The organism is Pseudomonas sp. Colony2, assembly GCF_019382755.1.
GTDB lineage: Bacteria > Pseudomonadota > Gammaproteobacteria > Pseudomonadales > Pseudomonadaceae > Aquipseudomonas.
The window spans coordinates 4,862,087-4,919,757 of sequence record NZ_CP080030.1; the positions used below are offsets into that span (position 1 = coordinate 4,862,087).

Annotated in this window: 50 protein-coding genes (1 of these 50 cut by a window edge); 33 read left to right on the forward strand and 17 right to left on the reverse strand. The window is 62.0% G+C overall.

What is annotated here, in order from left to right:
- Window positions 1-118 precede the first annotated feature (118 nt).
- The gene (locus JV201_RS19385; protein ID WP_003207837.1) at window positions 119-1,402 is read right to left on the reverse strand and encodes a Zn-dependent hydrolase; all 1,284 of its coding nucleotides are present in this window, start codon (window positions 1,400-1,402) and stop codon (window positions 119-121) included.
- A gap of 179 nt (window positions 1,403-1,581) precedes the next feature.
- Window positions 1,582-3,069 carry an NCS1 family nucleobase:cation symporter-1 gene (locus JV201_RS19390; RefSeq protein ID WP_003207834.1) on the reverse strand — a complete coding sequence of 496 codons (1,488 nt, stop codon included), beginning with the start codon at window positions 3,067-3,069 and terminating at the stop codon, window positions 1,582-1,584.
- A gap of 601 nt (window positions 3,070-3,670) precedes the next feature.
- Here JV201_RS19390 and hydA point away from each other — a divergent pair.
- From hydA to preA, 3 genes are all read left to right on the forward strand, one after another.
- Complete coding sequence (gene hydA, locus JV201_RS19395) at window positions 3,671-5,110, forward strand: dihydropyrimidinase (protein WP_219405933.1); 1,440 nt, start codon at window positions 3,671-3,673, stop codon at window positions 5,108-5,110.
- Between the two features lie 163 nt (window positions 5,111-5,273).
- Entirely contained in the window at window positions 5,274-6,641 is a 1,368-nt protein-coding gene (locus tag JV201_RS19400) for an NAD(P)-dependent oxidoreductase (protein WP_087694481.1), read from the forward strand.
- Complete coding sequence (gene preA / locus JV201_RS19405) at window positions 6,641-7,915, forward strand: NAD-dependent dihydropyrimidine dehydrogenase subunit PreA (RefSeq protein ID WP_003207829.1); 1,275 nt, start codon at window positions 6,641-6,643, stop codon at window positions 7,913-7,915. The genes JV201_RS19400 and preA overlap by 1 nt, the downstream gene beginning before the upstream one ends.
- A 118-nt stretch (window positions 7,916-8,033) precedes the next feature.
- Here the strand turns inward: preA and JV201_RS19410 are convergent, their stop codons facing one another.
- Window positions 8,034-8,654 (reverse strand): TetR/AcrR family transcriptional regulator, encoded by a 621-nt coding sequence (locus JV201_RS19410; protein ID WP_003207828.1) that lies wholly within the window; start codon window positions 8,652-8,654, stop codon window positions 8,034-8,036.
- A 144-nt stretch (window positions 8,655-8,798) separates the two neighbouring features.
- Between JV201_RS19410 and JV201_RS19415 the strand changes: the two genes are divergently transcribed.
- The 10 genes from JV201_RS19415 (at window position 8,799) to JV201_RS19460 (ending at window position 17,843) form a co-directional block, all read left to right on the forward strand.
- Entirely contained in the window at window positions 8,799-9,242 is a 444-nt protein-coding gene (locus tag JV201_RS19415) for a GNAT family N-acetyltransferase (RefSeq protein WP_003207827.1), read from the forward strand.
- Window positions 9,243-9,265: 23 nt separating this feature from the next.
- Window positions 9,266-9,631, forward strand: a complete 366-nt coding sequence (copC, locus tag JV201_RS19420; RefSeq protein WP_003207825.1) for a copper homeostasis periplasmic binding protein CopC — start codon at window positions 9,266-9,268, stop codon at window positions 9,629-9,631.
- Between the two features lie 3 nt (window positions 9,632-9,634).
- Entirely contained in the window at window positions 9,635-10,492 is an 858-nt protein-coding gene (gene copD / locus JV201_RS19425) for a copper homeostasis membrane protein CopD (RefSeq protein ID WP_177028346.1), read from the forward strand.
- A gap of 148 nt (window positions 10,493-10,640) precedes the next feature.
- On the forward strand, window positions 10,641-11,909 hold the full coding sequence (locus JV201_RS19430; RefSeq protein WP_102369547.1) for an OprD family porin: 1,269 nt from the start codon (window positions 10,641-10,643) through the stop codon (window positions 11,907-11,909).
- Window positions 11,910-12,161: 252 nt separating this feature from the next.
- Entirely contained in the window at window positions 12,162-12,983 is an 822-nt protein-coding gene (locus tag JV201_RS19435) for an NAD(P)-dependent oxidoreductase (RefSeq protein WP_219405934.1), read from the forward strand.
- 30 nt (window positions 12,984-13,013) lie between these two features.
- On the forward strand, window positions 13,014-13,889 hold the full coding sequence (locus JV201_RS19440; RefSeq protein WP_219405935.1) for an SMP-30/gluconolactonase/LRE family protein: 876 nt from the start codon (window positions 13,014-13,016) through the stop codon (window positions 13,887-13,889).
- 51 nt (window positions 13,890-13,940) lie between these two features.
- Window positions 13,941-14,912 (forward strand): TRAP transporter substrate-binding protein, encoded by a 972-nt coding sequence (locus tag JV201_RS19445; RefSeq protein ID WP_003207815.1) that lies wholly within the window; start codon window positions 13,941-13,943, stop codon window positions 14,910-14,912.
- A 67-nt stretch (window positions 14,913-14,979) separates the two neighbouring features.
- Window positions 14,980-15,507: a TRAP transporter small permease gene (locus tag JV201_RS19450; RefSeq protein WP_003207813.1), complete on the forward strand. Its 528-nt coding sequence runs from the start codon at window positions 14,980-14,982 to the stop codon at window positions 15,505-15,507.
- Entirely contained in the window at window positions 15,508-16,788 is a 1,281-nt protein-coding gene (locus JV201_RS19455; protein WP_003207810.1) for a TRAP transporter large permease, read from the forward strand. It abuts the gene before it with no gap.
- A gap of 194 nt (window positions 16,789-16,982) precedes the next feature.
- Window positions 16,983-17,843, forward strand: a complete 861-nt coding sequence (locus tag JV201_RS19460; protein ID WP_134327686.1) for an aldose 1-epimerase — start codon at window positions 16,983-16,985, stop codon at window positions 17,841-17,843.
- A 123-nt stretch (window positions 17,844-17,966) separates the two neighbouring features.
- Here the strand turns inward: JV201_RS19460 and JV201_RS19465 are convergent, their stop codons facing one another.
- The 5 genes from JV201_RS19465 to ercA all read right to left on the reverse strand — a co-directional run bounded on the left by JV201_RS19465 (window position 17,967) and on the right by ercA (window position 25,508).
- A complete protein-coding gene (locus JV201_RS19465; protein WP_003207807.1) occupies window positions 17,967-19,112 on the reverse strand; it encodes an HlyD family secretion protein in 1,146 nt (381 codons plus the stop codon).
- Window positions 19,109-20,767: an MFS transporter gene (locus tag JV201_RS19470; RefSeq protein WP_003207803.1), complete on the reverse strand. Its 1,659-nt coding sequence runs from the start codon at window positions 20,765-20,767 to the stop codon at window positions 19,109-19,111. Before JV201_RS19470 ends, JV201_RS19465 begins: the two co-directional genes overlap by 4 nt.
- A gap of 665 nt (window positions 20,768-21,432) precedes the next feature.
- Window positions 21,433-22,911 carry a DASS family sodium-coupled anion symporter gene (locus JV201_RS19475; protein WP_219405936.1) on the reverse strand — a complete coding sequence of 493 codons (1,479 nt, stop codon included), beginning with the start codon at window positions 22,909-22,911 and terminating at the stop codon, window positions 21,433-21,435.
- A gap of 79 nt (window positions 22,912-22,990) precedes the next feature.
- Complete coding sequence (locus tag JV201_RS19480) at window positions 22,991-24,361, reverse strand: hybrid sensor histidine kinase/response regulator (protein ID WP_003207799.1); 1,371 nt, start codon at window positions 24,359-24,361, stop codon at window positions 22,991-22,993.
- On the reverse strand, window positions 24,345-25,508 hold the full coding sequence (gene ercA / locus JV201_RS19485) for an alcohol dehydrogenase-like regulatory protein ErcA (protein ID WP_003207798.1): 1,164 nt from the start codon (window positions 25,506-25,508) through the stop codon (window positions 24,345-24,347). Before ercA ends, JV201_RS19480 begins: the two co-directional genes overlap by 17 nt.
- A gap of 237 nt (window positions 25,509-25,745) precedes the next feature.
- Between ercA and JV201_RS19490 the strand changes: the two genes are divergently transcribed.
- Window positions 25,746-26,411 (forward strand): response regulator transcription factor, encoded by a 666-nt coding sequence (locus tag JV201_RS19490; RefSeq protein WP_219405937.1) that lies wholly within the window; start codon window positions 25,746-25,748, stop codon window positions 26,409-26,411.
- 30 nt (window positions 26,412-26,441) lie between these two features.
- Here the strand turns inward: JV201_RS19490 and JV201_RS19495 are convergent, their stop codons facing one another.
- Window positions 26,442-27,257, reverse strand: coding sequence for a sulfite exporter TauE/SafE family protein (locus JV201_RS19495; RefSeq protein ID WP_003207794.1), 816 nt, complete (start codon window positions 27,255-27,257; stop codon window positions 26,442-26,444).
- Window positions 27,258-27,266: 9 nt separating this feature from the next.
- Window positions 27,267-28,511 (reverse strand): FAD/NAD(P)-binding oxidoreductase, encoded by a 1,245-nt coding sequence (locus JV201_RS19500; RefSeq protein ID WP_102606166.1) that lies wholly within the window; start codon window positions 28,509-28,511, stop codon window positions 27,267-27,269.
- 179 nt (window positions 28,512-28,690) lie between these two features.
- Here JV201_RS19500 and JV201_RS19505 point away from each other — a divergent pair, with 179 nt between their 5' ends.
- Window positions 28,691-29,554, forward strand: a complete 864-nt coding sequence (locus tag JV201_RS19505; RefSeq protein ID WP_003207791.1) for an MBL fold metallo-hydrolase — start codon at window positions 28,691-28,693, stop codon at window positions 29,552-29,554.
- 122 nt (window positions 29,555-29,676) lie between these two features.
- Here the strand turns inward: JV201_RS19505 and bkdR are convergent, their stop codons facing one another.
- Window positions 29,677-30,162, reverse strand: coding sequence for a Bkd operon transcriptional regulator BkdR (bkdR, locus tag JV201_RS19510; RefSeq protein WP_003212855.1), 486 nt, complete (start codon window positions 30,160-30,162; stop codon window positions 29,677-29,679).
- Window positions 30,163-30,357: 195 nt separating this feature from the next.
- Between bkdR and JV201_RS19515 the strand changes: the two genes are divergently transcribed.
- From JV201_RS19515 to JV201_RS19535, 5 genes are all read left to right on the forward strand, one after another.
- Window positions 30,358-31,593 carry a 3-methyl-2-oxobutanoate dehydrogenase (2-methylpropanoyl-transferring) subunit alpha gene (locus JV201_RS19515; RefSeq protein ID WP_003212857.1) on the forward strand — a complete coding sequence of 412 codons (1,236 nt, stop codon included), beginning with the start codon at window positions 30,358-30,360 and terminating at the stop codon, window positions 31,591-31,593.
- Between the two features lies 1 nt (window position 31,594).
- On the forward strand, window positions 31,595-32,653 hold the full coding sequence (locus JV201_RS19520; RefSeq protein WP_003212859.1) for an alpha-ketoacid dehydrogenase subunit beta: 1,059 nt from the start codon (window positions 31,595-31,597) through the stop codon (window positions 32,651-32,653).
- Window positions 32,654-33,937: a dihydrolipoamide acetyltransferase family protein gene (locus JV201_RS19525; RefSeq protein WP_102369558.1), complete on the forward strand. Its 1,284-nt coding sequence runs from the start codon at window positions 32,654-32,656 to the stop codon at window positions 33,935-33,937.
- 3 nt (window positions 33,938-33,940) lie between these two features.
- Window positions 33,941-35,320 (forward strand): dihydrolipoyl dehydrogenase, encoded by a 1,380-nt coding sequence (gene lpdA / locus JV201_RS19530; RefSeq protein ID WP_219405938.1) that lies wholly within the window; start codon window positions 33,941-33,943, stop codon window positions 35,318-35,320.
- Window positions 35,321-35,515: 195 nt separating this feature from the next.
- Window positions 35,516-36,535, forward strand: a complete 1,020-nt coding sequence (locus JV201_RS19535; protein WP_003212864.1) for a branched-chain amino acid aminotransferase — start codon at window positions 35,516-35,518, stop codon at window positions 36,533-36,535.
- Window positions 36,536-36,675: 140 nt separating this feature from the next.
- On the opposite strand, the gene JV201_RS19540 is transcribed toward JV201_RS19535, so the two are convergent.
- Entirely contained in the window at window positions 36,676-37,572 is an 897-nt protein-coding gene (locus JV201_RS19540) for a GNAT family acetyltransferase (RefSeq protein ID WP_008434482.1), read from the reverse strand.
- A 284-nt stretch (window positions 37,573-37,856) separates the two neighbouring features.
- Here JV201_RS19540 and ctlX point away from each other — a divergent pair, with 284 nt between their 5' ends.
- The 7 genes from ctlX to JV201_RS19575 all read left to right on the forward strand — a co-directional run bounded on the left by ctlX (window position 37,857) and on the right by JV201_RS19575 (window position 43,926).
- The gene (gene ctlX / locus JV201_RS19545) at window positions 37,857-38,783 is read left to right on the forward strand and encodes a citrulline utilization hydrolase CtlX (RefSeq protein WP_003212867.1); all 927 of its coding nucleotides are present in this window, start codon (window positions 37,857-37,859) and stop codon (window positions 38,781-38,783) included.
- 11 nt (window positions 38,784-38,794) lie between these two features.
- The gene (locus tag JV201_RS19550) at window positions 38,795-39,841 is read left to right on the forward strand and encodes an ornithine cyclodeaminase (protein WP_003212869.1); all 1,047 of its coding nucleotides are present in this window, start codon (window positions 38,795-38,797) and stop codon (window positions 39,839-39,841) included.
- A 374-nt stretch (window positions 39,842-40,215) separates the two neighbouring features.
- Complete coding sequence (locus JV201_RS19555) at window positions 40,216-40,995, forward strand: ABC transporter substrate-binding protein (RefSeq protein ID WP_003212870.1); 780 nt, start codon at window positions 40,216-40,218, stop codon at window positions 40,993-40,995.
- 160 nt (window positions 40,996-41,155) lie between these two features.
- Complete coding sequence (locus tag JV201_RS19560; protein ID WP_087694493.1) at window positions 41,156-41,857, forward strand: ABC transporter permease; 702 nt, start codon at window positions 41,156-41,158, stop codon at window positions 41,855-41,857.
- Window positions 41,854-42,567 carry an ABC transporter permease gene (locus JV201_RS19565; protein WP_003208574.1) on the forward strand — a complete coding sequence of 238 codons (714 nt, stop codon included), beginning with the start codon at window positions 41,854-41,856 and terminating at the stop codon, window positions 42,565-42,567. The genes JV201_RS19560 and JV201_RS19565 overlap by 4 nt, the downstream gene beginning before the upstream one ends.
- A 3-nt stretch (window positions 42,568-42,570) precedes the next feature.
- On the forward strand, window positions 42,571-43,416 hold the full coding sequence (locus JV201_RS19570; RefSeq protein ID WP_003208573.1) for an ABC transporter ATP-binding protein: 846 nt from the start codon (window positions 42,571-42,573) through the stop codon (window positions 43,414-43,416).
- Window positions 43,417-43,428: 12 nt separating this feature from the next.
- Window positions 43,429-43,926, forward strand: a complete 498-nt coding sequence (locus JV201_RS19575) for an Lrp/AsnC family transcriptional regulator (RefSeq protein WP_003208571.1) — start codon at window positions 43,429-43,431, stop codon at window positions 43,924-43,926.
- A 119-nt stretch (window positions 43,927-44,045) separates the two neighbouring features.
- On the opposite strand, the gene JV201_RS19580 is transcribed toward JV201_RS19575, so the two are convergent.
- The 4 genes from JV201_RS19580 to JV201_RS19595 all read right to left on the reverse strand — a co-directional run bounded on the left by JV201_RS19580 (window position 44,046) and on the right by JV201_RS19595 (window position 48,112).
- Window positions 44,046-44,879 (reverse strand): TIGR03915 family putative DNA repair protein, encoded by an 834-nt coding sequence (locus JV201_RS19580; protein ID WP_003208569.1) that lies wholly within the window; start codon window positions 44,877-44,879, stop codon window positions 44,046-44,048.
- Window positions 44,876-46,096 carry a putative DNA modification/repair radical SAM protein gene (locus JV201_RS19585; protein WP_003208568.1) on the reverse strand — a complete coding sequence of 407 codons (1,221 nt, stop codon included), beginning with the start codon at window positions 46,094-46,096 and terminating at the stop codon, window positions 44,876-44,878. Before JV201_RS19585 ends, JV201_RS19580 begins: the two co-directional genes overlap by 4 nt.
- Window positions 46,097-46,164: 68 nt before the next feature.
- Window positions 46,165-47,502, reverse strand: coding sequence for a lysine N(6)-hydroxylase/L-ornithine N(5)-oxygenase family protein (locus tag JV201_RS19590; protein WP_177041542.1), 1,338 nt, complete (start codon window positions 47,500-47,502; stop codon window positions 46,165-46,167).
- A 127-nt stretch (window positions 47,503-47,629) separates the two neighbouring features.
- Complete coding sequence (locus JV201_RS19595; protein WP_308340725.1) at window positions 47,630-48,112, reverse strand: sigma-70 family RNA polymerase sigma factor; 483 nt, start codon at window positions 48,110-48,112, stop codon at window positions 47,630-47,632.
- A gap of 256 nt (window positions 48,113-48,368) precedes the next feature.
- Here JV201_RS19595 and JV201_RS19600 point away from each other — a divergent pair, with 256 nt between their 5' ends.
- The 3 genes from JV201_RS19600 to JV201_RS19610 are packed head-to-tail and all read left to right on the forward strand — an operon-like array spanning window position 48,369 to window position 52,929.
- Window positions 48,369-49,541, forward strand: coding sequence for an efflux RND transporter periplasmic adaptor subunit (locus JV201_RS19600; protein WP_219405939.1), 1,173 nt, complete (start codon window positions 48,369-48,371; stop codon window positions 49,539-49,541).
- The gene (locus tag JV201_RS19605) at window positions 49,542-51,512 is read left to right on the forward strand and encodes a MacB family efflux pump subunit (RefSeq protein WP_177029408.1); all 1,971 of its coding nucleotides are present in this window, start codon (window positions 49,542-49,544) and stop codon (window positions 51,510-51,512) included. It abuts the gene before it with no gap.
- 7 nt (window positions 51,513-51,519) lie between these two features.
- Complete coding sequence (locus JV201_RS19610; RefSeq protein ID WP_219405940.1) at window positions 51,520-52,929, forward strand: efflux transporter outer membrane subunit; 1,410 nt, start codon at window positions 51,520-51,522, stop codon at window positions 52,927-52,929.
- A gap of 44 nt (window positions 52,930-52,973) precedes the next feature.
- Here the strand turns inward: JV201_RS19610 and JV201_RS19615 are convergent, their stop codons facing one another.
- Entirely contained in the window at window positions 52,974-54,602 is a 1,629-nt protein-coding gene (locus JV201_RS19615) for a PvdJ/PvdD/PvdP-like protein (protein WP_219405941.1), read from the reverse strand.
- Window positions 54,603-54,754: 152 nt separating this feature from the next.
- Between JV201_RS19615 and pvdM the strand changes: the two genes are divergently transcribed.
- The 3 genes in view from pvdM to JV201_RS19630 are tightly spaced (at most 31 nt apart) and all read left to right on the forward strand, a layout consistent with a single transcriptional unit that may run on beyond the window.
- Window positions 54,755-56,104: a pyoverdine-tailoring dipeptidase-like protein PvdM gene (gene pvdM / locus JV201_RS19620; RefSeq protein WP_219405942.1), complete on the forward strand. Its 1,350-nt coding sequence runs from the start codon at window positions 54,755-54,757 to the stop codon at window positions 56,102-56,104.
- 27 nt (window positions 56,105-56,131) lie between these two features.
- Window positions 56,132-57,409 (forward strand): aminotransferase class V-fold PLP-dependent enzyme, encoded by a 1,278-nt coding sequence (locus JV201_RS19625; protein WP_219405943.1) that lies wholly within the window; start codon window positions 56,132-56,134, stop codon window positions 57,407-57,409.
- Window positions 57,410-57,440: 31 nt separating this feature from the next.
- On the forward strand, window positions 57,441-57,671 hold the 5' portion of the coding sequence (locus JV201_RS19630; RefSeq protein WP_008434504.1) for a formylglycine-generating enzyme family protein. Its footprint extends 645 nt past the window's final position; only the first 231 of its 876 coding nucleotides appear in the window; it begins with the start codon at window positions 57,441-57,443; its stop codon lies off the right edge, out of view.

Consider the following 57,671-nt stretch of genomic DNA (forward strand, 5'->3'; position numbering starts at 1 on the left):
AAATGTGGGAGCTGGCTTGCCTGCGATAGCGGAGTGTCAGGCACTGCAACTGTGTCTGAAACACCGCTATCGCGGGCAAGCCCGGCTCCCACATTTGAGAGGAGTGAAGCCTGTCGACTCAGGCAGCCAGTTTGCCGCTGGCGATTGCCACCGAAGCTGCCACCATCGCCCTCAGCAACACCGCACACCCCGCCGCCAAATCATCCGGCGCCGCGTTCTCGATTTCGTTATGGCTGATGCCACCTTCACACGGCACAAAGATCATCCCCGCGGGCCCCAGTTCCGCGACGAAAATCGCGTCATGCCCTGCCCCGCTCACGATATCCATGTTGGACAACCCCAACCCATTGGCCGCATCACGCACGGCATCCACGCAGCCTTTGTCGAAGTACAGCGGCGGGAAGTCAGCGGTGGGTGTCATCTCGAATGTGAGGCCGTGCTTGGCGCAGGTCTCGTCGATCACCTTGCGCACCTGGGCAATCATCGAATCCAGCCGCGCCGGTTCCAGATGGCGGAAGTCCAGGGTCATGCGCACTTCGCCAGGAATGACGTTGCGTGAGCCCGGATACGCCTGCAGGCAACCGACGGTGCCGCAGGCGTGAGGCTGATGACCCAACGCCGCCGCGTTAACTGCAGCCACCACGGCCGCGGCACCGACCAGGGCATCCTTGCGCAGGTGCATCGGGGTCGGCCCGGCATGCGCCTCGACACCCCGCAGTTTCAGGTCGAACCATTTCTGGCCAAGGGCGCCCAGCACCACACCGATGGTTTTCTTTTCATCCTCAAGAATCGGACCTTGCTCGATATGTGCTTCGAAATATGCGCCCACCTTGTGCCCGCTCACCGGGCGTGATCCGGCATACCCAATGGCATTCAGCGCATCGCCCACGGTCACGCCATCGGCATCCGTCTTGGCCAGCGTGTCGACCAGGGTGAATTTCTCGGCAAACACCCCGGAGCCCATCATGCAGGGAGGAAAGCGCGAGCCTTCTTCGTTGGTCCACACCACCACTTCCAGCGGCGCTTCGGTTTCCACCTTCAGGTCATTGAGGGTGCGCAATACCTCAACGCCCGCCAGCACGCCAAAACAGCCATCAAACTTGCCGCCGGTGGGCTGGGTGTCGATATGGCTGCCGGTCATCACCGGCGGCAACTGGGGATTGCGCCCCGGCCGGCGGGCAAAGATATTGCCGACGCCATCGATGGTCACGGTACAGCCCGCTTCTTCGCACCACTTCACAAACAGGTCGCGGGCCTGGCGATCGAGGTCGGTCAGGGCCAGGCGGCACACACCGCCCTTGGGGGTGGCGCCGAGCTTGGCGAGTTCCATCAGGGACAGCCACAGACGATCGCGGTTGATGTGCTGATGGGTGGATTGCAGAACGTCTATGGCAGCGTTCATGGGGATCTCCTCAGGCAGTAGTTCTTATAAATTTGACCAGACTCTCACTGGAGGACTGCGATCAAAAATGTGGGAGCGGGCTTGCTCGCGAAGGCGGTGATTCAGCTAACACATCTGGCGACTGGCACACCGTATTCGCGAGCAAGCCCGCTCCCACATTTGATTGCATTCCACATCGATTAAAGCGGTGTTTTCACGGCGACCACACGAGCCCCGCGTTTCATGCAGAGGGCGTAATACAACAGGCCACCGAGCGCCGAGCCGGTGAACCAGCCATAGCTGTAGAACCAGCTGAACGCATCGCTGCCCAGGGACAGCAACGTCAGCACCACCGGCACGCCAAACGCCAGGAAGCCATGCCAGTTCCACGCCGGGTACACGTCATCACGATACAAACCGGCGAGGTCCAGTTGCTGTTTCTTGATGATGAAATAGTCCACCACCATGATCCCGGCGATCGGCCCCAAGAGGCTTGAGTAACCCAGCAACCAGTTGGAATAGACGGTTTCCAGGCTCACGTCGGAGATGATCAGCCCGAGCTTTTTCAGCAGTTCGTGGGCCATCAGCGCCAGGCCCACCAGGCCGGTGAGCACCACCGCCGTGGTGCGGTTGATCAGCTTGGGGGCGATGTTCTGGAAGTCGTTGGTGGGCGAGACGATGTTCGCCGCGGTGTTGGTGGACAAGGTGGCGATGATGATCAGCGCCATCGCCACGGCCACCCACACCGGGCTCTGGATATGGCCGATCAGGGTGACCGGGTCGGAGACGCTGACGCCCACCAGTTTCACCGAGGCGGCGGTCATGATTACGCCGAGGGCGGCGAACAGGAACATGGTCAGCGGCAGGCCGAAAATCTGCCCGAGGATCTGGTCTTTCTGGCTTTTGGCGTAGCGGCTGAAGTCGGGAATGTTCAACGACAAGGTGGCCCAGAAACCCACCATCGCCGTCAGGCCCGCCATGAAGTAGCCGGTGAGGCTGGCGCCTTCGGGACGTTTGGGCGGGATCGCCATCAGCTCGGTCAGCGACACATTCGGCAGCGCCCACACCAGCAGCCCGATACCCACCGCCACCAGCAGCGGTGCCGACAGGGTTTCCAGCCATTTGATCGACTCGGCGCCACGCAATACCACCCACAGGTTCAGGGTCCAGAAGATCATGAAGCCGATCACTTCACCGGTGCCGCCAAGGGATTTCCAACCCTCGAAAATCGACCCCAGGAACAGGTGGATCGCCAGGCCGCCAAACATCGTCTGGATACCGAACCAGCCACACGCCACCAACGCGCGGATCAGGCACGGCACGTTGGAGCCGAGCACGCCGAAGGACGAGCGCAGCAACACCGGAAACGGGATGCCGTACTTGGTACCGGGGAAGGCGTTGAGGGTCAGCGGGATCAGCACCACGATATTGGCCAGCAGGATCGCCATCAGCGCCTCGCCCACCGACAACCCGAAGTACGCGGTGAGCACGCCGCCCAGGGTGTAGGTCGGCACACACACCGACATGCCGATCCACAGCGCGGTGATATGCCACTTGTTCCAGGTGCGTTCGCGCACCTTGGTCGGTGCCATGTCGTGGTTGTAGCGGGGGCTGTCGAGGACGTCGGGGCCGGCGTCGAGTTCGTACAGGCCGTTGCGCTCAATGACTTGCGATCTGTTCTGTTGCATGGCCGCTCCACGGTTTTTTCGAATTATTTTTGCTCATCCCGTGACGTGCACGGGATGGCCGGAGTACCTCGTTGACAACATGACATCCGGGACCCGGCCAACCGCCACCGCACTCAATAACCGTGCCGTAAACCGTCAACCTGCCCGCACCGCTTATATAACTTGCTGATGTTTATCAGCTTTATTGTCTCGACCGAAGAGCCCCTCGTTACTTTCAGCGTTACTCAGGCCAAATAACGCAGAAGTTGTCCGAACCATCAGGACTCAATCTGGTGCAACACAATTATTTTTATTTACCGGCCCCGTCAAGAGGCATGTCTCAAGCGTCTGATTTGCAATAGGAAATGTTGCTCATATTGGGAACCTGTCAAGTGCGTCAAAATGGTGAGAGGCCGCTACATTTTGGTGATTTTGATTTTTTATCGTTAAAATTCAATTACTTAATAAAGATATAAGCTTATAAAAAATATTCTTGCTCATTCGAAAAACTCGGGCTAGTTTCTATTCCTGTCACCGCTGACAGGAATTAACTTTCCAGCGGCGCGATGCATGACAACATTTAGAACTGGCACAAGCCGGTCAAGCCTGTGAGGAACTCGACATGTCGCTGTTGATCCGTGGCGCTACCGTTATTACCCATGATGAAAGTTACCGAGCCGATGTTTTATGCGCAGACGGTCTAATCCGCGCCATTGGCACTGATCTGGATATTCCCGCCGGCACCGAGATACTCGACGGCAGCGGTCAATACCTGATGCCCGGCGGCATCGACCCCCACACCCATATGCAGTTGCCCTTCATGGGCACCGTGGCCAGTGAAGATTTTTTCAGTGGCACGGCCGCCGGGTTGGCGGGCGGCACCACGTCGATCATCGACTTCGTGATTCCCAACCCGCAGCAATCCCTGCTGGAAGCCTTCCATCAGTGGCGCGGCTGGGCCGAGAAGTCGGCGTCCGACTACGGCTTTCACGTCGCGATTACCTGGTGGAGCGAGCAGGTCCGCGAGGAAATGGCCGAGCTGGTGAGCCAACACGGCATCAACAGCTTCAAGCATTTCATGGCGTACAAGAACGCAATCATGGCCGCCGACGACACCTTGGTGGCGAGCTTCGAACGCTGCCTGGAACTGGGTGCGGTACCGACGGTGCATGCCGAAAACGGCGAGCTGGTGTATCACCTGCAACGCAAGCTGATGGCCCAGGGCATTACCGGGCCTGAAGCGCATCCGTTGTCGCGGCCTTCGCAGGTGGAAGGTGAAGCCGCCAGCCGGGCGATCAGGATTGCCGAAACCATCGGCACGCCGCTGTACCTGGTGCACGTGTCCACCAAGGAAGCGCTGGATGAAATCACCTACGCCCGCAGCAAGGGCCAGCCGGTGTACGGCGAAGTATTGGCCGGGCATCTGCTGCTGGACGACAGCGTGTATCAACACCCCGACTGGCAGACCGCCGCCGGCTATGTGATGAGCCCGCCCTTCCGCCCGCGCGGGCATCAGGAGGCACTGTGGCATGGCTTGCAATCGGGCAACCTGCACACCACCGCCACCGACCATTGCTGCTTCTGCGCCGAGCAAAAAGCCGCCGGGCGGGATGACTTCAGCAAGATTCCCAATGGCACTGCCGGTATCGAAGACCGCATGGCGCTGTTGTGGGATGAGGGCGTGAGCACTGGGCGCTTGTCGATGCAGGAATTCGTTGCGCTGACGTCTACCAACACCGCGAAGATCTTCAACCTGTATCCACGCAAAGGAGCGATCCGCGTGGGGGCCGATGCTGACCTGGTGCTGTGGGACCCGCAAGGCACACGGACCATTTCCGCGAAGACTCACCACCAGAAAGTCGACTTCAACATCTTCGAAGGCAAGACCGTGCGCGGCGTGCCGAGCCATACCATCAGCCAGGGCAAGCTGGTCTGGGCGGATGGGGATTTGCGCGCCGAACGGGGTGCGGGTCGGTATATCGAACGGCCGACGTATCCGCCGGTGTTTGAGCAGTTGAGCAAGCGGGCGGAGCGTTCCAGGCCGGTTGCTGTGAAACGCTGAGGCCGCCATTCGCGAGCAAGCCCGCTCCCACATTCGACTGCATTTATCCTGCTGGAATGGGGACGAATGTGGGAGCGGGCTTGCTCGCGAAGAGGCCGGTACAGGCAACAAAAAAACCACTGCCCACCAGAGGCAGCACCTCAAAAACCGTGAGGCCAATACCGTGATCCAGACCCTGAACCATCTTCCCCACCCCCATGAAGATGCGGCGGCCCTCGCCGCGCATTTCACCGACCTGGCGCCGCCGCTCAATGCCCGGCAAGCCCAACTGGAAGCCTCGCGCTGCCTCTACTGCTACGACGCACCGTGCGTCAACGCGTGCCCCAGCGAGATCGATATCCCGTCGTTCATCCGCAATATCCACACGGAGAACGTCCAGGGCGCCGCACAGAAGATTCTCTCGGCGAATATCCTCGGCGGCAGTTGCGCCCGGGTCTGCCCGACGGAAATCCTCTGCCAGCAAGCCTGCGTGCGCAACAATGCCGAGGAATGCGCCCCGGTGCTGATCGGCCTGTTGCAGCGTTACGCGGTGGACAACGCGCACTTCAGCGAACACCCGTTCCAGCGCGCCGCGCCCACCGGCAAGCGCATCGCGGTGGTCGGCGCCGGGCCTGCGGGGTTGTCCTGCGCCCATCGCAGCGCCCTGCACGGCCATGACGTGGTGATTTTCGAAGCCCGGGAAAAAGCCGGCGGCCTGAATGAATACGGGATCGCCAAGTACAAGCTGGTGGATGACTTCGCGCAAAAGGAACTGGATTTCCTCCTGCAGATCGGCGGCATCGAGATCCGCCACGGCCAGCGCCTGGGCGACAACCTGACCTTGAGCGAACTGCACCAGCAGTTCGATGCAGTGTTCCTCGGCCTTGGCCTGGCTGCCAGCAAACAGCTCGGCCTGCCACACGAGGACGCCCCCGGCCTGCTCGCCGCCACCGACTACATCCGTGAACTGCGCCAGGCCGACGACCTCAGTCAACTGCCCCTGGCCGACCGTTGCATCGTGCTCGGCGCCGGCAACACGGCCATCGACATGGCGGTGCAAATGGCCCGCCTCGGTGCTCGTGACGTCAACCTGGTGTATCGCCGTGGCCTGGCTGAAATGGGCGCCACCGGCCATGAGCAGGACATCGCCAAGGCCAACCAGGTACGCCTGCTGACCTGGGCCCAGCCCGAAGAAGTGTTGCTCGACGACCAGGGCCATGTGCGCGGCATGCGCTTCGCCCGCACCCGCATGGTCGATGGCCGCCTGCAAGCCACCGGCGAGACCTTCGAACTGGCCGCCGACGCGATCTTCAAGGCCATCGGCCAAGGCTTCGACGACGAGGCGCTGCACGACCCGCTGGCCCACCAACTGCAACGCCAGGGCGATCGGATCTTCGTCAACGAACAGCTGCGCACCAGCATCCCCGGTGTGTACGCCGGCGGCGATTGCGTCAGCCTCGGCCAGGACCTCACCGTCCAGGCCGTGCAACACGGCAAGCTGGCCGCGCAAGCCATGCACGCCCAACTCATGCTGAATGTGGAGGCTGCGTAATGGCCGATCTCTCGATTGTATTCGCCGGCATCAAAGCCCCCAATCCGTTCTGGCTGGCCTCCGCGCCGCCTACCGACAAGGCCTACAACGTGGTCCGCGCCTTTGAAGCAGGCTGGGGCGGCGTGGTCTGGAAAACCCTCGGCGAAGACCCGGCAGCGGTCAACGTCTCATCGCGCTACTCGGCGCACTTTGGTGCCAACCGTGAAGTGCTCGGCATCAATAACATCGAGCTGATTACCGACCGCTCCCTGGAGATCAACCTGCGGGAAATCACCCAGGTGAAAAAGGACTGGCCGGACCGCGCGCTGATCGTGTCATTGATGGTGCCGTGTGTTGAGGAGTCGTGGAAGCACATCCTGCCACTGGTGGAAGCCACCGGCTGTGACGGCATCGAGCTGAACTTCGGCTGCCCCCACGGCATGCCGGAACGCGGCATGGGCGCGGCGGTGGGCCAGGTGCCGGAGTATGTGGAACAGGTGACGCGCTGGTGCAAGACCTATTGCTCGCTGCCGGTGATCGTCAAGCTCACGCCGAACATCACCGACATACGCGTGGCGGCGCGGGCGGCCTATCGCGGTGGCGCGGATGCGGTGTCGCTGATCAACACCATCAACTCCATCACCAGTGTCGACCTGGAGCGCATGGTCGCCCTGCCGATGGTCGGCACCCAAAGCACCCACGGGGGTTACTGCGGCTCGGCGGTGAAACCCATCGCACTGAACATGGTGGCGGAGATTGCCCGGGACCCACAGACACAAGGCTTGCCGATCTGCGGGATTGGCGGGATTGGCAACTGGCGCGATGCAGCGGAATTCGTCGCGCTGGGCTGCGGCGCGGTGCAGGTGTGCACGGCGGCGATGCTGCATGGGTTTCGGATTGTCGAAGAAATGAAGGACGGGCTGTCGCGGTGGATGGACAGCCAGGGTTACAGCAGCCTGCAGGAATTTTCCGGGCGGGCGGTGGGCAATACGACGGATTGGAAGTACCTGGATATCAATTACCAGGTGATCGCCAAAATTGACCAGGCGGCGTGTATTGGCTGTGGGCGTTGCCATATTGCCTGTGAAGACACGTCGCACCAGGCGATTGCCAGCTTGAAGCAGGCGGATGGGACACATAAATACGAGGTGATCGATGATGAGTGCGTGGGGTGCAACCTGTGCCAGATCACCTGCCCGGTGGCGGACTGTATCGAGATGGTGCCGGTGGATACCGGAAAGCCGTTTTTGAACTGGACGCAGGACCCGAGGAACCCCTACCGCGAGGCGGTGTAGCCTGAATGATCGTTCCCACGCTCCGCGTGGGAATGCATCCGTTGACGCTCCGCGTCACGACCTTAAGAACGGACGCAGAGCGTCCAGGCGGCATTCCCACGCGGAGCGTGGGAACGATCTAGGGCTCCAACCCGATCCCCCGCAGGATCACACTCGTCACCGTCTGCACCGCCCGCTCAAACTGCATGTCCGACAACGGCTGATGGTCATTCAGGATCTTCACCTGATGATCAAAGTCGGCATAGTGCTGGGTCGACGCCCAGATCATATACAGCAGGCTCGACGGCTCCACCGGCAAAATCCGCTTGTCCTCCACCCACTGGCGAATCTTCGCTTCCTTCATCTTGGCCCAGTCATACAGGCTCACATCCAGCGCCTCCCCCAGGGTTGGCGCGCCGTGGATGATTTCATTCGCCCAGACTTTCGAACCATAAGGCCGGCTGCGGGAATGTTGCATCTTGGCGCGGATGTAGCTACTGAGCACCACCCGCGGGTCGTCGAACATCTCGAAGCACAAGGCGTCCTGCTTCCACACCTCCAGCAGGTCGAACAACACCGCGCTGTACAGCTCGCTCTTGGTACTGAAGTAGTAATGCAGGTTGGAGCGCGGCAGTTGCACTTCTTCAGCGATGTCGGCCATGGCGGTGCTGCCATAGCCCTTCTCGGCGAAGACCTTTTCAGCCGCCAGCAGAATCTTTTCGACGTTGACCCGACGAATACCGATCTTGTGATTGCCCATAAGGGCTCCCTGACAACAACATGGCTTCAAGACTACCATCCGCTCTAGATCGCGGCGACACGCCACTGTGAAACTTCGTACAAGAACCTTCCCCGCCGATAGCGGATTGGTTAGCATCGCCATCCCCTCGAAGGATCATCCCCCATGACTATTCGACAGCGAAGCGCGTGCGACGACCCGGTGCTGGGTGCACTGTGGGAACGCTCGGTGCGCGCCACCCATGACTTTCTCAGCGAAGACGACATCCAGCGCCTGCTGCCCCTGGTACGCGACTGCTACCTGCCGATGCCCGCACTTGAAGTGTGGGTGTACGAAGATACCCAAGGCATTGGCGGCTTCGTCGGCACCGGCGGCAATAATGTCGAGATGCTGTTTATCGACCCGAACCGACGCGGCCAGGGCATCGGTCGCCAGTTGCTGGACTTCGTACGCGCCCGCCACGACACCCTGCGGGTCGACGTGAACGAGCAGAATCCACAGGCCGTGGGTTTCTACCTGCACTATGGTTTTATCCAGACCGGCCGCTCGCCCGTCGATGGCGAAGGCAAGCCCTTCCCCTTGTTGCACATGGCACTACCGAACGACTGACTCTCACCTGAAGGTATTGAACAATGTTGATCAAGAAGACCCTCACCACCGTTGCCCTGCTCGCTTCCCTGCTGGGCGCCTCGGCCGCGTTTGCCCACGCCCACCTGAAAAGCTCGGAGCCTGCCGCCGACAGCAGCGTCGCTGCGCCCAAGGACCTGCGCCTGACGTTCAGCGAAGGCGTTGAAGCGACCTTCACCAAGGTATCCCTGAGCAAGGACGGCACCGAAGTCGCGATCAAGGGCCTGGAAACCCCGGACGCCGACAAGAAAGTATTGGTGGTGACACCGGCCGCACCCTTGGCCGCCGGCACCTACAAAGTGGTGTGGAACGCGGTCTCGGTGGATACCCACAAGAGCAACGGTGAATACAGCTTCAAGGTCGGCCAATAATCCATGGCCACCCTGCTGGTGCTGTGCCGTTTCCTGCATTTCATCGTCGTGCTGTTGATGTTCGGGGCCTGTGTGTTCAGGCCCTGGCTGCTGGGCGCGGGACCGCAACCGGTGCTGGACCGCCAACTGTCGCGCATCACCCAAGGGTTGGCGTGGCTGGCATTGGTGTCGGGGGTGGCGTGGCTGCTGTTGATCAGCGCGAGCATGGCCGGTGTCGGGCTGGGCGCGCTGGAATGGTCGACCGTGCAGTTGGTGCTGGGCAAAACCTTCTTCGGCCAGGTCTGGACCTGGCACTTGCTACTGAACGTGCTGCTGGTGCTGGGCCTGATGACGCCGTGGAAAGCGTTGCGCCTGCCGCTCTGTGCATTGCTGCTGGCGACACTGGCACCGGTGGGCCATGGCGCCATGCTCAATGGCATGGCCGGACAGTTGCTGATCCTCAATCAGGTGGTGCACCTGGTGTGTGTCGGTGCCTGGCTGGGCGGCCTGCTCCTGCTGGTGTTGATCCTCAGGCAATCGCCCCGCTATCCGTTGGAACCGATCCTCAAGCGCTTCAGTGGCATCGGTTATGGCCTGGTGACAGGGCTGCTGGTGACCGGATTGATCAACGTGCGGGTGCTCACCGGGCAGTTCTGGCCGACGCCCTTGTTCACAGGGTTCGCCCTGATCCTGTTGATCAAGGTGCTGCTGGTGTTCGGCATGCTCGCCCTGGCGCTGCTGAACCGCCTGCGGATTCACAACTGTGAGCAGCGGCTGCCTGCCTTGAAGGCCAGCGTGATGATTGAATGGTTACTAGGTGTTTCAGCGGTAGCCACCGTTTCGCTGCTTGGCACCTTGCCGCCCATGGTTGCAGCGGGATAACTCCTCCCCCACTGACTCCCTTCACGCAGGGAGTCATCGTATAACTTTCGATTGACAACCCCCTGAAACCTCGCAAATATCGCCCCCAATGTTGTACGACAACGTATAACAAAAAATAAAAACAACAAAAAGACAAGGGAGCGTCACTGTGAGCCAACACGTCCGCCATTTCTCCGGCACCACCCGTTTTGCCGCCATCGGTTTGAGCAGCCTGGCCTTTACCCTCCCCGCCACCGCCTCGGCAGAAGGCTTCATCGATGACGCCACCGCCACGCTCAACCTGCGCAACGCCTACTTCAACCGCAACTTCACCAACCCCGCCTACCCCCAGGGCAAGGCCGAGGAGTGGACGCAAAACTTCATTCTCGATGCCAGGTCCGGCTTCACTCAAGGCACCGTCGGTTTCGGCCTGGACGTGCTGGGCCTGTACTCGCAGAAACTCGACGGCGGCAAAGGTACCGCCGGCACCCAACTGCTGCCGACCCGCAGCGATGGCCGCCCTGCCGATAACTTCGGGCGCCTGGGCGTGGCGCTGAAAACCAAGCTGTCGAACACCGAATTGAAAGTCGGCGAATGGATGCCGGTACTGCCGATCCTGCGCTCGGATGACGGCCGCTCACTGCCGCAAACGTTCCGCGGCGGCCAGGTAACGTCCAGGGAAATCGCCGGCCTGACCTTGTATGGCGGCCAGTTTCGCGGCAACAGCCCGCGCAACGACGCGAGCATGGATGACATGTTTCTCAACGGCAAAGCCGCATTCACCTCGGACCGCTTCAACTTCGGCGGCGGCGAATACACCTTCAACGACAAGCGCACCCAGGTTGGCGTGTGGTACGCCGAACTCAGTGACATCTACCAGCAACAGTATTTCAACCTGACCCACAGCCAGCCCGTGGGCGACTGGACCCTGGGCGCCAACCTCGGGTTCTTCACCGGCAAGGAAGACGGCAAGGCCCTGGCCGGCGACCTCGACAACAAAACCGCGTTCGCCCTGCTCTCGGCCAAATACAAAGGCAACAGCTTCTATATCGGCCTGCAGAAACTCACCGGCGACAGCGCCTGGATGCGGGTCAACGGCACCAGCGGTGGCACCCTGGCCAACGACAGCTACAACGCCAGCTACGACAACGCCAAGGAAAAGTCCTGGCAGGTGCGGCACGACTTCAACTTCGTGGTACTGGGCATTCCCGGGTTGACCATGATGAACCGCTACATCAGTGGCGATAACGTGCACACCGGGGCGATCACCAATGGCAAGGAGTGGGGCCGTGAGTCGGAGCTGGCCTACACGGTACAAAGCGGTCCACTGCGGGACCTGAATGTGCGCTGGCGCAACGCAACGATGCGCCGGGATTTCAGTACCAACGAGTTTGATGAGAACCGGATATTCATCAGTTACCCGCTGTCGCTGTTATAGCGGTTTACAAACAACCGGAAAGGCTTTTGTGGCGRGGGAGATTGCTGTGGCGAGGGAGCTTGCTCCCGCTGGGCTGCGCAGCGGCCCCAAAATCYTGGGAGCGCTTCGCACTCCAGCGGGAGCAAGCYCCCTCGCCACAGGACAGCGATGAGCCTCTATCAACTTCGACCAATAGTGCGTTGACAAGTGTAGGAAACCCTAAGGATACTTCGGATCAGTCATACGACAACCTACAACAATAACGGGATCACCATGACCACCACAACCGCCCCTACCCCGTTCAACCGCTTGCTGCTCACCGGTGCCGCCGGTGGCTTGGGCAAAGTCTTGCGCGAACGCCTGCGTCCTTACGCCAAGGTACTGCGCCTGTCGGATATCGCCGACATGGCCCCGGCCGCTGACGACAGCGAAGAAGTATTGCCTTGCGATCTTTCCGACAAACAAGCCGTGCACCAACTGGTGGAAGGCGTCGATGCGATCCTGCATTTCGGCGGCGTATCGGTGGAACGCTCGTTCGAGGACGTGCTGGGCGCGAACATCTGCGGGATCTTCCACATCTATGAAGCGGCGCGTCGCCATGGGGTCAAGCGCGTCATCTTCGCCAGCTCCAACCACGTGATCGGCTTCTACAAGCAGGACGAAGCCCTCGACGCCCACTCCCCGCGCCGCCCCGACAGTTACTACGGGCTGTCCAAATCCTACGGCGAGGACATGGCCAGTTTCTACTTCGATCGCTACGGCATCGAGACCGTGAGCATCCGCATCGGCTCCTCGTTCCCGGAACCCCAGAACCGCCGGATGATGCACACCTGGCTGAGCTTCGACGACCTCACCCAACTGCTCGAACGCTCGCTGTACACACCGAATGTCGGGCATACCGTGGTCTACGGCATGTCGGATAACCTCGATGTGTGGTGGGACAACCGCTTCGCCGCGCACCTGGGCTTCACCCCGCGGGACTCTTCCGAAGTATTCCGCAAACAGGTGGAAGCCCAGCCGATGCCCGCTGCCGACGACCCGGCGCGGGTGTACCAGGGTGGCGCGTTTTGCGCCGCCGGCCCGTTCGGTGACTGACCACAGACCAACCCAAGGGAATGAGTGGCCATGCAAGCAGAACTGATTGTCGACGCCCGCAACGCCGTGGGTGAATGCCCGGTGTGGGTACCCGGGGAAAACGCCCTGTACTGGGTGGATATTCCCACAGGCGAACTGCAACGCTGGAACGCCACCAGCGGCCAGGCGCAGGCCTGGAAAGCTCCGCAGATGCTCGCCTGCATCGCCCGCACCTCGGCGGGCGATTGGGTTGCGGGCATGCAAACCGGGTTTTTCCGGCTGACGCCCCACAACGATGGCAGGCTCGACACTGCGCCCCTGGCCAGCGTCGAGCACGCCCGCCCGGACATGCGCCTGAACGATGGCCGCTGTGATCGCCAGGGCCGGTTCTGGGCCGGCAGCATGGTGCTGAACATGGCCGAGAATGCGGCCGACGGTGCACTGTACCGCTACGAAACAGGCCGGGCGGTTCACACCGCACTCAACGGTTTCATCACCCCCAACGGCCTGGCCTTCAGCCCGGACGGGCGCACGATGTACCTCTCGGATTCGCACCCGTTGGTCCAGCAGGTCTGGGCCTTCGACTACGACATCGACAGCGGCACACCGTCCAATCGGCGGCTGTTTGTGGATATGCACCAGTTCCTCGGCCGCCCCGACGGAGCCGCCGTGGATGCCGAAGGTTGCTACTGGATCTGCGCCAACGATGCCGGGCTGGTCCACCGCTTTACCCCCGACGGCCGTCTCGACCGCTCACTGGCCGTGCCGGTGAAAAAACCCACCATGTGCGCCTTCGGTGGCACCCGCCTGGACACCCTGTTCGTCACCTCGATCCGCGACGACCACAGTGCCCAGTCGCTGGCCGGCGGCGTGTTTGCCCTCAACCCCGGGGTCACCGGATTGCCGGAGCCCACCTTCATCCTCTAGCTGCATCGCTGTGCCTTGAATAAAACAATAACAAGACTGGAGAGACACCCCATGGACTTCAAACGCACTTTGCTCCTCGCCGCACTCCCCTTCACCTTCGTCTTCGCCGGTGCCGCCCACGCGCTGGAAATCAAATTCGCCGACATCCACCCCGCCGGCTACCCCACCGTCGTCGCCGAAGAACAGCTGGGTAAAACCCTGGTGGCCGAAAGCAACGGCGGCCTGACCTTCAAGATGTTCCCCGGCGGCGTGCTGGGCTCGGAAAAGGAAGTGGTGGAACAGGCCCAGGTCGGCGCGATCCAGATGGCCCGGGTCAGCCTCGGCATCGTCGGCCCGGTGGTGCCGGACGTGAACGTGTTCAACATGCCGTTCGTGTTCCGCGACCAGGTGCATATGCGCAAGGTCATCGACGGCGAGATCGGCGATGAAATCCTCGCCAAGATCACCGACTCCGAATTCAACCTGGTGGCGCTCGCCTGGATGGACGGCGGCACGCGCAACCTCTACACCAAGAAACCGGTGCGCAAGATCGAAGACCTCAAGGGCATGAAGATCCGCGTGCAGGGCAACCCGATCTTCATCGAAACCATCAACGCCATGGGCGGCAACGGCATTGCCATGGACACCGGCGAGATCTTCAGCGCCCTGCAGACCGGCGTGATTGACGGCGCGGAAAACAACCCGCCCACCCTGCTGGAACACAACCACTACCAGAACGCCAAGTTCTACAGCCTGACCGGCCACCTGATTCTGCCCGAGCCCATCGTGATGTCGAAAATCACCTGGAACAAGCTCACCCCCGAGCAACAGGTGCTGGTGAAGAACACCGCCAAAGCCGCGCAGATCCAGGAGCGCGAGCTGTGGGACGCCAAGTCTGCCAGCAGTGAAGCCAAGCTCAAGGCTGCTGGCGTCGAGTTCATCGACATCGACAAAAAACCGTTCTATGAGGCCACCGCTTCGATTCGCGACAAGTACGGCGCGCCCTACGCCGACCTGATCAAGCGCATCGAAGCCGTCGAGTAACCCTTTTTCCTCTCATAGATAAGGCCCGGCGCGGTCGGTACCGACGCGCCCGGTTACGGTGAACGCCATGAAGAATTTACTGCTGCGCATCAACGACCGCATTTACATGAGCTGCATCTGGATCGCCGGCCTCGCCGTTCTCGGCGTCGCGCTGATCATTCCCTGGGGCATCTTCGCCCGCTACGTACTCGGCACCGGCTCCAGTTGGCCGGAACCCACCGCCATCCTGCTGATGCTGGTGTTCACCTTTGTCGGCGCCGCCGCCAGTTACCGCGCCGGGGCGCACATGTCGGTGGCCATGGTCACCGACCGCCTGCCGCCCGGCCAACGCCGAATCGTCGGCATCGTCTCACAATTACTGATGGCAACCATCTGCCTGTTCATGACGATCTGGGGCAGCAAATTGTGCCTGTCGACCTGGAACCAGTTCATGAGCGCCATGCCGACCTTGCGGGTGGGCATCACCTATATGCCGATCCCGATCGGTGGCTTGCTGACCCTGGTTTTTGTGCTGGAAAAACTCCTGCTGGGTGACCAGAGCAACCGTCGGGTCGTGCGCTTCGACCTGGTTGAAGAAAGTGAAGGGGCTGCCTGAATGGACGCATTGATTCTGTTGGGCAGCTTTATCGCCCTGATCCTGATTGGCATGCCGGTGGCCTACGCCCTGGGGCTTTCTGCGCTGATCGGCGCGTGGTGGATCGACATTCCGTTCCAGGCCCTGATGATTCAGGTGGCCGGCGGGGTGAACAAGTTTTCGCTGATGGCGATTCCGTTCTTCGTGCTGGCCGGGGCGATCATGGCCGAGGGCGGCATGTCGCGCCGGCTGGTGGCGTTTGCCGGGGTGCTGGTGGGGTTTGTGCGCGGCGGCCTGTCCCTGGTGAACATCATGGCCTCGACGTTTTTTGGCGCGATCTCCGGCTCGTCGGTGGCCGATACGGCGTCTGTCGGTTCGGTGCTGATTCCGGAAATGGAACGCCAGGGCTATCCCCGTGAATTCGCCACCGCCGTCACCGTGAGCGGCTCGGTACAAGCCTTGCTGACGCCTCCGAGCCACAACTCGGTGCTCTACTCCCTGGCGGCGGGCGGCACCGTGTCCATCGCCTCGCTGTTCATGGCCGGCGTGGTCCCGGGCCTGCTGATGAGCGCCTGCCTGATGGTGCTGTGCCTGATCTTCGCGAAAAAGCGCAACTACCCCAAAGGCGAAGTGATCCCCCTGAAACAGGCACTGAAAATCTGCGCCGACGCATTGTGGGGCCTGATGGCCATGGTGATCATTCTTGGCGGGATTCTGTCGGGCATCTTCACCGCCACCGAGTCGGCGGCGATTGCGGTGTTGTGGGCGTTCTTCGTGACCATGTTCATCTACCGCGACTACAAATGGAGCGAGCTGCCCAAGCTGATGCACCGCACGGTGCGCACGATCTCCATCGTGATGATCCTGATCGCGTTCGCTGCCAGCTTCGGCTACATCATGACCCTGATGCAGATCCCGGCGAAGATCACCACGATGTTCCTGACCCTGTCGGACAACCGCTACGTGATCCTGATGTGCATCAACGCCATGCTGCTGTTGCTGGGTACGGTGATGGACATGGCGCCGCTGATTTTGATCCTCACGCCGATTTTGCTGCCGGTGATCCTGGGGATTGGCGTCGACCCGGTGCACTTCGGCATGATCATGCTGGTGAACCTGGGGATCGGCCTGATCACCCCGCCGGTGGGTGCGGTGTTGTTTGTGGGGGCGGCGGTGGGCAAAGTCAGCATCGAGAAGACCGTGAAGGCGTTGCTGCCGTTTTATGGCGTGCTGTTTTTGGTGCTGATGGCCGTGACCTACATTCCGGCGTTGTCGTTGTGGTTGCCGGGGTTGGTGTTATAAGCCCCACACTGCGTGTAGCGAGGGAGCTATTGTGGAGAGGGAGCTGCTGTGGCAAGGGAGCTTTCTGTGGCGAGGGAGCTTGCTCCCGCTGGAGTGCGAAGCGCTCCCGCTTTTTTGGGGCCGCTCCGCAGCCCATCGGGAGCAAGCTCCCTCGCCACACAAGCATTCATCATTCAATAGGTCTGCTGACACTCATGATGCTTGAACTCGAAGACAACCTGACCCACCTGACGCTGGCGCCAGCGTTGGGCGGGAGTATCGTCAACTGGACAGTACGCAGCAGCGGCCAGCCCTTGCTACGCCACACCGATCAACAGTCGCTGGCCAGCGGCCTGCCGGGGAAGCTTGCGTGCTTCCCGCTGGCGCCCTGGTCGAACCGGGTTGCCGAAGGTGGCTTTGATAACCCATCAGGGTGGTTGGGACTTGAGCCCAACAGCCCGCTGGACCCGCTGCCAATTCATGGCAGTGCCTGGCAACAGGTGTGGCAGGTGGTCAGCCAGACGTCAGACGAAGTGGTGTTGCAACTGGACAGCAGCACACCCTTTGCGTATCGCGCCGAGCAGCGAGTTCAGTTGAAGGGCGGCAAGTTGAGCATCACCTTGCGCGTCACGCACCTGGCGGAAACGGCGACGTGGCATGGGCTGGGATTGCATCCGTATCTACCCCGCAGGCCGGGCACGCAATTGCAGGCAAAGGCTTCGCAGGTATGGATGAGTGATGCGGCGAAATTGCCGACAGGCCTGGCTGCCGTGCCCGCCGAGTGGGATTTTCAACACCCAGAATCGTTGCCCGAGACACTGGTGGACAACGGTTTTTGCCAGTGGGACGGGCGCTGCGTCATCCAGCAGCCAGACCTGGGTTACACCCTGGAATGCCAGGCCACCGGCAGCGACTATTACCTGCTGTATTGCCCGCCGGGGCTGGATTTTTTCTGCTTCGAGCCGGTGAGTCATCCGGTGAATGCCCATCACCTGCCGGGTAGGCCGGGATTGAAGCTGTTGGAACAAGGCCAGTCGGCAGAACTCAGTTTCAGCCTGCAATACAAAACCCTCTAACAACACAAAACCCATGTGGGAGCGGGCTTGCTCGCGAATGCGGTGGATCAGTCAACACATCTGCGACTGACACTCCGCATTCGCGAGCAAGCCCGCTCCCACATTTTTGATCTCCATTGTGTCTTAGGGAGGGGTGTTTTTCAGGCGCCCCGCCGTGTCGATACTCACCACCACCGATAACCCCGGTCGCAGCCGTTCACTCTGCTCCTGCCCCGGATCCACGGTAATCCGCACCGGCACCCGCTGGGCGATCTTGACGAAGTTGCCGGTAGCATTGTCCGCCTGCAACAGGCTGAACTCCGACCCGGTCGCCGGGGAAATGCGCTGCACCGTGCCGTGAAACTTTCGGTGGTCCAGGGCATCCACGGTAAAGGTCACCGGCTGGCCAACCTGCACGTTGTCCATCTGGGTTTCTTTCATGTTGGCGATCACCCACAGCTGGTTCGGCACCAGCGCCATCAACTGCGCGCCGCTGTTGACGTAGGCCCCGAGGCGCACGCCAATCTGGCCCAGTTGCCCGTCACGCGGGGCGATGATCCGGGTGTTCGACAGGTCGATACGCGCCAGCTCCACTGCCGCATCGGCACTGGCCACCGCCGCCTCCAGCGAACCGCGATTGACGATCACTGTCTGCAAATCCTGCCGGGCGATTTCCAGGTTGGCCTGGGCCTGGGCCACGGCCGCGATGGTTTGCGCATTGGCGGCGCGGGTCACGTCCAGCTCGCGTTTGGACACCGACCCATCGCTGATCAACTCCTCATTGCGGCGCAAATCCGCGGTGCTTTTGCGGGCCTGGGCCTGGCTGTCCATCAAGGCCGCCTGACGCAGCTTGATGGTCGCCTCGGCGCTGTTGCGTTGCTGCACCACATTGGCCAGGGACGCCTGCTGCACCGCCAATTGCGCCTGGGCCTGATCAAGGCGCTGCTTGTAGATACGGTCATCGAGGCGCACCAGCAAATCCCCGGCCTTGACGTACTGGAAGTCCGTCACCGGCACTTCATACACATAGCCGCTGAGCTGCGGCCCGATGATCGTCACCTGGCCGCGCACCAGGGCGTTTTCGGTGGTTTCCACGGCGCTGCTGAAGGGCGGCAACTGCCAGGCGTAGAGCACGATCAGCACGCCGATAATCGCAATCGCGGCAAAGCCCATGGAAGAGATGATGCGCACCCGCAAGGAGCGCGGTTCGGTGGCCGGCATGCTCGGCGGCGCGGTGCCTTCCGGCGTGGAAGCGATGGCGTTGGTGGTGGTCGTCGTCGGTTCGGTCATGAAGAAAGTGCGCCGCTGGGTTGAACGGGAGGCGCTGCACTGGCGGCAGCTTTAGTGGTACTCATCAGCCAGAGGCTGCGGATAAAGATCCAGATCATGGTGAGTATGGCGATGATCGCGATCAGCATGAACACATCGTTGTAGGCCATCACATTCGCCTCGCGGGTGGCGGCCGTGGCCAGGCTGCGAATGCCCATGAGGTTGCGCAACTCGGGGTCGGCGATCACCCCGCCATAGGCCGAGCCGCCGCTGGCCACCCGTGCGGCCACACGCGGGTCGAGCAGGGTCAGGTGTTCGACGATCATGCTGGAATGGAATTTCTCCCGCACGATCTGGAACGTACCGAGCAATGCCGCACCAATCAGGCCGCCGAGGTTCTGGCAGATCCCGAACAGCACCGAGAAACTCACCAGGTTCCTGGGGTTGGTCAGTACGTTCTTCGTGCCCAGGACCATGGTCGGCCCGAGGAAGAACGTGCCGCCAAAGCCTAGCAGGAACTGGCTGATGTACATGTTTTGCGGGCGCGTGAGGTTGCTGGAGAAACTGTCCATCACCGAGCCCACTGCCATGAAGGCCAGGGAGATGATCAGCGGCATCAGCAAATGCGCGGGGTTGATGGTCAGCGCGCTCACGGCCAGGCCGGCAATCGCCCCCGCCAGCATCACCCAATACAGCGTGCGCATCTGCTCGTTGCTCATGTTCAGCATCTGCATGAAGCCCACGGCGCCGGTGGACTGCTCCGAGAGCACCATGCGAATCAGCACCACCGCCAACGCCAGGCGAATCATCGCCCCGCTGCCCAGCCAACGGGTCATCAGCAACGGGTTGGAGCGGTTATGTTCGATGGCCAGGCCGGCCATGATCAGCACCAGCGAGCAGGCCGAGGCGATACCGATCCACGGCGCTTCCAGCCACCAGTCGATACGGCCCAGGGACAGCACCGCGCAGAGCAAGGCAACGCCGGTGGCGAGGATGGCGAAGGTCAGGAAGTCGAGTTTTTCGAAGGTCTTGAAGCGGTCGCCCGGTGGCAGCTTGAGCAGGAACACACAGCCCAGGCAGGTCAGGGCCATGCCCAGTTCGAACAGGTACAGGCCGCGCCATTCGGCGATTTGCAGCAGGTCTTCGGAAAACAGTCGGGCCAGGGGCAACGCCAATTGCGCGGTGCCCAGGCCGAGCACCAGGGCTTTCATCCGCCACTTTGCGGGAAAGGCCTGGATCATGTAGTAAAGGCCCAGGGAACTGAGGGCGGCGCCGACCATGCCGTGGGCCGCGCGTACGGCGATGGCCGAGCTGAGGTCGTTGACGAACAGGTGGCCGAAGGTGACCAGGGCGTAGAGCACCAGGAACACTTCGGTGAACGCACGCAGGCCGAATTGCTGACGGAATTTTACCAGCAGCAGGTTCATGGAGACGTTGGTCATGACGTAGGCGGCGGGGAGCCAGGCCATCTCGGCCGTCGTGGCCCCCAGGGCGCCCTGGAGGTACACAAGGTTGGCGATCACCAGCGAGTTGCCGAGGCCACCGGTGATTGCCACCAGTACGCCAACGAGGGCGTAGGCCCAGCGCTTGCGGGTGGAATGCAGCGGCGTCGACGGCGAGCCCGGCAGGCTCGGGCGCTCGTGGGGCTGCCAGGTGTGGGGGGTGTATTTGTCCATTCGGTGGCCTTGATGACCGGCGTTTGGGGCCGGTGGAACGGTTACTCAGGGAGTAGTAAACCTGAGTGGAGTTCAACTTGCCATCTTGGGAGGGATTTGGGCGGTTGGGGTGCATATCCGTTGCTGCGGTAACGGCTGCTTATGGTTCCGCTCTTACATCGGCTCACTTCTTAACAGCGCAAAAGTAAGCAAAACGCTCTTGCCCCACCACTCGGCACCTCGCTAATGCTCGGTGTGCCCGCACTCCGGCCAGCGTGGTTTAACGGGGCGCCTAAGATCAAGATCAARAKCAARAGCAAGAGCACAGCGGCCTCCCGGCCGGCTTGAGTGTTGTAAATCAACAGCTAAAGCGGGCACGGTCAAATGTGGGAGCGGGCTTGCTCGCGAAGGTCGTTAACGATGACGCGGGCATCCTGAATGAACGCGGCGCTCTCAGGTTCTTCGCGAGCAAGCCCGCTCCCACAGAAAAGCAGCTCTGCTTTCGCCCTGGATCTTGCCTCTGTTTTTAACACTCAAGCCGGCCGGTAGGCCGCTGTGCTTTTGCTTTTGACCTTGATCTGACTGCCCCAATGAGCCCGAGGCCGAACGCAGGCAGTGCGAAGCGGGCCGCTGTAAGAGCGGAACCATAAGCGGCCGTTACCGAAATAACGGATATGCCCCCCACCTCAAATCCACCCCAACCAACTCCAATACGTAGCCGCAAACACCAACATCAACCCATACCCAATCAACGTCACCAAAATCCCGACCTTGGCAAACTGCCGCGCGGTAAACGTGCCGGTCCCCAAACACACCATATTCTGCGGCGCATTGATGGGCAGGATAAACCCGTAGCTCATTACAAACCCCAGGAGCATCGTCATCCCCAGCCGACTGAACTCCCCGGGCAACGTCTGCAACACCGCAATCAAAATCGGCAACAACGCCGAGGTCAACGCCGTGGCACTGGCAAACCCCAAATGAATCACGATCAAAAACGCCCCCAGAATCGCAAACACCCCCAGCGTCCCCACCTGGTCCAACCCGGTATGCGCCACCACCTGCGATCCCAGCCACTGCCCCGCCTGGGTCGTCAGCAACGCCGTACCCAGGCTGATGCCAACCCCAAACACAATCACCGTGCCCCACGGAATCCGCGACTGCACATCCTTCCAGGTCATCACCCCGATCCCCGGCATCCGCAAGAACACCAGCCCGGCATACGTCGTCGAGGTCGTATCAAAGCTGTGCAACCGCCCCTCAGTCGCCCACGCCAGCAACAGCAGCACCGACACCGTCAGCAAGCGCTTCTGCGGCCCCGTCATCGGCCCGATGTCCACCAGCGATTGCGCCACCGCCTCCTTGCCTCCGGGAATGCTGTCACTCTCCGGCGGCAGCAGCTTCAACACCAAAAACAACAACACCGCCGACATGATCAGCGCCCACGGCGCCCCGGCGATCAACCAGTCGATCCACGACACCCGCTGCCCCAGCATCTTGTCCATGAAGCCAACCGTCAGCAGGTTCTGCGCCGCCGCCGTCTGGATACCGACGTTCCAGATGCTCGTACCCTGGGCCACGACGATCATGATCCCGGCCGCAATATTCGAACGCTTGTCCACGCCAAACGCGGCAATCACCCCCATCATGATCGGCACCACACACGCACTGCGGGCCGTGGCGCTGGGCACCACCAGGCTCAAGAGGATGGTCACGGCAACTGCTCCGACGAGAATGCCCCGGGTGCTGGTACCCACGCGGGTCAGGGTGACCAACGCGATGCGCCGGTCCAGCCCGGTATGGGTCATGGCTGCGGCGATAAACAGCGCGCCGGCCACCAGCGCCAGCGCCGGGTTGGAAAAACCCGTCAACGCCATGCTGATCGCCGGGCTGGAACCGATCAGGTGCGTCGGGTCTTGCAGCGACGGCGCAGTGCCGAGCAAAAACGCCATCAACGAGGTGATCATGATCGCGCTGGCCTCGTAGGAGACCGCTTCGGTGATCCATACCACCACAGCAAACGCGAGGATCGCCAGCATCCGGTGCCCGGCCACCGGCAAGTCGGCCGGCAGCGGCAACAGCAGCACGCCGACCATCACCAGTACGCCGACCACCAGGCCCAGGGGCAACTTGAATGAAGCAGCTGTTGTTGCGGGGGCACTCATGGGGTTCTCCGTCGGCCGTGAAATCTGGCCCACAGCATGAGGCAAAGCGTCACGCCCGGTGTTGACAAGTATCAAGTGGCTAGGCCAATAACTGGGTCAACACCGCTCGCAACTTGCCGGGCTTGACCGGCTTGTTCAGCAATGGCACGTCCAGGCGCTGCAATGCACGGCGGCATTGGTCGGTGCGGTCGGCGGTGATAATCACTGCCGGAATCCTGCAGCCAAAATGCTCGCGCAACTGGTGCACGACCTCACAGCCCACCACGCCATGGTCCAGGTGATAGTCCGCGAGAATCAGCTCCGGTGCCCTGCCCTGCAACGCAACCAGTGCGCCGGCCTGGTCGGTCGCAGTGACCACCTCGCAGCCCCACTGCCCAAGCAGCGCGCTCATGCTGTCGAGGATGCCGACTTCGTTATCCAGCACCAGCAGCCGCCTCCCCGGCAGCGGGTTGCCGGTGCTCGGTTGCGCGGCCACCACACTGATGGGCAGCGGCATGTCCTCGCTGATGGGGACTTCGATGCTGAACATCGAACCGCGCCCCGGCCACGAACGCACCGCCACCGGATAACCGAGGACCTCGGCGATACGCTCGACAATCGCCAACCCCAGTCCCACGCCCTTGCGGTCGGCGGCGCGGCCCACGTCCAGTTGATTGAACTCCAGGAAGATGGCGTCCAGGCGGTCCGCCGCAATTCCGCGCCCGGTGTCCCACACCTCCAGGCGCAACCGCTCACCCCGGCGGCGGGCGCCCAGCAGGATGGAGCCCGCGCTCGTGTAGCGGCAGGCGTTGCTGAGGAAATTGCGCAGGATCCGCGTCACCAGCCGCAGGTCGGTGTTGATTGCGTAATGGCCTGTACGCGCCCGCAGGTTCAGCCCGGACGCCGCGGCCACCGACTGGAATTCCGAGACCAGCGGTGCGAACAGTTCGTCGAGACGGTACAGGGCGATGTCCGGCTTCACCGCCGCTTGATCGAGTCGGGAAATGTCCAGCAAGTCGGTGAGCAAATCCTCGGCGCCTTCCAGGGCCTGATGGGTGCGCTCCACCAACACGTGTTCGACGCTGGGCAAGTTGCGCTCGCGCAGGGTGGAAATCAGCAAGCGTGCGGCGTTGAGGGGTTGCAGCAGGTCATGACTGGCGGCGGCAAGGTATTTGTCCTTGCTGCGGTTGGCGGCCTGGGCGGCATCCCGAGCATCGCGCAAGTCCTGCTCGATCTTCTCGCGCTGGGCGATTTGCTGTTGCAGGTTGCGGTTGGCTTCCAGCAACTCGTCGGTACGCGCCGCGACCCGCTGTTCCAATTCGTCGTTGAGGCGGATGTAGCGATTGCGCTCGGCTTCCAGCTCGTCGAGGCGCGCGGTCAGTTCGGGGTAATGACTCTTGCGCGCCGAGTGGTTGCCCAGCCCCAGGAGCCCCGCGAGTGCCCGTTGCTGATCGTCAGAGAGCTTCGCCATAGACGACCTCGACGTCACGCTGGCTGGACTCACGCGGGTTGGTAAGGATGCACGGGTCGTGCATGGCGTGCTGCGACAGAAAGGGAATGTCCGCCACTCGAATCCCATGCAGGCCGAGGGTTTCATGGAAGCCGATCGCATGCTTCAACGCGATCAAATGGTCCACCAGCCGGCCGCAGATTTGCCGGTGGTTGAGGCCCCGGCAATCAATGCCGAAGGTCTCGGCAATCACCTTGAAACGCTCCGGTGCCGCGCTGTAGTTGAACGCCACCACATGTTCCACCAGCACCGCGTTGCACAGGCCATGGGGCAGGTCGAGAAAGCCGCCAAGGCTGTGGGACATGGCATGCACCGCGCCGAGGATCGCGTTGGAAAACGCCAGCCCGGCCTGCATGCTGCCCAGCATGATTTTCTCCCGCAGGGCGATGTCGCCGGGGTTGGCGATCATCTGCACCAGGTTGCCATTGATCAGGCGCATGGCTTCCAGCGCGTGGGGATCGGTCAGCGGGCCGTGGCCGGTGGACACGAAGGCCTCGATGGCATGCACCAGCGCATCGATGCCGGTACAGGCCGAGAGAAACGGGTCCATGCTCGCCGTGGTTTCCGGGTCGATCAGTGAAACATCGGGCACAACCGCCTTGCTGACGATGGAGAACTTCATGCGCTCTTGCTGGTTGGAAATGATCACGAACTGCGAGACATCCGCCGAGGAGCCCGCGGTAGTCGGGATCAGGATCAGCGGCGGGCTCGGCACGCGGATGGTGTCGACACCTTCGAAGTCGAGGATGCTGCAGCCATGGGCGACCACGATGCCGATGGCCTTGCCGCAGTCCATCGGGCTGCCGCCACCGACGGCGACGATCACGTCGCAATGGTTTTCACGGTAGACCTCGGCGCCGAGCATCACCTCTTCAACCCGGGGGTTGGGCGAAACGGCGGTGTACAGGCAGTAGTCGATGCCGATGGCTTGCAGGCTGGCCTCGACATCGGCCACCCAGCCGACAGCAACCACGCCGGGATCACTCACCACCAACACCTTGCGCGCGCCAAAGGTCTTGGCGTAGTTGCCTACGTTGTGCCGGCAGCCGGCGCCAAAGATGATTTCAGGGGAAACGAATTTACGCAGGAGACTCAGGTTCGGGCTCATTGGTAAGCCTGTTTTTATTATTCTGGAAGATGCGCTCCACACTAACCCATCCGACACTGAATGCAATCAGACCAATGGGTGGCGCTGAAACCGCGACGTACGGCACGATCTACTACTTTGGTACTGATTCCCCTCTCTATCGTCGCATTCCCAAGGCATCGAGACTGGCATGTAATGGGCGCATGACCCTATGGATCGGACCTGCTTGAATAAGCAAAAATAATAAGGCGAACGTCCATGTACAAAATTCTGATAGCCGACGATCACCCACTGTTTCGCGAGGCGATCCACAACGTCATCAGCGACGGGTTCCCGGGCAGCGAAGTGATGGAAACCGGCGACCTGGACAGCGCCCTGACCATGAGCCAGGAGCACGACGATCTGGATCTGATCCTGCTGGACCTGAACATGCCGGGCATGCACGGCCTCAATGGCCTGATCAACCTGCGCAACGGGTCGCCGACGATTCCGGTGGTGATCGTGTCCGCCGAGCAGGACAAGCAGGTCGTGCTGCAAGCCATCACCTATGGCGCGGTGGGGTTTATCACCAAGTCCTCGCCCAGGCTGCAGATGACCGAGGCAATCCAACAGATTCTCAACGGCAATGTGTATTTGCCGCCGGAGATTATTCGCAGCCAGAAAATCGGCGGGCAACGGCGCATGAATGATTGCCTGGGGCTTGCGCCGGAGCTGCTGCAGGCCCTGACCCGCAAGCAATTGCTGGTGCTGGAGCGGATGACCAAGGGTGACTCGAACAAGCAAATCGCCTATAGCCTGGAGATTGCCGAGACCACGGTGAAGGCCCATGTCTCGGCGATCCTGCGCAAGTTGAACGTGCACAATCGGGTGCAGGCGATTCTCAGCGCCGGGGACATCGACTTTGGTGCCTACCTGCGGCGCTGATACCCGTAGGGGCGGGATGCTGACCGCATTTCAAGGCACCTGAATGAGGGCCCGAAACAGCATGCCCGCCGCCACCAGCACACACAGGGTGGCAAAACCCACCTGCAAGGTGCGCGCCTTGATCACCGAGCACAGGCGCCGCCCCGCCAACATGCCGACAATGCTCGAACCGATAAACACCCAGCCCATCGGCTCGATACTGACCCCGGCATGAAACGCGCCGATCACGCCGATCAACGAGATCAGGCTGATCACCATCAGCGAGGTGGCGACGATGCCGCGCATCTGCACATCGGTCAGTTGCTTGAAGGCCGGTACGATCAGGAAGCCGCCGCCCACGCCGAGCAGGCCCGATACCGCACCGGTCACTGCGCCGAGGGCGGCCAGGGTGGCGGTGCATTTGGCGGTCCAGGAAAAGCGCCCGGTCTGCTGGTCGAGCATGCAGTTCTTCTGGCCCCACGACGCGGTGCCGTGGTCGCTCGGCCCGGCCTCAAGCTTCTCCCGTTGCAGCATGCGCCAGGCCACCAGCACCATCAGCGCACTGAACAGGCCCATCAGGACTTTCTCCGACATCTGGTGGGCGAAGAACACTCCCAGCGGCGAAAACAGCGCGCCGAGCAGCGCAATCAGCAGCGCCGCACGGTAGCGCACCAGGCCATGGCGCAAACCGTCGACAGCCCCCACGGCAGCGGCCGCGCCCACCGCGAACAACGACACGGGCGCGGCCTGGGTCATGGTCAACCCCAGCCCCAATACCAGGGCCGGGACACCAAGAATGCCGCCTCCGGCACCGGTCAAGCCCATGACCAACCCCATCAACACGCCCAGAAAACTTGCCAGCAGCATAGGGTTGCCTCAATCCACCTTGGCCAGACGGGTCAGCCACTCGCGGCCCTTGAGCATGCCGTTCCAGTAGAACCACGGCAGGAAACTCGCCTTGAGGAACCACGCCGAACGCCGCGCCACAGTCGGGTCGAGGGGAAAGGTCGGCAGCAACTTGCCGCCATAGCCGAACTCGGCCAGCACCACCTTGCCCTTCTCCACGGTCAGCGGGCAGGAGCCATAGCCGTCGTACTTGAGGGGCAACGGTGCCTGTCTGCGCAGGGCCAGCAGGTTTTCCGCCACCACCACGATTTGCTTGCGCACCGCCGCGGCGGTCTTGGCGTTGGTGGTGGAACACACATCGCCCAGGCCGAAGATGTGCGGGTAGCGCAGGTGTTGCAGGCTCTGGGGATTCACTTCGCACCAGCCGGCGGCATCGGCCAGGGGGCTGTGGCGAATGAAGTCCGGCGAGACCTGTGGCGGGACGACGTGCAGCAGGTCGAAGGTTTTCTCTTCGACGCGCACATTGCCTTCGGCGTCCTTGATTTCGAACCAGGCCTTGCGCGCGGGGCCGTCGACCTTGACCAGGTTGGAGTTGAATGCCAGTTGCGCCGAGTACTTTTCAACGTACTTCATCAGCGGCGGCACGAAGGTCGGCACGCCGAACAAGGCGGCGCCGGCCAGGTTGAATTCGACCTTGATGTTTTTCAGGTCACCCTGGCGGAGCCAGTGATCGCACGACAGGTACATGGCTTTTTGCGGAGCGCCGGCACATTTGATCGGCATGGCCGGCTGGGTGAACAGCGCCTTGCCATTTTTGAGTTGCCGCACCAGCTGCCAGGTGTAGGCGGCGTGTTCATAGCTGTAGTTGGACGTTACGCCATGCCGGCCGAGGGTCTCTTGCAGGCCTTCGATCTTCTCCCAGGCCAGGCGCAGGCCCGGGCACACGATGAGGTTCTTCCAGCTGACGCGCTGGCCGCTGTCGAGCACCAGGGTTTGCTCGTCGGGCAGTAATTCGCTGACCGCGGCCTGGATCCAGGTGACGCCGTTGGGCAGCACGTCGGCCATGGGGCGCACGGTCCTGGTAACGTCATAAGCCCCACCGCCCACCAGGGTCCAGGCCGGCTGGTAGTAGTGGTGGTCGCTGGGCTCGATCAGGATGATGTTCAGGTGCGGGTCGCGCTTGAGCAGGCTGGCCAGCAGGCCGATGCCTGCCGAGCCGCCACCGATGACAACGATATCGCCACTGATGGTAGGTCCCCAGTGTTGGTCGTTCATGGTCTATGGCCTTTTTCAGTTAATGCACGCAAGGGTCGTTGCCGTATGGCACCACGCCCTAGCTGTTTGCCACCACGATGCCATCCTTTGCCTCGGGTCCTTTAATTCACTTAAGCTCACAAGGTTATGTGGAAACCTAACTGAATGTAAGTCGCCATTAGCTATCTGGGAAACCCGTCATGTCAGCGTTGATTCAATCCTTTCTGGACGAGGCGTCGTCGACCTACACCTACGTCGTCTATGAAACGGACGGTGGCCCATGCGCCATCGTTGATTCGGTGCTCAACTACGACCCGGCCTCCGGACGCACCGGCACCGGCCAGGCGGACAAGGTGATCGCGTTTGTGCGCGAGCATGGCTTGCAGGTGCAGTGGTTGCTGGAAACCCACGCCCATGCGGATCATCTGTCGGCTGCGCCTTATTTGCGTCGCCAGTTGGGGGGCAAGATCGCGATTGGCCAGTCCATCAGCAAGGTGCAGGGAGTGTTCAAGAACCTGTTCAACCTGGAGCCGGAGTTTCGGGTGGATGGGTCGCAGTTCGACCATCTGTTTGCGCCGGATGAGGTGTTTCACATCGGCAACCTGAAGGCCCAGGCGCTGCATGTGCCGGGGCATACGCCGGCGGATATGGCTTACCTGATTGATGACCAGTTGATTCTGGTGGGCGACACGCTGTTCATGCCGGACGTGGGCACGGCGCGCTGCGATTTCCCTGGTGGGGATGCGCGCCAGCTGTATGGGTCGATGCGCAAGTTGTTGGCCTTCGCGCCTGAAACCCGCCTTTATGTGTGCCATGACTATCCGCCCGAAGGACGCGCAGCCAAGTGCCTGACCACGGTGGCTGAACAGCGGGCGGGGAATATTCATGTGCATGACGGGGTGGATGAGGCGGCGTTTGTCGAGATGCGCACCACGCGGGATGCCGGGTTGGGCATGCCCACGCTGTTGTTGCCGGCGATTCAGGTGAATGTGCGGGCCGGGGTGATGCCGCCGGCGGAAGGAAATGGGGTGGTTTATTTGAAGATTCCCCTCAACCAGCTTTGAAATGCACTGCCAATTGTGGGAGCTGGCTTGCTCGCGAATGCGGTGTATCAGTCTATATTTTCGGTGACTGACACTCCCCATTCGCGAGCAAGCCCGCTCCCACATTTGTTTTGTGTCGTTCATTAGCCGAGGTTGATGCCGTTGGCCGGTAGCGGCAGCGCGGTCTTGTAGCGCACTTGCTTGAGGGCAAAGCTGGAGCGGATGTTGGCGACACCCGGGACTTTGGTCAGGAAGTCCATCATGAAACGCTCCAGGGACTGGATGGTCGGCACCAGCACCCGAATCAGATAATCGGGGTCGCCGGCCATCAGGTAGCACTCCATCACTTCGGGGCGATCCGAAATCGCCCCTTCGAATTGCTGCAATGCCAATTCGTTCTGCTTTTCCAGGCTGACGTGGATGAACACATTGACGTGCAGCCCCAGCAGGTCGGCGTCCAGCAGCGTCACCTGGTCGCGAATCAGCCCCAGTTCTTCCATGGCCTTGACTCGGTTGAAACACGGCGTGGGCGACAGGTTGACCGAGCGGGCCAGGTCGGCGTTGGTGATGCGGGCGTTCTCCTGAAGGGCGTTCAGAATGCCGATATCGATACGGTCCAGTTTGCGCATGAGACAAAACCACCTGTTTATTATGTTTATGCAGTTTTTTTATCCCCAAATGATCTCCAACGCAACGAAACAGAGATAAATATTCTTCTGAGCCGAGCCTATGATTGTTGTAGGACAAGATTTCTTCTACCCGAAGAAGGACTGTCAGCTACCGCGCCCACTACAAGAAATTCACAAGATAGAGCGTAGAAAGCCATGACTCAGCAGTACGAACCACTGCGCCTGCACGTTCCCGAACCCTCGGGCCGCCCAGGCTGCAAGACCGACTTTACCTACCTGCGCCTGACTGACGCTGGCCTGGTGCGCAAACCCCCAATCGACGTAGAACCCGCCGACACCGCCGACCTGGCCAAGGGCCTGATTCGCGTGCTCGACGATCAGGGCCAGGCCCTCGGCCCATGGGCTGAAGGCGTGCCAGTCGAGATTCTGCGCAAGGGCATGCGCGCCATGCTCAAGACGCGGATCTTCGACAACCGCATGGTGGTCGCCCAGCGTCAGAAGAAGATGTCGTTCTACATGCAAAGCCTCGGCGAAGAAGCCATCGGCAGCGCCCAGGCCCTGGCCTTGAACATCGACGACATGTGCTTCCCCACCTACCGCCAGCAAAGCATCCTGATGGCCCGGGAAGTGCCGCTGGTAGACCTGATCTGCCAACTGCTGTCCAACGAGCGCGACCCGCTCAAGGGCCGCCAGTTGCCGATCATGTACTCGGTAAAAGATGCCGGCTTTTTCACGATTTCCGGCAACCTCGCCACCCAATTCGTACAAGGCGTGGGCTGGGGCATGGCCTCGGCCATCAAGGGGGATACCAAGATTGCCTCGGCCTGGATCGGCGACGGCGCCACCGCTGAGTCCGACTTCCACACCGCCCTCACCTTCGCCCACGTGTACCGGGCACCCGTGATTCTTAACGTAGTGAACAACCAGTGGGCGATCTCCACCTTCCAGGCCATTGCCGGCGGTGAAGCCACGACCTTTGCCGGACGCGGCGTGGGTTGCGGCATCGCCTCCCTGCGGGTGGACGGCAACGACTTTGTCGCGGTGTACGCCGCCTCCGCCTGGGCCGCCGAACGTGCCCGCCGCAACCTGGGCCCGACCCTGATCGAATGGGTGACCTACCGTGCCGGCCCGCACTCCACCTCCGATGACCCGTCCAAATACCGTCCCGCCGACGACTGGAGCCACTTCCCGCTGGGCGACCCGATCGCCCGCCTCAAGCAGCACCTGATCAAGATTGGTCAGTGGTCCGAAGAGGAACACGCGGCGGTCAGTGCCGAACTTGAAGCCGAAGTGCTCAAGGCCCAGAAAGAAGCCGAACAGTACGGCACCCTGGCCGGTGGCCAGATTCCAAGCGCCGCGACCATGTTCGAAGACGTTTATAAAGAGATGCCGGAGCACTTGAAGCGCCAGCGTCAAGAGTTGGGGATCTGACATGAACGATCACAACAACAATATCGAGCTGGAAACCGCCATGACCACCACGACCATGACCATGATCCAGGCCTTGCGCTCGGCCATGGATGTGATGCTTGAGCGAGACGACAATGTGGTGGTGTTCGGCCAGGACGTCGGTTACTTCGGCGGCGTGTTCCGCTGCACCGAAGGCCTGCAGAACAAGTACGGCACCTCGCGGGTGTTCGACGCACCGATCTCCGAAAGCGGGATCGTCGGCGTGGCGGTCGGCATGGGCGCCTATGGCCTGCGGCCGGTGGCCGAGATTCAGTTCGCCGACTACGTGTACCCTGCCACCGACCAGATCATTTCCGAAGCCGCCCGCCTGCGTTATCGCTCGGCCGGCCAGTTCACTGCACCGCTGACCATGCGCATGCCCTGCGGCGGCGGCATCTACGGCGGCCAGACCCACAGCCAGAGTATTGAAGCGGTGTTCACCCAGGTCTGCGGCCTGCGCACGGTGATGCCGTCCAATCCGTACGACGCCAAGGGCCTGCTGATCGCCTCCATCGAAAACGATGACCCGGTGATCTTCCTCGAACCCAAGCGCCTGTATAACGGCCCGTTCGACGGCCACCACGACCGCCCGGTAACCCCGTGGTCGAAACACCCGCAAGCGCAGGTGCCGGACGGTTACTACACCGTGCCGCTGGATGTGGCCGCCATCGCCCGCCCGGGCAAGGACGTGACGATCCTCACCTACGGCACCACGGTGTATGTGTCGCAAGTCGCCGCCGAAGAAACCGGCATCGACGCCGAAGTCATCGACCTGCGCAGCCTGTGGCCGCTGGACCTGGAAACCATCGTCAATTCCGTGAAGAAAACCCGTCGCTGCGTGATCGTTCACGAAGCCACCCGTACCTGCGGGTTCGGCGCCGAGCTGGTGGCGCTGGTGCAGGAGCATTGCTTCCACTACCTGGAAGCGCCGATCGAGCGCGTCACCGGTTGGGATACCCCGTATCCCCACGCGCAAGAGTGGGCGTATTTCCCTGGCCCGACCCGAGTGGGCGCGGCTTTGCATCGGGTTATGGAGGTCTGAATGGGCACGCACGTTATCAAGATGCCGGACATTGGCGAAGGCATCGCAGAAGTTGAATTGTCGGTATGGCACGTCAAGGTCGGCGACCTGGTGGTAGAAGACCAGGTGCTGGCGGACGTGATGACCGACAAGGCCATGGTGGACATTCCGTCGCCGGTGCACGGCAAGGTGATTTCCCTCGGCGGCGAGCCGGGGGAAGTCATGGCGGTGGGCAGTGTTTTGATCAGTATCGAAGTGGAAGGCGCGGGCAATACCAGGGAGTCGGCGTTGTCGGCGGTGGTTGAAGAGGTCGCGCCGGCACCGGCTCCTGCACCGAAAGTCGAAGCCAGGGCCGCGCCGGTGGTTGAACCCAAGCCGGCAGCCAAACCTGCGGTGGCGGCTGCGCAAGCGCCCGTGGCCCGCGAGGCCGATGACCGCCCGCTGGCCTCCCCGGCCGTGCGCAAACATGCGCTGGATGCTGGCATCCAGCTACGACTGGTCCAGGGCTCCGGCCCGGCCGGCCGGATTCTGCATGAAGATCTGGACGCTTACTTGCTCCAGGGTCCGGCGAAAAATTCCGGGGCCTCCAACCCGTACGCCGAACGCAACGACGAGCAGCAAATCCCGGTGATCGGCATGCGCCGCAAGATCGCCCAGCGCATGCAGGACGCCACCCGGCGCGCCGCGCATTTCAGCTATGTGGAAGAGATCGACGTCACGGCCCTCGATGAGTTGCGCGTGCACCTCAACGAGAAACACGGCGCTACCCGCGGCAAGCTGACCCTGCTGCCGTTCCTGGTGCGGGCCATGGTCGTCGCATTGCGCGACTATCCGCAGATCAACGCGCGTTATGACGACGAAGCCCAGGTCATCACCCGCCTCGGCGCGGTGCATGTGGGTGTCGCCACCCAGAGCGATGTCGGCCTGATGGTGCCGGTGGTGCGTCACGCCGAAGCCCGCGACCTGTGGGGCACGGCGCAAGAAATCAATCGCTTGGCGAATGCGGCGCGCAATGGCAAGGCCAGTCGCGATGAGCTGTCGGGCTCGAGCATCACCCTGACCAGCCTCGGTGCGTTGGGCGGGATTGTCAGCACCCCGGTGCTGAACCTGCCGGAAGTGGCCATCGTCGGGGTCAACCGCATTGTCGAGCGGCCGATGGTGATCAAGGGCCAGATTGTGATCCGCAAGATGATGAACCTCTCCAGCTCCTTCGATCACCGGGTGGTCGATGGCATGGACGCGGCGCAATTCATCCAGGCCATCCGTGGCCTGCTCGAACAACCCGCCAGCCTGTTCCTGGAGTAACCCATGTCTCAAACATTGCACACCACGCTGCTGATCATCGGCGGCGGGCCTGGCGGTTACGTGGCAGCGATTCGCGCCGGCCAGCTGGGCATCCCGACCATCCTGGTGGAAGGCCAATCGCCGGGCGGCACCTGCCTGAACATCGGCTGCATTCCGTCCAAGGCGCTGATCCATGTCGCCGAACAGTTCCAGCAAACCGTGCACCACAGCCAGGGTTCGCCGTTGGGTATCGAAGTCGATGTGCCGACCCTGGACATCGGCAAAAGCGTTGAATGGAAAGACGGCATCGTCGACCGCCTGACCACCGGCGTAGCCGCGCTGCTGAAAAAACACAAGGTCCAGGTCATTCAGGGCTGGGCCAAGGTCGTGGACGGCAAGACCGTCGATGTCGGCGACCAGCGCATCCAGTGTGAACACCTGTTGCTGGCCACCGGCTCGAAAAGTGTCAACCTGCCGATGCTGCCGATTGGCGGGCCGATCATCTCCTCCACCGAAGCCCTGGCGCCGAAACGCATCCCGAAACGCTTGATCGTGGTGGGCGGCGGCTACATTGGCCTGGAATTGGGGACTGCCTATCGCAAGCTCGGTGCCGAGGTCAGCGTGGTTGAGGCCCAGGACCGGATTTTGCCGGCCTACGACGCCGAACTGACCCAACCGGTGGCCGAATCCCTGAAGCAACTGGGGGTGAAGGTGTTCCTCAAACACAGCGTCACCGGTTTCGAGAACAATACCCTGCAAGTGCGCGACCCCAGCGGCGAGACGCTGTCGCTGGAAACCGACCAGGTGTTGGTTGCCGTTGGTCGCAAACCCAACACCCAGGGCTGGAACCTCGAAGCCTTGAACCTGGACATGAACGGCTCGGCGATCAAGATCGACAGCCGTTGCCAGACCAGCATGCGCAATGTGTGGGCCATCGGTGACCTCAGCGGTGAACCGATGCTCGCCCACCGGGCCATGGCCCAGGGCGAAATGGTCGCCGAACTGATCAGCGGTAAATCCCGCGAATTCAACCCGGCCGCGATCCCGGCGGTGTGCTTCACCGACCCGGAACTGGTAGTGGTCGGCAAGACCCCGGACGAAGCCAGGGCGGCCGGGCTGGACTGCATCGTGTCGAGCTTCCCGTTCGCCGCCAATGGCCGGGCCATGACCCTGGAGTCGAAAACCGGCTTCGTGCGGGTAGTGGCGCGCCGCGACAATCACCTGATCGTCGGCTGGCAGGCGGTAGGCGTTGGCGTCTCGGAACTGTCCACGGCCTTCGGCCTGAGCCTGGAAATGGGTTCACGCCTGGAAGACGTGGCGGGCACCATCCACGCCCACCCGACCCTCGGCGAAGCGGTACAGGAAGCAGCCCTGCGGGCCCTGGGGCATGCATTGCACCTATAAAATGGCGAAGTTCAAATGTGGGAGCGGGCTTGCTCGCGAAAGCGGTGGATCAGCACCGAATGCATCGAATGACACGCCGCATTCGCGAGCAAGCCCGCTCCCACACAAGCCAAGAATGAAGTATTGTTGCGCCCATCCAGAAATAAACCATAAGCCTGCCTTCGACCAGGCGGTTGACAAAAGATAGAGGGTGTCATGGGTAACGAAAGCATCAATTGGGACAAGCTGGGTTTTGACTACATCAAGACCGACAAGCGTTTCCTCCAGACCTGGAAAGACGGCGAGTGGCAAAAAGGCACCCTGACCGACGACAACGTGCTGCACATCAGCGAGGGCTCCACCGCCCTGCACTACGGCCAGCAATGCTTTGAAGGCCTCAAGGCCTACCGCTGCAAGGACGGTTCGATCAACCTGTTCCGCCCCGACCAGAATGCCGCGCGCATGCAGCGCAGCTGTGGCCGCCTGCTGATGCCACAAGTGCCGACCGACGCCTTCATCGAAGCCTGCAAGGAAGTGGTCCGCGCCAACGAGCGGTTCATCCCGCCGTACGGCACCGGCGGCGCGCTGTACCTGCGCCCGTTCGTGATCGGCACCGGTGACAACATCGGCGTGCGCACCGCGCCGGAATTCATCTTCTCGATCTTCTGCATCCCGGTCGGCGCCTACTTCAAGGGCGGCCTGACCCCGCACAACTTCCTGATCTCCGGTTACGACCGTGCGGCTCCCAACGGCACCGGCGCAGCCAAGGTCGGTGGCAACTACGCCGCCAGCCTGATGCCCGGTTCCCTGGCGAAAAAAGCCAACTTCGCCGACTGCATCTACCTCGACCCGGCCACCCACTCGAAGATCGAAGAAGTCGGCTCGGCCAACTTCTTCGGGATCACCCACGACAACAAGTTCGTCACCCCGAACTCGCCGTCGGTGTTGCCAGGCATCACCCGCCTGTCGCTGATCGAGCTGGCAAAATCGCGCCTGGGCCTGGAAGTGGTTGAAGGCGACGTGCTGATCGACAAGCTGTCGGACTTCAAGGAAGCCGGCGCCTGCGGCACCGCCGCCGTGATCACCCCGATCGGCGGCATCGAGTACAAAGACAAGCTGCACGTGTTCTACAGCGAAAAAGAAGTCGGCCCGGTCACCCAGAAGCTCTACAAAGAGCTGACTGGCGTACAGTCCGGCGACGTCGAAGCGCCTGAGGGCTGGATCGTCAAGGTATAAGCAACACTGCAAAACCAAACTGTGGGAGCGGGCTTGCTCGCGAATACGGAGTGTCAGTCGACAGATTTATTGACTGATACACCGCATTCGCGAGCAAGCCCGCTCCCACATTTTGATTTCAGTGTTTGGAAAACCGACGTTCAGGCCTTATCCATCGGGATGTTTTCCAGGATCTTCTTGCCCATGCTGATCCGCGGCTCCGCGCCATAACCCAGCGCCTCATAAAACCCCATCACCGCGTCATTGCCACTGGTGATCTGCAGGTTGATCTTCATGCAACCCAGCGCCGTCAACGCCTGCTCCGCATGCCGCACCAACGAGGCGCCCAGGCCCTGGCGGCGATAGTCGTTGTGCACCGCCACTGAATACAACCAGCCACGATGCCCGTCGTAGCCGGCGAGGATAGTGCCGATCACCGCCTTCTTGTCGGTGGCCACGAAGAACAACCCATCGTTGACCGCCAGCTTCTTGTCGATCGCCAGGCTCGGCAGGTTATGCGCCGCGTCATAACCAAACGCCGCCTGCCACAACGCCACCACCTGCGCCCGATGGGCCCGATCGCGATAGACGCCGATGGGATGGCGGGATGACAACGCCTTCTCCATCACCAGCGTGCGTTCATTGCCATGGTAGACATCGCGCACCGTGTGGAAACCCAGCTTGGTGTAGAACGGCTCGGCCGTCAGCGAAGACGGCACATGCAACAAGGTCACCCCGGCTTCCCGGGCACGCAGCTCGATTTCAATCATCAGCAAGCGCCCGATGCCCTGCCCTTGCAGCGCCGGATTGACGAAGACCGAGCGCACCACATTGGCGTCAAGTGCCGCCGTGGCAACGATCACCTCATCCTGAATGGCCACCAGCACCGTTCGACGCGCGAGCAACGCCACGACAGCCTCGGGAGTAAAGTTGCTCGCCACCCGCGCAATCACATCCGCCGGATAATCCCGGGCGTTGCTGTCATGCAGGGCCGCCAGGATGACCTGGCTGATGCCCTCGGCATCGGTGGTTTGGGCGAGACGAACTTCAGTGGGCATGGTTTCTCCATCCAGACAAAAAACCTCAGGCAACACAATACCAATGTGGGAGCGGGCTTGCTCGCGAAGGCGGTGTATCAGCCACCGAATTTATTAACTGACCCACCGCTTTCGCGAGCAAGCCCGCTCCCACATTTTGATCTCCACTCACCTCCACAGCCGATTCGGCTGCCCCACCCCACTTTTCAGCTTTCCCGGCTGAGCCACCCCCTCAGTTCAGCCGGGATTCTTCCTTCACACCGCACAAAATAGCCTCACTGCCCACCCCATGGACCCGTGCCCCCATGCAAACCACCAACACTGTCCTGATGATCCGCCCGGCGCACTTCGCCTTCAACCCGGACACCGCGATCAACAACCGCTTCCAGCGCGCGCCGCTCGACCCATTGGCCGCACAGCAGAAAGCGCTGGAAGAGTTCGACGGCTACGTCGACACCCTGCGCCACCACGGCGTGGAAGTGCTGGTGGTACAAGACACCCCCGCTCCCCATACCCCGGATTCGATCTTCCCCAACAACTGGTGGAGCAGCCACGCCGACGGCAGCCTGGTGCTGTACCCGATGGAAGGCCGGAACCGACGACTGGAACGCGACAAAGGCGTACTGCAAGTACTGGAGCAACGCTTCGCGATCCACAACACCATCGACTTCAGCCACCTCGAACAACAGAACATGTTCCTCGAAGGCACCGGCAGCATGGTCCTCGACCGCCAGCACCGCATCAGCTACGCCTGCCATTCCGGGCGGACCCATCAGGATGCCCTCCGCCAGTTCGCCGAACGCCTTGACTACCAGGTCTGCGTATTCCACGCCGTCGACCGCCACCACGCGCCGATCTACCACAGCAACGTAATGATGAGTGTCGGCCGCGACCTCTCCGTGGTGTGCCTGCAAGCCCTGCCCGATGACCACGAGCGCCAGGCCCTTGAACGCTCCCTGCGCGATACCGGCAAAGACATCGTCGCCCTGGACTTCGATCAGTTGGAAGCCTTCGCCGGCAACATGCTGGAAGTCCACGACCGCGACGGCCAGCCGCTGCTGGTGATGTCGGCCAGCGCCTGGGGCTCGCTCAAGCCCGCCCAGCGTCAGCATGTGGAGCGTCACACCCGGCCGGTGGTGGTGAACATCGACAACATCGAACGCATCGGCGGCGGCAGTGCCCGCTGCATGTTGGCGGAAGTGCATCTGCCCACCCGCCCCTCATTTCAATAAGGAGTCTTCCCATGACCCGCTATATCGACGTCAACGACTTGAGCTACCTGGTTTCGCAAAAAGGCCTGCAAACCTGCATTACCGAGATGGCCGAGTACATCCGCGCCGACTACCTGCGCTGGCAGGACTTTGAAAAATGCGCGCGCCTGGCCAACCACTCGCCCGAGGGCGTGATCGAGCTGATGCCGGTGTCCGACGCGTCGCTGTACGCCTTCAAATACGTGAACGGCCACCCGAAAAACACCCAGAGCGGCATGCTCACCGTCATGGCCTTCGGCGCCCTGGGTGATGTGGACACCGGCAAACCGGTACTGCTGGCGGAAATGACCCTGACCACCGCGATCCGCACGGCCGCCACCTCGGCCCTAGTGGCGCGCTACCTGGCCCGGGACAACAGCCGCAGCATGGCGCTGATCGGCAACGGCTCCCAGAGTGAGTTCCAGGCCCTGGCCTTCCACGCGATGCTGGGCATCACTGAAATCCGCCTGTTCGACATCGACGCCAAGGCCACCGCCAAACTGGCCGCCAACCTCAAAGCCTTCCCGGCGATCAAGGTGATCCTGGCAGGCAGCGTTGCCGAAGCCGTGAAAGGCGCCGACATCGTCACCACCGTCACCGCCGACAAGGCCTACGCCACCATCCTCACGGACGAGATGATCGAACCGGGCATGCACCTGAATGCCGTCGGTGGCGACTGCCCCGGCAAGACCGAACTGGACCGACGAATCGTCGAACGGGCCCGCGTGATTGTCGAGTACGAGCCACAAAGCCGCATCGAAGGTGAAATCCAGCACATGCCGGAGGATTCGCCAGTCACCGAGCTGTGGCAAGTGATCAACGGCCAGGCGCCAGGCCGCGAAAACGCGCGCCAGGTCACCCTGTTCGACTCGGTAGGTTTTGCCATCGAAGACTACTCCGCCCTGCGTTACGTACTGGACGTGGCCAAGGCGCTGGACGTGGGCAGCGAACTGGAACTGGTGCCGGACCTTGCCGACCCCAAGGACCTGTTTGCCCGCCTGGCCCAAGCACCGGTGGCACAGCAGAAAAAGCGCGCCTGAGACCGCTCTGGCCTGCCGCTTTGCGTGAAAGGCAGGCCGGAAAAACCCGGTCAACAAGCCGATTCAGCGGGTGCCGCAGCCGTTTCCGCTGTGACCCGCGTTTTAACAGCACATTCCGCCCGCCGCGGCAGGGGTAAACGACACAAAAAACGCACCATCTTGAAGCATTCTCTCTGACAACAAACAGCCCAATGTAGTGAGGCAGCCCAATGTGGCGAGGGAGCTTGCTCCCGCTGGAGTGCGTAGCGCTCCCGGGATTTTGGGGCCGCTGCGCAGCCCAGCGGGAGCAAGCTCCCTCGCCACAAAAAGCCTGCTCGCCTTAGCTTCACCTTTTCTACTGCCCTGACATCAATTACAAAATATAGGGAATACACATGACTCCGCTCCGATCACTTTTCGCTGCGCTGCTCCTGCCATTGGCCGCAACCGCTGCCCAGGCTCAGGAATGGAAAGAAATCCGCTTTGGGGTTTTCCCCGAATACCCACCGTTTGAATCCGTCGCCGCCGACGGCAGCCTGCAAGGTTTCGACATCGACCTGGGCAACGCCATCTGCGCCAAGCTGGAAGTCAAATGCGTGTGGGTCCACAACGAATTCGACGGCATGATCCCGGCCCTGCGCGCCCGCAAGTTCGACGCCATCATGTCCTCCATGGCCGTGACCCCGGCCCGCCAGAAAGTCATCGACTTCAGCGACCGGCTGTTCCTCAGCCCGACCTCGGTGATCACCCGCAAAAGCGCCGACTTCGGCGACACCCCCGAATCCCTGAAAGGCAAACAGGTCGGCGTGCTGCAAGGCTCGCTGCAGGAAGCCTACGCCCGTGCGCACCTGGCCAAGCTCGGCGCGCAGATCAAGGCGTACCAGTCCCAGGAACAGAACTACGCCGACCTGCAAAACGGTCGCCTCGACGCCACCCTGACCGACAAGCTTGAAGCCCAGCTCAACTTCCTGTCCAAGCCTGAAGGTGCCGACTTCAAGACCGGCCCGGCCTTCAAGGACCCGACCCTGCCGCTCGACATCGCCATGGGCCTGCGCAAGAACGACAAGGACCTGGTGGAGCTGATCAACAAAGGCATCGCCGCCGTCCAGGCCGATGGCACCTACACGCAGATCCAGAAGAAATACTTCGGCGATCAGGACATCTACAACGAGTGACGCCTCATGTGGGAGCGAGCTTGTGTGGGAGCGGGCTTGCTCGCGAAAGCGGTGGGTCAGTCACACATGTATTGACTGAAACTCTGTCTTCGCGAGCAAGCCCGCTCCCACACAAGCTCGCTCCCACCGTAAAACTCTGCGCCCCATCGAGATACTTCCCATGAATGAACTCCTCAACTTGCAAGGCTTCGGCCCGCTGCTGGCCCAGGGTGCCTGGATGACGGTCAAGCTGGCGTTCCTGGCGCTGCTGCTGAGCCTGTCTCTGGGACTGCTCGCCGCCGCCGCCAAGCTCTCCAGCGTCAAGCTGCTGCGGGTTCCGGCCACGCTCTACACCACGCTGATTCGCAGCGTGCCGGACCTGGTGCTGATCCTGCTGATTTTCTACAGCCTGCAACTGTGGCTGAACGACCTGAGTGAAATGCTCGGCTGGGCCTACTTCGAAATCGACCCGTTCACCGCCGGTGTCATCACCCTCGGTTTTATCTACGGTGCGTATTTCACCGAAAACTTTCGCGGGGCGATTCTCAGCGTGCCCGCCGGCCAACTCGAAGCCGCCACCGCCTACGGCCTGAGCCGCTGGCAGCGCTTTCGCCTGGTGCTGTTCCCGCAACTGATGCGCTTTGCCCTGCCGGGCCTGGGCAACAACTGGCTGGTGCTGCTCAAGTCCACCGCGCTGGTGTCGATCATCGGCCTGTCAGACCTGGTCAAGGCCGCACAAAACGCCGGCAAGACCACCAATGACCCGCTGTATTTCCTGATCCTCGCGGGCCTGGTGTACCTGGTGATCACCACCCTCTCCAACCGCATCTTCAAACGCCTGGAACGGCGCTACAACGTGGGCATCAAGGGGATGGCGCGATGATCGAACTGATCCAGCAATACGGCCTGGCCTACCTGTTCACCGACGGTAACGGCTTTTCCGGGGTGGCGATGACCCTGTGGCTGTTCATTATCTCGGTGGTGCTGGGCTTCATCCTGTCGATCCCGCTGGCGATCGCGCGGGTCTCGGAACACTTCTGGATCCGCTGGCCAGTGGAGGTCTACACCTACCTGTTTCGCGGCACGCCGCTGTATATCCAGTTGCTGATTTGCTACACCGGCCTCTACGGCCTGGACGTGGTGCAGGACAACGCCCTGCTCAACCAGTTTTTTCGCAATGCACTGAACTGCACGCTGCTGGCGTTTGTACTGAACACCTGCGCCTACACCGTGGAAATCTTTGCCGGGGCGATTCGCAACATCCCCCACGGCGAGATCGAAGCCGCCAAGGCCTACGGCCTGCATGGCTGGCGCCTGAACCTGTTTGTGGTAGTGCCCGCCGCACTGCGTCGCGCACTGCCGGCCTACAGCAATGAAATGATCCTGATGCTGCACGCCACGTCCCTGGCGTTCACCGCCACCATTGCCGACATCCTCAAGGTGGCCCGCGACGCCAACGCCGAGACGTTCCTGACGTTCCAGGCCTTCGGCATCGCTGCCCTGTTGTACATGCTGCTGTCCTTTGCACTGGTGGGCCTGTTTCGACTGGCCGAACGTCGCTGGATGCGTTTTCTTGTTCCTACCCGAGGCTAACCCATGAATCAGTCCGCGCAGGCCCTGGCCGCTTATCCCACCGATGTACGCCCCGCTACCCAGCCGGTCGCCGTGGCCGAAAACGCCAACGTCAAACTCCAGGTCGAAGGCCTGCACAAACGCTATGGCGAGCATGAGGTGCTCAAGGGCGTTTCACTGAACGCGCGCAACGGCGACGTGATCAGCCTGATCGGCGCCAGCGGCTCCGGCAAGAGCACGATGCTGCGATGCATCAACTTCCTCGAACAGCCGGACGCCGGGGTTATCACCCTCGATGGCATCAGCATCGAAATGCAGCAAGGCCGCGCCGGCACGCGCGCGCCGCACCAGGCGCAATTGCAGAACCTGCGCACCCGCCTGGCCATGGTGTTCCAGCACTTCAACCTGTGGAGCCACATGACCGTGCTGGAAAACATCACCATGGCGCCGCGCCGGGTGCTGGGGGTGAGCGCCGCCGAGGCGGAAAAACGCGCACGCCTGTACCTCGACAAGGTCGGCCTGCCGGGCCGGGTGGCGGACCAATACCCGGCATTCCTCTCCGGCGGCCAGCAACAGCGCGTGGCCATCGCCCGGGCCCTGGCGATGGAACCGGAGATCATTCTGTTCGACGAACCCACTTCGGCCCTCGACCCTGAACTTGTAGGAGAAGTGCTCAAAGTCATACAGACGTTGGCGGAGGAAGGTCGTACCATGCTCATGGTCACCCACGAAATGGGCTTTGCCCGCCAGGTGTCCAGCCAAGTGCTGTTCCTGCATCAGGGCCGCGTCGAGGAACAAGGCGGAGCCGAAATCCTCGACCAGCCGAACAGCGAACGCTTGCAGCAATTTCTTTCCAACCGATTGAAGTGAACACCACACACCATGGATACCAAGGCCACCGGACCGAACGCCTCACCTGTGCTGGACCGCATCGATGAAGCCATCATCGACGTGTTACGGCACCAGGGACGCATCACCTACGAAAAACTCTCGTCGCTGGTGCACCTGACGCCCAGGCCGTGCCTGGAACGGGTACGCAAGCTGGAACGACGCGGGGTCATCCGGGGTTATGGGGCGATCATCGACGTGCAGATGGTCTCGCCGGGGCTGTCACTGCTGGTGCTGGTGGCCCTCTCCAACCAGAGCGGGCGCTCGGCGCAGAAGGCGTTCGAGGCATGTGTCAAAGCCTGCCCGCAAGTGTTCGAGTGCCAGTTGATCAGCGGGCCGTTCGACTACAGCCTGCGCATGCGCTGCCGGGACATGGAGCACTACCGCGTGCTGACGGAAACCTGGCTGAACAATGATGAATTGCACATCGATAAATTGGTGGCGCATCCCGAGCTGGCGGTCGTAAAAAACACCGCCACCGAACTGGCCTGAATCCGCCCCTACAGGCAATAGAGATCAAATGTGGGAGCGGGCTTGCTCGCGAATGCGGTGTATCAGTCGCTGGATGTGCTGCTGACACACCGCATTCGCGAGCAAGCCCGCTCCCACCTTTAACCGTGCCCGCTTGAAATTCGCTTGCCTGGACGCGCCCCAATCATCTTCGCCTGCCCATCCCGCTGCTTGCCCGTGCGCGCCTCGCTGATCAGCCCCGGAATCAACTTGCCCTCCGGCAGATTCTTCCAGAACCGGCTCGGCAAATGCCCTTCCATCACCTTCGGATTCAACCGCGCCGGGTTAAAGATATGGCTGTAGTACGTCAACCACATCGCACTGTGGGGATCCTCGACATTCTGCGCCAACGCCTGCCATTCCACCGGGCATTGCCGCTGGTGAATCAACTGCTCCCCGTCGTAATAAACCCCATCCAGGGGCGTGGCGATCATCCAGCGATGACGCCCCATGCGCCCGACAAAATGCTGGCTGGCCACCTTCAAGATGTCGTGGGCCGGCTCATGCCACGCCACGTACTCCGGCAACTGCGGCCCCGCCTCTGCCGGCAATGCGATAAACCGCACAAACGCATGCAGGTGATGGGCCTCGCGCTGCACCTGCTTGATCCGCCGCTGCAATTCGCTGCCCAGCTTGTCCCCCGACATCATCGCCGTGCGGTCCCCATGGCTGACGCGCCACAGCACCTCATACAACAGGCTCCAGCGCTGTTCACCGTGATAACACGCGGCAGACTCCAGCAGCTCCAGCAGCGCCTTGGGAATCCGCGCCTGGAACGGCCCGCACTCGGCCGGGTACTGCTCGTCGGTGGCAAACAGGTCCGCCACCTCGGCCACGCCCCAACTCACGTGGCTGGGGTCGATCTGATGGCTGAGCAACCAGCGCGCCTGCTCGCGCCAGGTGCTGAACAGGTTGTCGCATTCCAGGCTGATCATCCCCACAGCCCCATTTGCTGCGGCTGCGGGCGGTCGCGCAGTTGTTCGCGCAGCAGCACGCTGGTGCTTTCCGCTTGCTGCGGGTGGTAGTCGCTGGTGATGAAAAACGGCTTGGCCTTGGTCAGCACACACCGCATGCGCGCCAGGTCTTCGAAGCGGATCTTGCGCTGGCGACGCAGGTCCACCAGCCGTTGGGTGGTGCGCAGGCCAATTCCGGGAATGCGCGCAATAAGCGTCGGCTCGGCCCGGTTCAAGTCCAGCGGGAACACCTCGCGGTGCTCCAGCGCCCAGGCCAGCTTGGGGTCGATATCCAGGGCCAGGTCGCCCGGCCCTTCAAACAGTTCATTGGCGCTGAACCCGTAGCTGCGCAACAGGAAATCCGCCTGGTACAAGCGGTGCTCGCGCATCAGCGGCGGCGCGGCCAGGGGCACGCTTTTCGGGCTGTTGGGGATCGGGCTGAACGCCGAGTAATACACCCGGCGCAGTTTGAAATTGCCGTACAACGCCTCGGCGCTGTGGAGGATGGTGCTGTCGTCGGTGTCATCGGCGCCGACGATCATCTGCGTGCTCTGCCCGGCCGGCGCGAAACGCGGCGCGCGGGGTTCGTTGAGCACCGTCTGCTCACCGGTATAGATGGTTTGCATGGCCTGCTTGATCGAGACGATCTGCTTCTCGGGCGCCAGGGTTTGCAGGCTCTTGTCCGTTGGCAACTCGATATTCACGCTGAGGCGATCGGCATACCGCCCCGCCTCGGCAATCAGTGCCGGGTCGGCTTCGGGAATGGTCTTGAGGTGGATGTAGCCGCGAAAGTCATGCTCTTCGCGCAGGAGTTTGGCGACCCGCACCAGCTGCTCCATGGTGTAGTCGGCCGAACGGATGATTCCGGAGCTGAGAAACAGCCCGCTGACGCAGTTGCGCCGGTAAAAGTCGAGGGTCAGGGTCACCACCTCCTCCGGGCTGAAGCGTGCACGGGGCACGTCGCTGGAGCGGCGGTTGACGCAGTATTGGCAGTCGTAGAGGCAGAAGTTGGTCAGCAGCACCTTGAGCAACGACACGCAGCGACCGTCGGGCGTGTAGCTGTGGCAGATGCCCATGCCATCGGTGGAACCCAGCCCCGCCTTGCCTTCCGAGCTGCGCTTGGGCGCACCGCTGCTGGCGCAGGACGCGTCGTACTTGGCGGCGTCGGCGAGGATGCTGAGTTTTTCGATCAACTGCATGGGGCTTCTACCGATACTGGTTTTTTGTACAGTATCAGCAGCCGCCCCCGCGGTTCAAGTGCAGCCTGTCAGCTGGCGGTGGCCAGCAACACGTCCTGCACCGAACGGCTCTTGCCGCGGCTGCGGTCGTACTCGTACAGCGACGCGGCAATCTCGTCGGCACGGATCGGCAGGATCGACAGCAAGGTATCGCTCAGGCCATGGCTGGCCTGGCTGAAGCCCTGCATGTAGATGCCGGCCTTGCAGCGCTCGTCGGTGACGATGCGGTAGTCGCGGCTGACTTCAAAGTCGCCCATATAGTCGGCCAACGGTGCGAGCAACTGACGATGCATCTGGCGCTCGTAACCGGTGGCCAGTACGACGGCATCGTAATGGTTGAGGCTGGTTTCGCCGGTGGCGTTGTTGCGCAGCGCCAACTCCACACCCAGCGGCCCGGCCGTGGCTTTTTCCACGGTGGTCAGGGTACGGAACGCGTGACGGGCAATGCCGGAGACTTTCTGGCGGTAGAAGATCCCGTAGATGCGTTCGATCAGGTCCAGGTCCACCACCGAATAATTGGTGTTGTGGTACTCGTTGACCAGGCGCTCGCGCTCGCTGCCGTTCTGCTGGAACACCAGGTCGGTGAACTCCGGCGAGAACACTTCGTTGACGAACGGGCTGTCATCCGCAGGCTTGAGGGCCGAGCCGCGCAGGATCATGTCGACCTGCACCGACGGAAAGCTGTCGTTGAGGTCGATAAACGCCTCGGCTGCGCTCTGGCCACCACCGATGATCGCGATGCGCATCGGCTTGCCGTCGACACACGGTTGCTGGGCCATGCGTTCCAGGTACTGGGAGTGATGGAACACCCGACCGTCATCCTTGAGCGCCTTGAACGACGCCGGAATACGCGGCGTACCACCGGCGCTGACCACCACCGAGCGGGTGGTGCGCACGTGCTGTTCACCCTGGGCGTCCCGGGAAATCACCCGCAGCGCCTCTACCTGCTGCTGATGCAGGATCGGCTCGATGGCCAGCACTTCCTCGCCGTAGCGGCTTTGCGCCTGGAACTGCCCGGAGACCCAGCGCAGGTAGTCGTTGTACTCCATGCGGCACGGATAGAAGGTACCCAGGTTGATGAAATCCACCAGGCGCCCGTGGGCCTTCAGGTAATTGACGAAGGAATAAGGGCTGGTGGGATTGCGCAGGGTCACCAGGTCCTTGAGGAAGGAAATCTGCAATTCACTCTGGGTGACCAGGGTGTTGCCGTGCCAGCGGTAGTCGGCCTGTTTGTCGAGGAACAGCACGTCCAGTTTGCCCTGGGCTTTCTCGCGTTCCTGCAGGGCGATGGCCAGCGCCAGGTTCGAAGGGCCGAACCCGATACCGATCAGGTCGTGAACGGCGGGCGATGCAATTGCCTGTGTCATTCCAGTGTCCTCTGGATAAGCCCCGTGGCAGTGGGGCGGGAAAGCCTCAGAGACCTGAAGGCACAGCAACAGGTCGTGTGTTGATAGGAGACGAGGACAATGAAATAAAATTTAGCTAACGCTGGAATCAGTGCGCATCCCACTCACGCATGCGCGCCCGGCAATGCTTCATGGCATTGACGATGTGTTTTTCCACCAGCGCGCGGGAAATACCCAGGCGCTCGGCGATTTGCAGGTGGGACAGGCCGTCGAGCTTGCGCAACAGGAAACTGTCACGGCAGAGCGCCGGCAGCTCGGCCAGCGCGCGCTCAAGCATTTCCAGGCGCTGGCCGTGGTCCAGGCAGTGATGGGGCGAAGACAGCGAAAAACGCTCCTCGCTGTCGAGTACTTCCAGGGGTTCATCCTGGCGCAGGGCGTTGCGCCGATGACCGTCGATCACCAGGTTCAGCGCCGTGCGATAGAGAAACGCCCGGGGCTGCTCGATCGGGACCTCGCTGGCACGCCCCAGCACCCGCACATAAGCGTCATGCACCACATCTTCGGCCACCTGACGGTTGCCCAGCTTGGCGTTGAGGAAACACACCAGCTCGCGATAGTAGTCTTCCAACATGACTCCCGACCGCCTGTAGGCGGCATTAGGTCCTTTGAGTACGAAGATAACGGCCGATTCGATGATGGCAGTTTGAGGTGCGTGTAATTTATAGTAATTCTCATCTAGTTTTAAACAAGACTTGCAACGCCGGCCAATTATTTTGCCTGACACACCTGTAACGGCATATGTAACGGCCTAAATCCCCGGACAATTTCCTCGTCTACCTGTCAGCTTCCCGCTCCTGCGGGCCGATCTTTCCTGGCTGGAACTGTGCATGAAACGTCCTCGACCTGCCCGACGCGCCCTGCTTGTGGTCGCGTGCCTCATCCCCATCATCGCTTTAGCAGCCTGGCAGGTCCTGCCGTCGGGCCGGGACAAGCTGGCGACCGTCACTGTGACGCGGGGCGATATCGAAAGCAGCGTCACGGCCCTGGGTACCCTGCAACCCCGGCGCTACGTCGACGTGGGCGCCCAGGCGTCCGGACAGATCCAGAAGATTCACGTCGAGGCCGGTGCCCAGGTCAAGGAAGGCCAATTGCTGGTAGAGATCGACCCCTCCACGCAAAAAGCCAAGCTCGACGCCAGCCGCTATGCCATCGAGAACCTGCAGGCCCAGTTGCAGGAGCAACGGGCCCAGCACGAACTGGCCCGCCAGAAGTACCAGCGCCAGCAACGCCTGGAAGCCGGTAACGCCACCCGGGAAGAAGACGTGCAAACTGCCAGGGCCGAACTGAGCGCCACCCAGGCGCGGGTCGACATGTTCCTGGCGCAGATTCGCCAGGCCAAGGCCAGCCTGCGCAGTGACGAGGCAGAGTTGGGCTACACGCGCATTTATGCGCCAATGAGCGGCACCGTGGTCGCGGTGGACGCCCGGGAAGGCCAGACACTCAACGCCCAGCAGCAAACCCCGCTGATCCTGCGGATCGCCAAGCTTTCGCCGATGACCGTATGGGCCGAAGTCTCGGAAGCCGACATCGGCCATGTCAAACCCGGCATGACGGCCTACTTCACCACCCTGAGCGGCGGCAGCCGGCGCTGGACCAGCACCGTACGGCAGATTTTGCCGATCCCGCCCAAGCCGCTCAACGAAACCAGCCAGGGCGGTGGCAGCCCGAGCAGCGCCAGCAAAAGCGGCACCGGGCGAGTGGTGCTTTACACGGTGCTGCTGGACGTCGACAACACCGATAACGCCTTGATGGCGGAAATGACCACCCAGGTATTCTTCGTCGCCGGCCTGGCCAGGGACACGCTGACCGCGCCGGTCGCCGCCCTGCAAGGCAGCCTCGGCGGCGACAAACAGATCGCCCGCGTGGTGGCGAAAAACGGCAGCATCGAGCAACGCGAAATCCGCCTGGGCCTCAGCGACCGCCTGCGAGTCCAGGTGCTGGAAGGCCTGAGGGAAGGCGATCACCTGCTGATCGGCCCGGCCGATGGCAGCGGAGGTTGAATGTCGACCCCACTGATCGAACTCAAGGGCATCCGCAAATCCTACGGCGGCGGCGACACGCCGCAGGTTGATGTGCTGCGCGGCATCGACCTGGCGATCCATGCCGGGGAATTCGTGGCGATTGTCGGCGCTTCCGGCTCCGGCAAATCCACGCTGATGAATATCCTCGGCTGCCTCGACTGCCCCACCGAGGGCGACTACCTGTTCGCCGGAGAGAACGTCGCCCAGCTCGACAGCGACGAACTCGCCTGGCTGCGCCGCGAGGCCTTCGGTTTCGTGTTCCAGGGCTATCACCTGATCCCTTCCGGCTCGGCCCAGGAAAACGTCGAGATGCCGGCGATCTATGCCGGCATCAGCGCCGCCGAACGCCATGCCCGCGCCAAGGCCCTGCTCACGCGCCTGGGCCTGGCCGAGCGCACCGGCAACCGCCCGCACCAGCTTTCCGGCGGCCAGCAACAACGGGTGTCGATTGCCCGGGCATTGATGAACGGCGGGCATATCATCCTCGCCGACGAACCCACCGGCGCCCTCGACAGCCACAGCGGCGCGGAGGTCATGACCCTGCTGGACGAACTGGCCAGCCAGGGCCACGTGGTCATCCTGATCACCCACGACCGCGAAGTCGCGGCGCGGGCCAATCGCATCATCGAGATCCGCGACGGGCTGATCATCAGCGACTCTGCCGAGACCAGCGAGACGCCCCCCGTGGCCATCTCCGGCGCGTTGCAAGCCGTGGACCTGCGCCAGCGCCTGGCCGATGGCGCCGAGCACAACGGCGCCTGGAAAGCCGAGCTGCTGGATGCCGTGCAAGCCGCGTGGCGGGTGATGTGGATCAACCGTTTTCGCACGGCGCTGACGCTGCTGGGGATCATCATCGGCGTGGCGTCGGTGGTGGTGATGCTGGCGGTGGGCGAAGGCAGCAAGCGCCAGGTGATGGCGCAGATGGGCGCTTTCGGCTCCAATATCCTCTACGTCAGCGGGTCGGCACCCAACCCGCGCACACCACCCGGCGTGATCACCCTCAACGACGTGGCCGCCCTGGCGGCCCTGCCTCAGGTCAAGCGCATCATGCCGGTGAACGGCGCAGAGGCCGGCGTTCGCTTTGGCAACGTCGACCATATGGCGTATGTCGGGGGCAATGACACCAATTTCCCGGCCATTTTCAACTGGCCAGTGGTCGAGGGGAGTTACTTCACCGAGGCCGACGAGCGCGCCGGAGCCACGGTGGCAGTGATCGGCAAACGGGTACGCGACAAGCTGTTCAAGGATGTGACCGACCCGATCGGGCAATACATCCTGATCGAAAACGTTCCATTCCAGGTGGTCGGTGTGCTCGCCGAAAAAGGCGCCAGCTCCGGCGACAAAGACAGCGACGACCGTATCGCCATCCCCTACTCTGCCGCCAGCGTGCGCTTGTTCGGCAGCTATAACCCCGAATACGTAGTGATTGCCGCCGCCGACGCGCGCAACGTGCACGACGCCGAACAGGCTATCAATCAGTTGTTGCTGCGCCTGCACAACGGCAAGCACGACTTTGAACTGACCAACAATGCCGCGATGATCCAGGCCGAGGCACGCACCCAGAATACCCTGTCGCTGATGCTCGGCTCGATTGCCGCGATCTCGCTGCTGGTGGGAGGTATCGGGGTGATGAATATCATGCTGATGACCGTACGTGAACGCACCCGGGAAATCGGCATTCGCATGGCCACCGGGGCGCGGCAGCGGGACATCCTGCGCCAGTTCCTCACTGAAGCGGTGATGCTCTCTGTGGTCGGCGGCGTCACCGGCATCGGCCTCGCCCTGCTGGTGGGCGGCGTGCTGATCCTCAGCAACGTGGCCGTCGCGTTCTCGATTCCGGCCGCCGTGGGGGCCTTCTTCTGCGCCCTGGTCACCGGCGTTATCTTCGGTTTCATGCCGGCCCGCAAAGCCGCTCGACTTGACCCGGTCAAGGCCCTTACCAGTGAATGATCGCCCTATGAAAGTGTCCCTGACCCTCCTCGCCGCCAGCCTGCTGCTGGCCGCCTGCAGCAGCCCCGCACCGCGTCCGGGCGCAGGCATGCAACCACCGCCCGCCTGGCACAGCGCAAGCGACGCAACGGCGCTGCGGGCCAACCAACAATGGTGGACAAGTTTCGACAGCCCCCAGCTCAACCAACTGATCGAACAGGCCCGCAGCGGCAGTTACGACCTGGCCAGCGCCATGGCCCGGGTGCGCCAGGCCCAGGCCAGCGCAGTGATAGCCGGCGCACCGTTGCTGCCTGAACTCACCGGCGCGTTCAATGCAAACCGCCAGAAGCTGCTGCGGGGCAAGGGCTACAGGCAGCTGGATGCCACCAGCAGCAACAAGGCCGTGGATTACTTCGATGCGCGCCTGAGCGCCACTTACGAAATTGATTTCTGGGGTGGCAAGCGCGCCGCCCGGGACAGCGCCGTGGAAGAGGTGCGCGCCAGCGAGTTCGACCAGGCCACCGTGGAACTGACCCTGCTCAGCGGTGTTGCGACCAGCTATACCCAGTGGCTGTCATTGCGTGAGCAACTGCGCATCGCCCAACTCAACCTGGACAACGCCCAAAACGTGTTGAAGCTGGTGCAGACTCGCCACGATGCAGGCTCCGCCACCGCCCTGGAACTGGCCCAGCAAAAAAGCCTCGTGGCCGCACAACAACGCCAACTGCCGCTGGCACAGCAACAGGCCGACGAGGCCTTGATCAGCCTCGCGGCACTGCTGGGCACACCGGTGCAGGACCTGCACCTGGCCCCGCAACCCTTCGCCCAATTGAACTGGCCGGGCATCGCCGCCGGTGTTCCCAGCCAACTGCTCAGCCGCCGTCCCGACATCGCCAGTGCCGAGGCCCGGCTGGCAGCAGCCCAGGCAGACGTCACCGTCGCCCGGGCAGCCATGTTGCCCACCCTCACCCTCAGTGCCGACCTTGGCTCGGGTGCCAACAAGCTCGCCGACGTAGTGCGCAGCCCGTTCTACAACCTCACTTCCGGCCTGGTCGCACCGATCTTCAACAATGGCCGCCTGAGCGCCGAGCGGGACAAGGCCCGGGCGCGCCAGGATGAGCTGCTGCAGACGTACCGGGGAGCGATCATCAATGGCTTTGCCGATGTGGAAAAAGCCCTGAGCAGCATTCGCGGGCTGGATGCGCAGCGTCAGTGGCAGAGCGAGGAACTGAGGGAGGCGCAGACTGCCTTTGAGATTGCCCAGAGCCGCTATGAAGCCGGGGCGGAGGACTTGCTGACGGTGCTGGAGACGCAGCGTACGTTATACGCGGCGCAGGATTTGAATGTGCAATTGCGCCGATCACGGCTGAACGCAAGCATTGCGCTGTATAAGGCGCTGGGGGGCGGCTGGCAGGTGCCAGCAAGCACAATCAACTGAATGAAAGCCGGGCTTGCCCGGCTCCCACCGTTGAGCGGCGCCCTTTAGAGCACCCGCTCCTTGACCTTCAAATGCCGCGCATACCAGGGACGCTTCGGCACCTTGCGAAACAGCTCGGCCAGCTTGTCCTCATCCGCCCCGAAGGTAATCCGCAGCGCCAGCTTCATGGTTTCCGGGTCCATCTCCATCGACTTGCCCATCTGCAACCCCGGCGTGATGCTGCAACCATGGGTGTCCGGCCCCAGCCACGGGTCATCCACCTCCACCCAGCGTCCCGGCGCAAACCAGGGCACGCCGTTGACCTCCAGCCGGCTCACTTCACCCGGATGAAAACGCTCGTGGGCACGAAACCAATCCTCGATGCGGTCATCGATCCAACCATGAAAACGCCAGAACACCGGATTCACGTGAGAAGAAAACGGATCTCCAAGGAAGTCATTCTCTGCCACGTACCAACGCGCGGCAAAGTCAGCCGGGTCCCGTGCAAAAGGCACCGGCGCGCCGTTGGACGGGTCCCGCGGCACCGAGGCCCAGCGCATATGCAGCCAGTCGTGCAGGCCCAGCTCCACCTCCGAGCCGAACTGCCCCAATGTGAGTTTCGCCAGGTAGCGCGGGTCGCGGTACTGCGACTCCCAGACCTCAAAGTTACTGTGGTAAGTCTCGGCCGCCTTGATATCGCTGACCCACTGGGTATACGCACTGTCATTCGCCGCCATCCAGGTAGGCGGCAACGCGAAACCGTCATGATTGTCGAAATAACGCACAAACCCCTGGCGATCACGCTCCAGCCCCGGCTGTGGCTGAGGGAAGTACGTCCACGATGGCAAGTCCTGCATCGAACGTGCGGCGCCCAGCATGTGCCGATGCATGAAAAAGAAGTCGATGCCCGAACCGTTGCGATCCTTGCGCGGCCCCCGTGCATCGCGCTCCCGGTCACGCGGACCAGGCTGCCAGCCGATCCCCCGCAAGGCATTACGCTTGTCTTCGGAGAGTTTGTGCCACTGGTCACGGGAAGCGTGCCAGAGCTGGTGAAACAGGCGATGTTCGGGAGCAATCAACCAGGCCAATAGAACCGGGTTGAGACCGATGCGCTCACGCGCCTCGGGAAACAGCCGCTTGGTGGCGACAAAATGATTGTCCCGTTCGAGCAGGGCCAATGGGCGGTCCAGGCTGAGGATCTGCCCACTCAGGGTGCCGCTGCCGGCGTTACCGAATTCGGCCCAGACTTCATCAAGGGTCATTGTGAACTCGTAGGCTGGAGCCCCGTCCACGGCATCGCGGTCGATCAGGCGCCAGTACAGATGCGCCCCGTCGCCGGGAGTCAGGTCACCCAACACACGATAGCGCGGCTCGCCGTCGGCACGCAGTTGTTCGCCAGTGTCGAGGTAGCCCCGCAGGCCACGCCCACGCGGGGCAACGTCGAGGAGCAATTCCAGGCCTTCCAGGGGCAGGCCTTTCAGGCCGGCATCGCGGCCTGCCAACTGCACATGCCAAACGCCACGCAGGCTGTCCGCCAAATGCTGGCCGGCGGTGTCTGCCAGATCCACCGTGGCTTCGCCCGGGGTAATCGGAAACTCTTCACGCGTCAGCTCGCGATGGGCATAAAAGGCCGCAGGCACTGCAGCGCCAGTCAGCGCCAGGCCGGCGATGAACCCTCGTCGAGAAATCGTCATTGCTTTACCTGTGTCAGCCATCAAGCAGGCTTTATCCAAGCTAGAACGTTCGCTGACAGGGGAAATTTAGCACCGCGCCTCGCAGGCTTAAATTTTCCCGCCCATCGCTCGTTCATCCCAGATAGCAAAGGCCTCAACTGACTGAGATGGCAATGACAAAACCACGTTCGAAAAAGGCGTTGTACTTCGGCCTGCCGCTGGTCCTGGCCATTGGCGCCGGGGCCGGATTCCTGGCTTGGGACCATTGGTTCAGGGGCAATGCCGGGTACCCGTTGGCGGTAATCAAGCAGGCCAATGAGATGCAGGACCGCCTGCTGTCGTTCGACAGTCACATCACCGTGCCGCTCAACTTTGGTACCGCCGGCAACGAAGCCGACAAGGACGGCAGCGGCCAGTTCGACCTGGCCAAGGCCAGCCGGGGGCGCCTGTCGGGTGCAGCCCTGACGATTTTCGGCTGGCCGGAAATGTGGAACGGCCCCAATGCGCCCCACAAGCCCACCGCGGGTTTTGTCGAAGAAGCCCGCCACCAGCAGGAGACTCGCTACAAGATCATCTCCGGCATGGTTCGCGACTTCCCCAACCAAGTGGGCATTGCCTACACCCCGGATGATTTCCGGCGTCTGCATGGCGAAGGCAAGTTTGCGATCTTTATCAGCATGCTCAACGCCTACCCGCTGGGTGATGACCTTAATCAGTTGAACCTGTGGACCGCGCGCGGCATGCGCATGTTCGGCTTCAGCTACATCGGCAACAACGCCTGGTCGGACTCGTCACGCCCACTGCCGTTTTTCAATGACTCACCCGATGCCCTCGACGGCCTCTCGGATATCGGCAAGCAAGCCGTGCATCGCCTCAATGACCTGGGGGTAATCATTGATGTCTCGCAGATGTCCACCAAGGCCCTGGAGCAAGTTGCGCAACTGAGCCGCACACCGATGGTGGCCTCCCACTCGGCGCCACGGGCGTCGGTGGACATACCACGCAACCTCAGCGACAAGGAACTGCAACTGATCAAGAACAGCGGCGGTGTCGTTCAGGTGGTGGGCTTCCCAGCTTACCTGCGCCCCCTCAGCCAGCCCACCCAGGACAAACTCAACGCGTTGCGCGCGCGCTTCGACCTGCAGCCACTGCCCAACCTGGCCGTAGCCCTGATGCCCGGCGACCCGATCATCTCGGCCTGGCCAGAACAAAAGTTTGGCCAATACGCCAGTGCGCTGTACGCCATCCTCGAAGAAGAACCCAAGGCCACCCTCAAGGACTTGGGCGATGCCATCGATTACACCGTGCGCAAGGTTGGCATCGACCACGTCGGCATCGCCTCGGACTTCAACGACGGCGGCGGCCTCAAGGGCTGGGAGAACGTCGGCGAAGTGCGCAACGTGACTGCGGAACTGATCCAGCGCGGCTACTCCGAAGCCGATATCGCCAAGCTCTGGGGAGGCAACTTCCTGCGGGTCTGGGACCAGGTACAAAAAGCTGCCAAGCCATTGGCCAACCGCTGAACCACCCTCAATGAATGAAGTGAATTCATGACCGACCGCCGTATGTTTCTCAAGCAGGCCGGGCTTCTCGCCGCGAGCCTGCCGCTGGGCACTGCCATCATCCCCCAGGCACTGGCAGGCAATGCGGCACCACCTGGCGACCCTTGGGCAGGCTTTCGCCAACTGTTTACCCAGGACCCGGACTACCTGCACTTTTCGAATTTCCTGGTGGCCTCGCACCCCAAGCCGGTGCGTGAGGCCATCGAGCGCTACCGCGCGCAGATCGACCGCAACCCCGGCCTGGCCATGGATTGGGACCTGCAAGAGACATGGAAGCGTGAAGGCCAGGTGCGCGAATGGGCCGGCCGCTACCTGAATGCCAGGCCCGGCCAGATAGCCCTGACCGGCAGCACCTCCGAAGGCCTGGCGATGATTTACGGCGGGATCCAGGTACGCCCCGACCAGGAAATCCTCACCACTGTTCACGAACATTACGCCACCGCCTACAGCCTCGATTTCCGGGTACGCAAGGAAGGCACCCAGGTACGCAAGATCAAATTGTTCGAGAGCGCCCATTCGGTGTCCGTCGATGAAGTGCTCGGTTCTATCGAGCGCAATATCCGCCCCAATACCCGTGTGCTCGGCATGACCTGGGTGCAATCCGGCAGCGGCGTCAAGCTGCCGATCGGCGCGATCGGCAAGCTGGTGGATGAACACAACCGCAACCGTGACGACAAGGACCGCATCCTCTACGTGGTCGATGGTGTGCATGGCTTTGGCGTCGAGAACCTCGATTTCCCGGACATGCATTGCGACTTTTTCATTGCCGGCACCCACAAGTGGATGTTCGGCCCGCGGGGCACCGGGATCATTTGCGCCCGCTCGGAACAGAACACCGACGTGACACCGATGGTGCCGACCTTCTCCGAAGACACCAACTTCGCCACCACCATGACACCCGGCGGCTACCACGCCTTTGAACATCGCTGGGCTGCGGATGAAGCCTTCAAACTGCACTTGCAGTTGGGCAAGCCGCAGGTACAGGCACGCATTCATCAGCTCAACGACGAACTGAAGACCCAACTGCTGGCGCACTCGAAGATAGAGCTGGTGACACCCCGCAGCAGCGAGTTGTCGGCAGGCTTCACCTTCTTCCGGGTCAACGGCCAGGACAGCCGCGACGTGGCCGCCCACATGATGAAAAACCGGGTAGTGATCGACTCGGTATATCGGGACGCCGGCCCGGTGATTCGCACTTCCCCGGGCCTGCTCAACACATCGGCCGAGATCCAGCGCTTCATGACGTTGCTGAGCCAACGGTTGTGACGCCTCTTTTCCATTTCAGCGAGATGCTCCCATGAACCATCACCCGCACCTGAAACCGCTGGCCGCAGTGATTCTGACAACACTGTGCAGTGCCCTGCTACCCGGGCTGGCCCAGGCGGCCACGCCGACACCCGGTAAAGTGTTCAAGGACTGCAAGGACTGCCCGGAAATGGTCGTGTTGCCCGCCGGTACGTTCACCATGGGCACCCCGGAAGACGAAGTGGGCCGCGAGCCTGATGAAGGCCCGATGCACCCGGTCACC

Coding starts and splice junctions, on each gene's coding strand:
- JV201_RS19385 (WP_003207837.1), bottom strand. CDS start 1,402: ATGAACGCTGCCATAGACGTTCTGCAATCCACCCATCAGCACATCAAC.
- JV201_RS19390 (WP_003207834.1), bottom strand. CDS start 3,069: ATGCAACAGAACAGATCGCAAGTCATTGAGCGCAACGGCCTGTACGAA.
- hydA (WP_219405933.1), top strand. CDS start 3,671: ATGTCGCTGTTGATCCGTGGCGCTACCGTTATTACCCATGATGAAAGT.
- preA (WP_003207829.1), top strand. CDS start 6,641: ATGGCCGATCTCTCGATTGTATTCGCCGGCATCAAAGCCCCCAATCCG.
- JV201_RS19410 (WP_003207828.1), bottom strand. CDS start 8,654: ATGGGCAATCACAAGATCGGTATTCGTCGGGTCAACGTCGAAAAGATT.
- JV201_RS19415 (WP_003207827.1), top strand. CDS start 8,799: ATGACTATTCGACAGCGAAGCGCGTGCGACGACCCGGTGCTGGGTGCA.
- copC (WP_003207825.1), top strand. CDS start 9,266: ATGTTGATCAAGAAGACCCTCACCACCGTTGCCCTGCTCGCTTCCCTG.
- copD (WP_177028346.1), top strand. CDS start 9,635: ATGGCCACCCTGCTGGTGCTGTGCCGTTTCCTGCATTTCATCGTCGTG.
- JV201_RS19435 (WP_219405934.1), top strand. CDS start 12,162: ATGACCACCACAACCGCCCCTACCCCGTTCAACCGCTTGCTGCTCACC.
- JV201_RS19440 (WP_219405935.1), top strand. CDS start 13,014: ATGCAAGCAGAACTGATTGTCGACGCCCGCAACGCCGTGGGTGAATGC.
- JV201_RS19445 (WP_003207815.1), top strand. CDS start 13,941: ATGGACTTCAAACGCACTTTGCTCCTCGCCGCACTCCCCTTCACCTTC.
- JV201_RS19450 (WP_003207813.1), top strand. CDS start 14,980: ATGAAGAATTTACTGCTGCGCATCAACGACCGCATTTACATGAGCTGC.
- JV201_RS19455 (WP_003207810.1), top strand. CDS start 15,508: ATGGACGCATTGATTCTGTTGGGCAGCTTTATCGCCCTGATCCTGATT.
- JV201_RS19460 (WP_134327686.1), top strand. CDS start 16,983: ATGATGCTTGAACTCGAAGACAACCTGACCCACCTGACGCTGGCGCCA.
- JV201_RS19465 (WP_003207807.1), bottom strand. CDS start 19,112: ATGACCGAACCGACGACGACCACCACCAACGCCATCGCTTCCACGCCG.
- JV201_RS19470 (WP_003207803.1), bottom strand. CDS start 20,767: ATGGACAAATACACCCCCCACACCTGGCAGCCCCACGAGCGCCCGAGC.
- JV201_RS19475 (WP_219405936.1), bottom strand. CDS start 22,911: ATGAGTGCCCCCGCAACAACAGCTGCTTCATTCAAGTTGCCCCTGGGC.
- JV201_RS19480 (WP_003207799.1), bottom strand. CDS start 24,361: ATGGCGAAGCTCTCTGACGATCAGCAACGGGCACTCGCGGGGCTCCTG.
- ercA (WP_003207798.1), bottom strand. CDS start 25,508: ATGAGCCCGAACCTGAGTCTCCTGCGTAAATTCGTTTCCCCTGAAATC.
- JV201_RS19490 (WP_219405937.1), top strand. CDS start 25,746: ATGTACAAAATTCTGATAGCCGACGATCACCCACTGTTTCGCGAGGCG.
- JV201_RS19495 (WP_003207794.1), bottom strand. CDS start 27,257: ATGCTGCTGGCAAGTTTTCTGGGCGTGTTGATGGGGTTGGTCATGGGC.
- JV201_RS19500 (WP_102606166.1), bottom strand. CDS start 28,511: ATGAACGACCAACACTGGGGACCTACCATCAGTGGCGATATCGTTGTC.
- JV201_RS19505 (WP_003207791.1), top strand. CDS start 28,691: ATGTCAGCGTTGATTCAATCCTTTCTGGACGAGGCGTCGTCGACCTAC.
- bkdR (WP_003212855.1), bottom strand. CDS start 30,162: ATGCGCAAACTGGACCGTATCGATATCGGCATTCTGAACGCCCTTCAG.
- JV201_RS19515 (WP_003212857.1), top strand. CDS start 30,358: ATGACTCAGCAGTACGAACCACTGCGCCTGCACGTTCCCGAACCCTCG.
- JV201_RS19520 (WP_003212859.1), top strand. CDS start 31,595: ATGAACGATCACAACAACAATATCGAGCTGGAAACCGCCATGACCACC.
- JV201_RS19525 (WP_102369558.1), top strand. CDS start 32,654: ATGGGCACGCACGTTATCAAGATGCCGGACATTGGCGAAGGCATCGCA.
- lpdA (WP_219405938.1), top strand. CDS start 33,941: ATGTCTCAAACATTGCACACCACGCTGCTGATCATCGGCGGCGGGCCT.
- JV201_RS19535 (WP_003212864.1), top strand. CDS start 35,516: ATGGGTAACGAAAGCATCAATTGGGACAAGCTGGGTTTTGACTACATC.
- JV201_RS19540 (WP_008434482.1), bottom strand. CDS start 37,572: ATGCCCACTGAAGTTCGTCTCGCCCAAACCACCGATGCCGAGGGCATC.
- ctlX (WP_003212867.1), top strand. CDS start 37,857: ATGCAAACCACCAACACTGTCCTGATGATCCGCCCGGCGCACTTCGCC.
- JV201_RS19550 (WP_003212869.1), top strand. CDS start 38,795: ATGACCCGCTATATCGACGTCAACGACTTGAGCTACCTGGTTTCGCAA.
- JV201_RS19555 (WP_003212870.1), top strand. CDS start 40,216: ATGACTCCGCTCCGATCACTTTTCGCTGCGCTGCTCCTGCCATTGGCC.
- JV201_RS19560 (WP_087694493.1), top strand. CDS start 41,156: ATGAATGAACTCCTCAACTTGCAAGGCTTCGGCCCGCTGCTGGCCCAG.
- JV201_RS19565 (WP_003208574.1), top strand. CDS start 41,854: ATGATCGAACTGATCCAGCAATACGGCCTGGCCTACCTGTTCACCGAC.
- JV201_RS19570 (WP_003208573.1), top strand. CDS start 42,571: ATGAATCAGTCCGCGCAGGCCCTGGCCGCTTATCCCACCGATGTACGC.
- JV201_RS19575 (WP_003208571.1), top strand. CDS start 43,429: ATGGATACCAAGGCCACCGGACCGAACGCCTCACCTGTGCTGGACCGC.
- JV201_RS19580 (WP_003208569.1), bottom strand. CDS start 44,879: ATGATCAGCCTGGAATGCGACAACCTGTTCAGCACCTGGCGCGAGCAG.
- JV201_RS19585 (WP_003208568.1), bottom strand. CDS start 46,096: ATGCAGTTGATCGAAAAACTCAGCATCCTCGCCGACGCCGCCAAGTAC.
- JV201_RS19590 (WP_177041542.1), bottom strand. CDS start 47,502: ATGACACAGGCAATTGCATCGCCCGCCGTTCACGACCTGATCGGTATC.
- JV201_RS19595 (WP_308340725.1), bottom strand. CDS start 48,112: ATGTTGGAAGACTACTATCGCGAGCTGGTGTGTTTCCTCAACGCCAAG.
- JV201_RS19600 (WP_219405939.1), top strand. CDS start 48,369: ATGAAACGTCCTCGACCTGCCCGACGCGCCCTGCTTGTGGTCGCGTGC.
- JV201_RS19605 (WP_177029408.1), top strand. CDS start 49,542: ATGTCGACCCCACTGATCGAACTCAAGGGCATCCGCAAATCCTACGGC.
- JV201_RS19610 (WP_219405940.1), top strand. CDS start 51,520: ATGAAAGTGTCCCTGACCCTCCTCGCCGCCAGCCTGCTGCTGGCCGCC.
- JV201_RS19615 (WP_219405941.1), bottom strand. CDS start 54,602: ATGACGATTTCTCGACGAGGGTTCATCGCCGGCCTGGCGCTGACTGGC.
- pvdM (WP_219405942.1), top strand. CDS start 54,755: ATGACAAAACCACGTTCGAAAAAGGCGTTGTACTTCGGCCTGCCGCTG.
- JV201_RS19625 (WP_219405943.1), top strand. CDS start 56,132: ATGACCGACCGCCGTATGTTTCTCAAGCAGGCCGGGCTTCTCGCCGCG.